Genomic DNA, 57,671 nt, shown 5'->3' with positions numbered 1-57,671 from the left:
GAAGACCCCGATTTGGGCCCGCCAACCCAGGCCGCGTACTTTTCCCGCATTGACTGAGTACTGCCTCGGTTACCAGAGCAGCCGAAGAAGCGCCGCCCGAAGGCCTCTGGAACGTCGCTTCCACCTGGACATCAATTTCAGCCGGATTTGATACCCGACCGACCACGGCGAGGCTGATTCACTCGGGGAATCGTGGGTGTACTGGTTTTCGAAGGTTTTCGAAAGAGCGTGGCCCGCCGCAAGGCGGGCCATTGCTCCTGTCCTGCAGTCACTCGACGGAACCGGACACGGCTCGCATGGTGGTCGACCAAACGGAAGCCGCGAAGGTCAACCCACGCAGCGTCAGTTCACCGGCGACCGCACTGAGTGCCTGATCAGTCGCTGCCGGCGTGTTGGCGGGCTGTGGAATGGGCACTGCGGGCCCTCCACCGGCCAATAGGCCATCGACCCAGTCAGCATAGCTGGAGACGCGCGTGTCACCACTCATCTCTCCGAAGGAGCTATCCAGCCCGCAGGTAAAGTCGGTACGGTTGGTCACGCCGGCACATTGATGGGTGAAGCCGAAGCTATGGACGCCGGCGATCTTGCCGTCGATGAAGCCCGGTCCGCCGGAGTCGCCGCCAGCCAATCCGATCTCCAGCTTCCCGAAGCCCTTAAAGTCCGGATAGCTTCCGTCCTTGAAGGTGGTGCACTGCCCGTCCTGCGCCTGAGACGGATTGTCGGTTTGTTCCGGAGCGCACGCGAATTCACTCGTGAACCACCACTCCATCGCGTTGGTGAAACGCCCGGCGCCATCGAAATCGTACAGCAGTGAATCGAAAAGGGAGCTCCCGAAAAAGGGAATCAGCGTCTGCTCGTAACGATTGAGGCCAGTACGGCCGAAGAAGAAATCAGCCCCGACGGTTGCGCCCTGATTTCCGCGCCCGGCGCCGCCGTGGCCATAATGCCGAACTTCCTTGTCGAACTCGTCAGCGTCGCGATACAGATCGTACACTTCCGTACCTGCCGGAATGTCTGCCGACAGCTCGATCACGGCGATGTCTCCGGGCGCGAAAGCGCCGAAGAAAGGCGCCAAAGCCGGATAGAACGGATGAACCTCGAATGCGCTCGCGTCGATGATTGCTGGTGCCGAGCGGCCGGCATTGAGCACGAACCTGATTCGGGAGACGGTCCAATCCTGCTCGAGCACACAGTGAGCGGCGGTCAGGATATGCCGTGGACTGATTGCACTGGCAGTACAGATGAAACCGCCAGTTCCCGTCTGATCGAACTGAACGAAGATCGAACCCACGCCATTGGCGAGGTTCTCTCCAGCGTTGGCATAGATGGGGTCGTTGGGGTCTTGCACGGTCACCAGCTTCGGAAGTCCAACGGGATCAGTCTTTTCCGCAAACGCAGTGCTGATATGGAGAGCGAGAATCGTCGTGATAGCGAAAACAAGTATTCGTGCCATGAGGTGCTCCAGGGTATGAAGTCGAAAGCGTGACAAATATCACAAAATTCTTATAGCAATGGCGATTGCCGAAGTCAATAAATTCCCAAATTTTTGCTCCCAGGGGCCAGTTGCGGCTCCGCTGAAAGGCTGATGCTTGAGGCTGCAGACCCCGGCCAATGCTCAATGAAAGGAGTTTCCCGGGGCTTCGCGCTGCGGTATCCGTACAGACAGCTTCGTCATCATGAGTGGTTACCGAACGCCCTGGTACAACCAATCGAGATGCCGGCATCTTCGAGCGACTGATCGGCGGCCTGGGCCTGTATGGCCCGCGTTCGCATCGTGGCCCGTTCGTACACGTCGATGCGCGCGGCAACGCCGCACGGTGGGAAGTGCCGTAGACAAGCCCATCGGCAAGTCCCGAACACCCCTTCAAGCGAAAGGGGGACTGCCCTCGATCGCGATATCGTCGTTCATGGCATCAGCGACGATCCGCCCGTCGACCAGGTCAATCGTTCGATCGCAGATCGCCGACAGACGCTGGTCGTGGGTCACGAGCAACACCGCGCAGCCGCGCTCACGATTGAACCGCCGGAACAGCTCAAACACTTCGGCCGAGGTCTGTGTATCGAGATTGCCGGTGGGTTCGTCAGCCAGCAACAGTGCCGGCTCGGTGACCAGGGCGCGGGCGATCGCCACGCGCTGCTGCTGGCCGCCGGAGAGCTGGTTGGGCGGGGTATCGGCATACTTCTCCAAACCCACGGCCGCCAGTAACATCCGTGCCCGCTCCCTGGCGGCCGCGTCGGGCTTGCCTTGCTTGAGCATCAGCGGCATGAGCACGTTGTCGACGGCGGAGAAGGCCTGGATCAGATGGTGGAACTGGAAGACAAAGCCAATCGCACTGCCACGCAACGCGGTTCGTTCGGCATCATCCATTCTCCTTGTGGCCTGCCCGAGCAGGTACAGTTCCCCGCTGTCGGGCGTGTCAAGCAGGCCGATCAGGTTCAGCAACGTACTCTTGCCGGAACCGGAGGGACCCACCAGCGCGGCGAAGTCGCTGCGGCCGATTGCCAGATCAATGTCGTGCAGCACCTCGGTCTCGTTGGGCCGGCCGACGTTGTAGGACTTGCGCAATGCCTCGAGCAGCAGCACCTCACCGACGGATTCAGACATAGCGGATCGCCACCACGGGGTCGAGGCCGGCGGCCCGGCGCGCCGGCACGGCGGCCGCCAGCACACCGGTCAGGGTCGCCAGAATCAGCGCCAGTAGCATCACGGCCGGGGGAATGGGGATGTAGAACAAACCCGGCCCGTAAGTGTTGAACACGGCCACCAACCCATAGCTGGCCGTGATTCCCAGGACCGAACCCAGCAGGCCGAACACCGAGCCCTGGATGAGAAAGACGCGCAGTATCTGGGCCCGGGCCGCGCCGGTGGCGCGCAGGATGCCGATTTCCCGGGTGCGCTGAACCACGCTGACCGACAACACGCTGGCAATCCCGAAGGCAACCGACAAGCCCACGAATACGATGATCATGTTGGTGGACAGGCTCTGCGCACTGAGCGCGTTCATCAGTTGCGCGTTGGTCGCCATCCAGCTTTCAGCTGTCAAAGCCGTCAGGCGATCGATCCGCGCAGCAACCTCGTCCGCAGCGAAGATATCCGTCACCGTCAGGTCGATTACGGTCACCCCACCGGGCAGGTCCAGCAGCGACTGCGCCTGTCTCAGGTCCAGGTAGACCGATCGCGAATCGAGTTCACGCACGCCCAGCTCGACGATGCCGGCGACGTTCAGAACCGCACTGCCCTGCTGCCCGGTTTCGAGACGCACCTTGCTGCCGACATCGGCGCCCAGATCGTCGGCCAGCAGCCGTCCGACCAGGGCGTCATCGGCACCCAGGCGCAGGAAGCCGCTGACGACATACCGATCCAGGGGAATCACCCGACGATAGCGCTCCAGGTCGATGCCCATCAACACCACGGACTCAAGAGCCTGTCCGCGACGCGCAAAGGCGGGCCCGGACACCACCGGCGAAACCGCCGTCAGCTCCGGCAGCCGGTCCAGCGTGGCGCTGACCTGTTGCCAATTATTGATCGACCGCAGGCGTTGACCGCGCTTGTCCTCCCGAACCAGCTGCAGAGTCCCGGGCTCGGCCGGCAGCACAAGGTTGACCTCGTCGGGCGGCAGCAGTCGGATATGGGCCTGGGTGCCCAGCGTACGCTCGATGATATTGGCTTGAAGCCCCTGGATCAGGGCGGTAATAAACACGATCACTGCCACACCCACGGCAACGCCCACCGTGATCATCAACGATTGGGCGCGCCCCTCGCGCAGAAAGCTGATCGCGATGGTCCACTCCACCCACAAGCGGCGGAGGCTGCGCATCAGTCGAACCTCACCGGGGGTTCATTGCCGGTGTCTTCCCCTTCGCGGATGCCGGAAAGCGGCACTACCCGCTGCCTGAAGCGAACGCGCGCGCCCTCCTGCATCGGCGCCGAGACATCGGCCAACACGCGATCCCCCGCCTCGAGGCCGGCCAGCACTTCGGACATGACCAGGCCGCGCAACCCCAGGGTCAACGTCTGGCGTTGCAGCCGTCCATCGCGCAGCATCCACACTTTGGCCCGGTCGCCCTGCACCTCGCCGAGCGCGTCGTTCGGAATCACCGGCACACGCTCGCGACGCCCTGTTTCGATATTCACCGAAACCGTCATGTCCTGGCGCAGGAACTCGGGAACCGGATCAACGGCCAGTCGAACCTCCACGGTCCCCCGCTGGGGATCGATGCTCGGGGCGATGAAGTCAATGCGCGCCGAAAACGGCTGATCGGGATAGGCGTCGGCCAGCACCGCGGCGTTCTGCCCAAGCGCCAGGCGCGACAGATTCCGCTCGTCCAGCGGCACGCGAATTTCGGTGCCGCCCCTGAGCGCAATGGTGAACAGCGCACGACCGGGCTGCACGAGATCGCCCGGCTCGACGTCACGGGTCAGTACGGTTCCCGACACCTCTGAGCGCACTACGGTCTTGTCGAGCTCCGCCTGCACCGCGGCAAGCCGATCGCGCAGCAGAGCTTCCTCCACCCCGCCCGGCGCCAGCGCGGTCGCGCTCAACCGGGCCGCCTCAAGCGCATTGTTCGCAAGACGCACTGCCTCGCGGGCCTGCTCCAGCGCCTCGCTCGACAACAGCGAACGCGCCGCCAGAGCACGCCGCCGCTCGAGTTCACGACGCGCCTGTGCCAGCTCGAATTCGGTGCGCTCGAGCACCACCCTGGCAAGAGGACGGGTCGCAGTTTCCAGTTGGGTAATCGCTGTCTCGGCCTGGCGAACCCGGGCCGCGATGTCATCCGCCCGCAGCACCAGGAGCGGGTCACCGGGCTCGACGGTGTCGCCTTCCTCGACCAGGCGATCCAGCGCCACACCAGTGACCTCGCTGCCGATCCGGGTCCTTGAAACCGTGGCGACTCGCCCCGTGGCCACCACCGTTTGCACAAGCGGCATCGAATCGATGACGTAGCCGTAAACCTGCGGCCCCTGCCACCATCGCATCACGCCGTATCCGGCAGCGAGAATAACGACTGCCACGACGACCACCCATCGGTAACGACCCTCGCGCACAGTCGCCTCCGTGCCCCAAAGTAAAAACCCGAATCCCGGCCAGATGGCCCCACCTGCGGTGTGCTCGAAGAGCTCCACGGGCACGGCTGCCATTGAGCCCGAATCTGGACCCGGTTCCAGGCTATCCAACGCTTCCAGAATAGCATGGCCCCTGATGGAAAGAATACGCCTGCGCCATGCCGGCCCGGAACTCGCGCGCCGTAGCTTGTCCCTCTCCCAGTTCCCCAAAAATCCCGGTAAGTCTGGTGAATCGACCCGGTGGGTCGAGCGGCAATCACGGTGATTCAGCCTGCGTTGAGCAGGCAAGCTTTGCGGACAAATATACGCCACCTGGCGGCTTCTGGAACGTCGCCAATCATCCCCGCGAGTGGATGCGGCGCGCACAGGAAACCGAAAGCCGTTACTAGCGGGCGTCGGCTCAGCCGAAGCCTGAGTGCTCAAGGCCGCCGATCTGGGCCCGAGTTGGATGAAAGGCGTTTCCGGCGAGTTCGCGTTCAAGAAGCTGCAACAACAGCCAGCCCTCTGCTGACGATCGCCTGACCTGCACCTTCGAGTGACCGGAATGAGCCGGGCGTCAGCCCATGCGCAAATTTGAGCGTAGCCGACCGGCAGGCCAATCGACACGCCAAATCGCGGCCGACTCAGGCAGGAAGATCATGACTGGCGTGGTTTCTTCGTCCTGAATTGCCGCTAGAATACCGGCGATGCGCGCGACGACCAAGTCTGCCTCCCTGCTCCCCTTTTTCGTCTGGCTGCTGCTGTTCTACGGCGCATGGCTTGCGCTCGTGATCACGGGGGGCCATTTACCCACTGTCGTTGAACACTGGCCGATCGCCGCCGCCATGGCGGCGGGCTCCTACTTCGCCGGCTCCACGCCAATGGGCGGGGGAACGGTCGGTTTTCCGGTGCTTGTTTTGCTGATGGACTCGCCGGCAGCACTGGGTAGGGACTTCAGCTTTGCCGTGCAGTCCATCGGCATGACCAGCGCCAGCATCTACATCCTCTGCAAACGCCAGGCGCTCGAATGGCCAATGCTGCGTGCAGCGTTGGTCGGAACGCTGACCGGAACACCGCTGGGCATTCTGGTTATCGCACCACTCGTGCCCGACCTGTTCATCAAACTGCTCTTCGCGGCCATGTGGTGCAGCTTCGGCCTGATCCACCTGCGCCGTACCAACGAGATCACTTCCTACGAAGGCATGACACCGCACGACGTCGAGTTCGATCACCGAGTCGGTTTTCTTACGGGCTTACTCGGGGGACTGACCGTTGCGAGCATCACCGGCGTGGGCATCGACATGATCATTTACATGGCGCTGGTGTTGTGGTGTCACGCCGACCTGAGGATCGCCATTCCCACATCCGTGATCCTGATGGCTTTTACCTCGCTAATCGGCATTGTCACCAAACTTTTGCTGGGCGGCGTGGCACCGGGCACCTATGAGAACTGGCTCGCCGCGGCACCGATCGTCGCCATCGGCGCGCCTGTCGGCGCTCTTGTCGTCAGTCATGTCGGCAGACGCTCGACCCTTTATCTCGTGTCGATACTGTGCGTCGCTCAGCTCATCGGAACCTTGATGCGCGAGCACGACTCGCTGACGGCCTGGACGCTGGCCGCCACCTTGCTGGCAATCATCATATTTCTGGTCGTGTTTCAGAACATGTACCGCAAGGGCCATCAGCTTGCACGCCGATCGCGCAAATCCGTAACCGACATCTGAGCCTTTCAGGAACAGTGGGACGGTCCGAACTCTCTTACCGATCCGTTTCAGCGGACCAAGCCGGTTACACCGGCGGATTCAGCCTTAGGGCGCCAGGGCCATGATCGAGTCCGTTAAATCCAGCAGCCGCGGTCAGAAAGGTCGGCCCGATCCCTCCAAAGCGGAATCCAGGAGAATCTTGGGTGCCCTGGTTTTTGCGCTCGCTAATCGCTTTGCTCACTCACCAGATACGCGTACTTGTCGAGCATCTGGTTGAGCGATTCGTTGCGATCAGAGCGATCGAGCTCGCGGCGGGCACCTTCTTGTCGGTATTCCACGCGCGCTACAAAGGCCATCCGAAGATCCGCTTGTGGGACGGGCTCGCCAAGTTTTTCCAGAGCTGCGACTGCCCGGCCATTGCCCCAACGTGCGGCGCGCCGAAAGTGCGAAACGGCCGCGTCACGCCGGCCCGACATCAATTCGAGGCGAGCAAGCGCCAGCATGGACGGCTCAAACTCCTGAGCAACTGCCTGCTTCCACCATCGAGCGGCTGCAACAGCGTCACCCCGGTGGAGCTCAAACACCCCAAGATTGTGTTGCGCATCGGCATCGCCCGTTCCAGCCAGCTCGCGCCATTGCGCTTCGGCCGAAGCATAGTCGCCGCTTAGAAATGCCTCGTTGCCCTTGACCAGTGAAGACTTTCCACATCCTGCCAACAGCATGGCGCAAATCGCAAACAGCCCCAGACATTTGCAGATATTGATGATATTGATCATGAAACACCCAATACGTGCCGCCAAGCTTGAAACTAGCATGATCATTCATACCGGGCAAATCACGGCTACGCTACCATGGCCGAAAAGGATGTTGTTCAATGCGTCCTCGCCGTGGGTCGCGATGAAGCGCCAAGCGAACTCTGCACCGCCGCGGCGGCGGCGCGCATGGTGAACGAGACCACTGAGCCCGGCGGGATTCCGCCGGGCTGAGTGGCGCCCGGCACGCCGCCACCGACCGGCGTACCCCATCCCCTGGGCACCGTCATCGAGCCCATTGAACTGGCGGGCGACCCTGGCAATGGGGTGCCTGCGGCAAAGAATCATGGCTGTCCCGGCTTTCCTTGGGTCATGCCTTCGGCGGGCTGCCACGGTCGGCGCGATCGAGGGCAGCCTGTGCTGCCCGCGTGCGCGCCTTGCGCGCCGCACGGCGTCTTTTTTCCGGCGCCAGGGCCATCGCCTGCAGGGTCTCGAGCACATCGACTTCGCCGTCGCGCAGCAGGCGGCCAAAGCTTCTTCGGCAGGCCGTCCAGGTGCCGCCAATAATGGCCAGGTAAATGATCGTCATGAGCACGGCGTAGGTCAGCTGGTCGGCGAAATCGCCCAGCCAGGCGGGCAGGTCGATGCCCAGGATCCCTTCCATGAAAGCACCGAGAATCGGCCCGATGACTCCGATCTCGACGAACACCAGCACCATGATCCAGACCATGATCTTGAACACGATCAGTCGGCGGACAAGCGTCTTGACGGCTGCAGGCCAGGCCTTGCTGTAACACAGCGAGGCGACCGCAATGGTCAACCCGGCCGCTACGCCCAGCGAATCGGCCAGCGCATCGAGCACGCCGCCGACCATGGTCCAGCCCGGTGCGCTCGGCAGCGTCTCGAACCCGTCCAGACCCCGGCCGATGAAGCTGACGAGGACCAGCGCGACCGCCGGCGGAATCAGCGCCGCGGCCAGCCAGGGGAAGTCGTCTTCGCTTGCCGTCGGATCGCCGAACAGGTAGTGGCGATAGGCAAGGGCGTAACCGGCCCCGAACAGCACGGCCGCGACGTTGATGAAACCGAAAACGGCAAATCCTTCGAGCGCGGCCTGCAGCCCGTAGCCCAGCAAGATGCCGATGGCGGTGACCGCAAGCACCGTGATGCGAGGCCTGGGACCGAAGACCCGATCGAGACGGTCGTCGTCGTGGCGGTCATTGAACGCCTGCACGAGCGCCGGAAGCATGTCGCTCAAGCCGCGCCGGGCAACGCGGAACAGGTGACGCAGGTTGTACATGGCCGTATCGATCCGACTGGACTCCCAAAAGCATCACCTGCCCGGACATTCCAGTCAATGGCCGGGAGTTCGAGCCGCCCGGTTCGACTCAGGGAGAAGTTCAGAGGCTTTCAGGACCCCGTGATTTGTGACGTATGGTTCAACGGCGACAAATACGCTGCGCGCGTATGAAAACGCCGCCTAGGGGACTCTGGCACGTCTCCAGGCACCCCCGCGAGTCGCTCCAGAGGGAGCGGCTAACTCCGCCAAGATATTCGTGGGTGTGCCGGTTTTAGGTCACCGCCGGATTCAGTCGATGAAGCACTCCAGCCCGCTGAGCGTTGTCAGTCGGGCCGCGTTCATCGATCCCTGGCCAAACGCCTCGATGACCGAATCGTATTCGACCAGCGCCCGCTCGCAGTCGACGAAGTCCATGGTCATCGTGCCCCAGTGGCGGGATTCGATCGCGTCGACGTCGAAGTCATCTCCGAAGCGGGTTCCGGCGGGCATCGCCAGGTCATCGAAGACGAGCGCATTGCCGTCCAACTCGCCCTCGCCCACGATCCAGGCCGGGTCGCCGCTGCCGTCGTAGGTATACCAGGCCACGAACACCCGACCGGGCGCGGATTCCTCGAGGAACCAGCCCTGGCCGTTGCGGTCGGGGTCGTACCACTGGCCGCTGATCCCGGGCGCATCGTCGGCCGGCGAGCGCGCCAGCGCCCCGCAGGGCGTGCCCTCGATTCCGATCAGACGGGTGAAGCGCTGCTGCCCGCCACCCCAGGATTCGTCCTGTGCCTGATAGCGCAACTTGCCGTTGTTGCAGTTACTGAACTCGAGTTCGAGCCGTCCCCAGTGACGCTCTTCCAGATCGGCCGGATCAAAGTCGGGACCGAAGGGGCCGCCCCGGGTTTCGACCAGGTCCTCGAAGACGATGCGATTGCCTTCGATATCCCCGACGCCCACCATCCAGGCCTGGTCACGGTCGGCGCCCTCGGGCGGATAGGTAAACCAGCTGATCGCGGCGGTGGCCTCATCAAGAATTTCCAGCAGCCAGCCTTCGCCGGAGCGCGTGGGCACGAAGAAATGACCGCTGTGGCCGGCGTGGAGTTCATCGACCACCGGCGCAATGGCCAGGGCGACCGGGCCATCGAGCCCGCCTTCGCCGGCCTCGACGACGGTTTCAACATACTCACCGGTCTGACCGTCGAAGCGCAGCACGGCATCGCCGGCGTGACTGGTGACGTAAAGATCACCGCCGGGCGCGAATGCGAGATCGCGGGCGAAGTCCAGCCCGCCGGCGCCGCTGGCCACGAACTCGTCGACAAAGCCCCCGTCCGGGTCGAAACGCAGGATGTTGTCGGCACGACCGTTGGCCAGGTACAGCAGACCGTCGGGCCCGACGCGCAGCGCCCAGGGGTCCTCGATGGGCGCGGTGACGCTGTCGGCCAAGTCGGGCCGGCGAGCGCCGGTGCCTATGGAAAAGGTCATGATCCGGTTGTTGGCCGCCTCGGCCACGTACAGTGACTGCCGCCAGCTGGCCACACCGCGCAACGGCAGGTCCATGGCGTCCCGCCAGTTGTCGGGTTCCTGCGTCGGCTCCCCGCCTGGAGGCGGTGCGAGAGACTTACCGGTGGCAGCGTTGAAACGTTCTATACCGTTGTCGCCGAGAACCACAAAACGGTCCTGGGGCAGGCGCGCAAAAGCGCGCGGGAAGGCGCTGGCCAGGTCGGCCGGTTCCGGCCGGGTCGATCCGAGAAAGACGTCGATCAGGCGGCCGGACAAGCGATCGAAGCGTCTGACGTCGCCGGAGGCGAGCAGCCAGATGCGGCCCGCGTCATCGACCCGCATGTCGGAGTATTCGGTGAGGATCGGACCGGCATTGGCGGCCTCGGGTGCGACGGCCACGCCGCGAAAACCGCCCTCAGGCGAGAACGACAGCACCTGGTCGCTGCCGCTGCTGACCACCAGCAGCTCGTGGCTACCCGGCGAGGTCCCGGCCTTCAGCTCGCGCGGGGCGAAGTCGGTGACCGGCCCGACTTGCGGCGGCGTCTGGCCATCGTATGGATCGAACGGATAGGGATCGTCCCGGTCGCTGCGGCCGTCGCCGTCGCTATCGCGGCTGGACGGCGCCGGGCGTTCGATGCCGCTGGGATCGCTTTCGCCGGCATAGGCAGCCACCACCGGGCCCAGTTGACGCAGCATGGCGGCATTGTCGGCCCCGGCTCCGGATTGGACTGAACCACAGGCCTCGCCGCCACACTGGATATCGGAGTTGGAGAACACGTCGAGTCGCTGGTAGCGGTTGACGTCGCCGGTACCGAAGCTGCCCATGATCGTATGAAAGCGGCCGTCGCGCACGAAGGCATAGTTGGCGCGGTCGGGATCGTCTTCGCTGGCGCTGCCGCGCTGGTGCTCGGCATTGAGGTTGTGGCCGAGCTCGTGGGTGAACACCGAATCGGAGCACACCGACCAGTTGCTGGCCCCGTCGTTGTCGATATGGACCCCGCGGGCCGGATCGAAGTCACCGCTATCGTTGGGGCGCGGAAACCTGGCCATGCCGCAACTGCCGCGGGTCTCGATGTCGTGGGGCCAGGTCAGCGCCACGATATCGGCCCCGTGCGCTTCGCGGTCCGCCTTGAGCCCGCTCATGCCGGTCACGCTTTCTCCATCGAGGGCGCGCGCGAGATCCCGCAGCGTCGGCCCGTTGGCCTTCTGGGCGGGATACCCGATTTGCCGGTGATGGACGAGCTCGACGACGATGCCGACGGCCGAGTCGACCATCGCCTGGTTGGCGATCGCCACCAGATGGTTGAGCCGGGTCTCGATCAGGCCGTCGGGGTAACGCTCGAGCATGTCGGGCGTGTAGACGAACATGACATCGATCCGGCTTGTGGCCTCGCCCGCCGACTGCCCGGCCGGACCGTCGAGTGCTTCACCGGTTTGTGCATCTGCCGACAGGCTCTGGCCCAGGGTGTCGCCGTGGAAGTCGTCGACGTCGACCCGCTCATCGTCGAGATCGACCAGCCAGCTTCCGCTGGCATCGCTGTGGACCAGGTAAAGCGCCTGATCGACCCGGATGCGGCCGAACAAGCCGCCGTCACGGCCGACCGTCAGGGTGGCCTGCGTGCCCGCCGAGCCGCCGGCGCGGGCGTGAACACTGACATCCCCGTTGGGATGGCGAAAACGGCTCCTGACGATAACCTCTTGCGCGGGCTCGTCAGGCAATTCGAGCGCCAGTGGCTCGCCGATTGCCGGAACATGGGTCACGACTTCGACCTGCTGCACCAGGCCATCGGGCAGGCCGGCGAAACCCGAGCCGGGGGCCGGCCGTTGATCGGGCGAGCGCGCAGGTGCAGACCACAGGCGGCGTGGCTCGGCCGGCCGGGGCCGGTGCGGGCCGGCAGCATCTCGCGTCGCCGCCTGCTCTGGCGTGTCGGATCGGGCCGTTTCAGCGGCGCCAGCGCTACCGGCGGCTTGCGGCGCGTTTCGACCGCTCGATTCCGGGCCCGGCCACCACCAGGCGGTGACCAGACCGAGCACCAGTACGCCGATCAGTGTCTTCCAGGAATTCGTCATGGGCCAAGCTCAAGCATTTTCAATCAGTTTATTGCACATCGCCCGCGAAGAAAACGCGGCTACGCCGAGATGATGCCCGAGTCGAAACGGTGCTCGGGTGCGCCAACGAACAGACGACCAGGCGTTGAACCACCGATCATCACGCTGTGCGTTTGCGCTGCCAGGTTGAAGTGGCGTTCGTCGTAATACGATTCGCGCCACAGGTCGTGGCACGCCTCCTGACCTTATCCTCTATCAAGCAAGGAACTTCTCATGATCAAATTCAACACGGCGCTAGTTACCACTTGCCTTTTCGGTGTGCTGTCCATGGCAGCAACCGCCCAAACCGCGGAGTTCGGCCCAAGTCATGGCGACAAGGAGCTCTCCATCTCGGGAACCGGCAGCAGCGATCGAGACTTCGATAGCGGCAGCTTCGGCATGACCGGCGATCTGGGCTGGTATCTGAGCGATCATATGGTTACTGGCGTCCGCCAGAGCATCAACTACGCCAGCATCGAAGGCGCGAGCTTCAAGGACGACTTCTGGAACGGCTCAACTCGCGGATACTTCAATTACCAGTTTCTCACCGATCGCACGCGGCCGTTCGTTGGCGCGAGTCTCGGCGGAATCTATGGCGATGGGGTCAAGGACAGCGCCTTCGCCGGCCTGGAGACAGGTGTAAAGCACTACGTACAGACGAAGACCTATTTGCTGGCTCGCGTTGAGTACCAGTTCTTCTTCAGCAGCGCCAACGACGCTGACGATGCGTTTCAGGATGATGGATCCTGGGCCTTCACGGTCGGGCTGGGTTACAACTTTTAAGAACGGTCAGCTTCCGCGCAGCCGCACGACGTGGCCGACCGCCGGGTCGGTTTTGCCGTCGAGCATTTCGCCGATGATGTCGCACGCCGCGTCCAGGCCCTGCTGCTGGCGGATGTCGATCAGCTGCTTGCCAAGCACATACTCGAAGAATCCGGCGGTCGCCTGACCGATTCGCTGCTCGAAGCCGGCCGTGCCCCAGTCGGCCTGGCGCTGCGCCACCCAGTCCGGGGCGAAGAAGAATTTCGGTGCCGGGCCGGGCAGATCGTCGGGTGCCTGGGGCGGATCCTGGCGATGGGCGGCGCCCAGCGCGGCGTCGTGGACCAGCTCGTCGCCCAGATGCCGATGGATACGCATTTGCACGTCGGCATTGCCGGCGACGTCCACGTACAGGGTCGACTTGTCGGCTTCCAGATCTTCGAGATCTTCGTAGGCCAGCGAACGGGCATAAAGACCCAGCCCGTCGACGAACTCGCGGTGCTTGGCCGACGTCAAACCGATCGTTTCGGTCGGCTTGAGCTGGCCGATGCAAAATGCGACCGCGTAGCCGGTCCGGCTCGATGCGCTGGAGAGCACGACGCGTTCGGCGCCGAAGAAATCGTTTTGAGCGAGAAAGTCGGCAAGCCCGTAGGCGGTAACGAAGAGCGGCCGGAAAATCGCGTTAAGCGGTTCGGTGGCGTCGTTGTGGAGCCGGTTGTCGTCGGTGCGCTGATACCAGTTGTAGACCGCCGGCAGTTCGCGCCGGTGCGGCGCCTCGTCGCGGAAGCTTTCCGACCCGGACTTGCCCGGCTGCACTGACAGATGTGTGGCAGCGGGGTAATAGCCGTAATAGCGCTGGCCGATGTCGATGCCCTCGACGCCGGAATCGACCACGTCTGCATAGCCCCAGACCGGCAGCAGACCCCAGCCCTCGACGCCGGCGGGAAAGAAATCCCAGTAGTGCAGCGCATCGCCGAAGGCCGCGTAGGTGATGTTGTTGACGGTCAGCGCGAACCGGTCCAGCGCCAGGACCACCTCGCCTTCCCGCACGTCGGGCCGCTGGCCGGGCGAATCGGTCTTCATGTCCGAAAACCGATCGCGATTCATCAGAAGCCGGGTCACGGCCTGCTTGTCATTCATGGTTACGGCTCCGCTCGAGTGTAAAAACCATCGTAACGGATGGGTCGCTCGGAACAAGACACGAGCCTTTTCCGGTTAAACAGTTTCAAGGGCCCAGCTGTGGCGCTGGTTTCGCGTCTGCGGTTAAGGATGGTGGGTGTCCTGATTTTTGCCCGCCAACCCGGCACGGCCTGAATATCGTCAAGGGAAAACGCTGGGCAAGGACTATAAGCATTGGTTTCTGGCGAAATTCTTTCAGCAGTACCGGCTCTTCTTCCGCTTCCACTCTGCGAGCAGAATCATCGTCTATACCTGGGTCAACGACGACAATACGCTGCGCGCATATGAAAGCGCCGATGACGCCTACCGCGTTTTCCGCAAGATGCTCCACGGCGGCAACCCGCCGGATGACTGGAACAGCCTGCTGAAAGCCGCGCAAGCGGTGCCCGACGATCGAGCACCGATATAGCCAAGGCACTAGAAAACTCGTGGGTATCCTGGTTTTAGCTCTCGTGAGGAAACGGCCCCGGTGTGTCACCGGGGCCTTGCGGACTGCTTTGCGAAACGCTGGGTCAGTCAGTCGTCGTCAACTTCGGTGCTGAGCGAGTAGCCTTCCGGCACGGCAAGACTGATGCGGTCCGGGCTGCCGCGTTGTCGGGCAAACCTGTCAGTGTCTCGCGGCAGCCTTCCGCGTGGCGCGCCTGTCCGCGGCCGATTAATGTTCTGCGCATGTGGCTTATAGGCACTATAGGCGCCCCATTTCCTGACTTCAAGCGGTAGCCTTAGCCGCACCACGCTCACGCTTGACCCCGGCTGCAGGCCGAATTTCACCCGATTTCCCTGGCGTGGCCAATCGAACGGCAAAGCCCACCTGGTTTTACGCCATTGGACCGTCACAGCACGAGCGGTGCCGGGCCGCGCCGAGTGGAGCGCATGCTGAAATCAGATTCCTGCGAGTCAATCAGACCGAGGCAAGGCTGACTTAGCCGGCAAAATCATGGGTGTCTTGGTTTTTCGGTTCTTTTATTCACCCTCGAAGCGGTCGTGGTGGATTTGATCCCCTAACACCTCGAAAGTGTCGGTGACGCTCGCATCGAGCTCGTTCTGCGCGTCGGCGGCACGCATTCGATATCCGTCACCGATGGTGTCGATCGCCAGGTCATCAAATACCGCGATTCCGCCGTTGACATGAACCGACAGCACGCCCAAAAGCGTGGCGGCATGTGGATTGGTCTCCAACTCGAGGGTCACGATGGTTTCATCGTCATCCTCGACCAGCCCGCCGGTGCTGTCGAGCACATGCACCACCACGGCCGGACTGATCGGTGCATCGACCACCGCGGCCACCGGCTCGGTGCTGAACGATAGCTTCACTGGACCCGAGGGCTCGATCTCGTAAGCGATCTGCGCTTGATCCGCATGGTTGTTATCGTCCCCCGGGTATTGGGCCGTCAGCGTCGTCTCGCCCACCTCGGTCGAGGTGAGTTCGCAGGCGGTCTCCGGCAGCACGATCGCGCAGCTTTCACCATGGCCGTCGTCTACGGTGACCGTGCCGCTGGGGCCGAAACCTTCGGTGGAAATCTCGACCACGTAGGGCAGCCCGGCTACTTGCGAGTCAGCAGGATCCACCGAATCAATCACCAGACCGGATTCGGCCGGCGTGATGTCATAGCTGACCTGATCTGTGCTGGGACCGTGGTTGTCATTCCCTGAGTAATCAGCCGTTATGGTTCGCGCACCAACGCCGGTCGAGGTCAGCTGGCAGCTGTCACCCGGCAGCGTGATCTGGCAGGAAGCACCTTCGCCGTCGCTCACATCCACCGTGCCGGTAGGACTGTTGCCGGTCACTAAAACGGTCACCGTGTAGCTCTCGCCCACCGTCTGACTGCCGGCCGGGCTGATACTCTCGATGCTCGCCTCCGAACTCGCTTTGCTGACGACCAGTGTGCCGGTCGCATCCTCGCCGGTGTAGTTGTCGTCTGTGATCGTGGCAACCACATCGTACTCGCCTACCTCAGTCGGCGCTTCGCTGGCGCCGTCGTAGGTTACGCTGTAACTCACTTCCGCCGGATCCGGCGTCACCGTCACCGGATTGGGACCACCGTCCCAGGCCTGATCCAGGTTCGACAGCGCAAGTGTGGCCGCCGCCGGTTCAATCGTGAACGTCTCGCTCGCCGAGCCTCCATGGTACGGCGAGGTGATGGTTACCACTACCGCATAACTGCCGGCTTCGGTCGGCGCGTCACTCAAACCCCCATAGGTGACCTCGTAGGACAGTCCTTCCGGATCGGTGGTGACGGTGACGTCAAGCGGATCGCCCGTGTATGTCTGGACGAGGTCGCTCAGGATGACTTGGGCCGTGACGTGTGCGCTCATACCCCAGAACCCGCCAGTCAGCCGCCAGCTACCACCAGTGAGCTCGAGAGCCTCACTGGCATCCCACTGTCCAATGGTGCCCGAAAGCATCCACTGCTGATCAGCTGACTCGGACAGCATCACGCCGCCTGAGCCGATGCTGTACCAGTTAATGCAATAGTCATCACTGCAGCTGCCTGCATTAGCAATGCTTGCGGCAACCAGTAGCAGGCTGGCAACAAGCCTGGGGATTCTAGAACATTGCTTCAATGCGACATCTCCGACCCGTGTCTGGCTCATTGGGCTGGTTGTCAATCAACGCACTCCGGGCTATCAGCCGCTGCATTGGTGCAAGCCTCAAACGTCGTGACTTCACCATTAACTCCGCGCTGCAACCATGTTGCTCGGCACTGCAACGTATCACCGCTCAAGTCGCCAACTGTGCCTTCACCGGAAAAGCCAGAGCAGGTGTCGAGGCATTGCTCCTCGCTGGCATACTCGCCAGAGCAGCCAAACATCATGGCCTGGCAGTAATCCTGGCAATCCTGTGGGTCCGGAGGCTCCGGCGGGTCCGGCGGCATATCGATTGCGAATGGTACGCCCGTGATGGGTTGACGAGGAACCAGCGGCTGGCCCTCGACCTCTATGGCCAGCCAGAGTCCGCTGGAATAGGGCTGAAAGCCAAAATCCAGGCCAACCTGAAACAATCCGTTGGCGACGTTGACCTCCGACAGATCGATGGTTGAACCAACCTGGCTGCCCCCCGTCTCCGCATCGAACAGAGTGAAAGTCATTGCCACTGTATCGTCAACCGGACCATTGCTGCCCAGAAGCTGGCCCTGATAGGTAATAGTCGAAGATGCACTGGCATGGGAGGTAGCCGCCAGCAACAGTAAAACCGTTAGGAATCGCATAGCGCCCCCTACTTTGATTGAATCCCTGCGAACTGTCAGCTTATCAGCGGCGTTTTTTGAATGCAATTGAACTGAATTTCCTCGGGCGGAATCAGGAATCCAGCACACCCTTCCTCTTTAGGCGTTCTCCTACAACCTGACGCGGATGTCTTCGGATTGGCTGGCAATTGCTGGGCTTCAACAGGACGCGCATGGCCCGCTCTTGCAGCCAATTGATTAGCGACGAAAAGCCCGGCCTCTTCCATTTCGTCAGTCAATGCGTGCGCCACGCGTCGCTTTGCGGTCGCATCCATGAAAACGAGTGTCGCGACTTCCGCGCGATCGGTTCCGCCGGAGTCCTCATGCTCAAAGCGACCAATCTGGACCGGCAACTTGGGCAATGGAGCAGTTGCGTTTTGCGCGCACCGCGCAGGAAACGAGTGCGGAATGCCGTCATGCGAGTATGAAAGGCGTCTCTGAGGCTCGATACGCCGGGCCATTCGTGGGTGTCCCGGTTCCCCCCCCCCGGACCTGAACTGCCCGTTGATTGGGGTGAGCCGGGCGCCAGCGGGCAAAAAAACCCCAAAAGGGCAGAAATTGGTTGGTTTTTGATCCAGCTTCGTGTATAAAGCGCGTGCGAAAAGTTTCTCCCCCTACGGCGCCACCCGGCGGTGAGCGTCGATTTTTGCGTTTTCTGGTTCTAGCGGGGCGACAAGCCCCCCATATCGCCTTCAGTCAAGCGATACGGGACAGGCCATCCGGCGCACGGCAGCTTTTCAAGAAATCCACCCACTGGCAAGTATTAAATCATGAGCGAACTATCCCACTACCGAAATATCGGCATTTTCGCGCACGTTGACGCGGGCAAGACCACCACGACCGAGCGCATCCTGAAGCTGACCGGCAAGACCCACAAGATGGGCGAGGTTCACGACGGCGCTGCCACCACCGATTTCATGGATCAGGAGCAGGAACGCGGCATCACCATCCAGTCCGCTGCGACCACCTGTTTCTGGAAGGACCACCGCCTGAACATCATCGACACGCCCGGACACGTGGACTTCACCGTTGAGGTGTACCGCTCCCTGAAGGTGCTTGATGGTGGTGTGGGCGTGTTCTGCGGTTCCGGCGGGGTCGAGCCCCAGTCCGAAACCAACTGGCGCTACGCCAACGACTCGGGCGTGTCCCGCATCATCTTCGTCAACAAGCTCGACCGCCTCGGCGCCGACTTCTACCGGGTCATCAAGCAGGTCAAGGACGTGCTGGCCGCCAACCCGCTGGTGATGGTGCTGCCGATCGGCACGGAGAGTGAATTCAAGGGCGTGGTCGACCTGCTCACCCGCAAGGCCTACATCTGGGACGATACCGGCCTGCCCGAGAACTACGAGATCACCGACGTCCCCGCCGAGATGGCCGACGACGTCGAGGCCTACCGACAGGAGCTCGTCGAGAGCGCGGTCGAGTTGGACGACGACCTGATGATGGCCTACATGGACGGCGAAGAGCCCTCCATCGAAGACATCAAGCGCTGCATCCGCGAAGGAACCCGCAAGCTGAATTTCTTCCCGACCTACTGCGGTTCGGCGTTCAAGAACAAGGGCGTTCAGCTGGTTCTGGATGCGATCGTCGATTACCTGCCGAGCCCCGACGAAGTCGAGCCGCAGGACCTGACCGACGAAGAAGGCAATCCCACCGGCGAGCATGCGCTGGTTTCCCTGGACGAGCCGTTCCGTGCGCTGGCATTCAAGATCATGGACGACCGATTCGGTGCCCTGACCTTCGTACGCGTCTACTCCGGCAAGATCAACAAGGGCGACACCATCCTGAACTCGGCGACCGGCAAGACCGAACGCGTGGGCCGCATGGTGGAAATGCACGCCAATGACCGCAACGAGATCGACTACGCCCATGCCGGTGACATCTTCGCCTGTGTCGGCCTGAAGAACGTGCAGACCGGCCACACCCTGTGCGCGAAGGACGCGCCCTGCACCCTGGAAGCCATGGTCTTTCCGGATCCCGTGATCTCGATCGCGGTGGCGCCGAAGGACAAGGCCGGCAGCGAAAAGATGGGCGTGGCCATCGGCAAGATGATTGCCGAGGACCCGTCCTTCCGCGTCGAGACCGACCAGGATTCCGGCGAGACCATCCTCAAGGGCATGGGCGAACTTCACCTCGATATCAAGGTGGACATCCTCAAGCGCACCTACGGCGTGGAGCTGGAAGTGGGCGAGCCCCAGGTGGCCTACCGCGAAACGATCACCCAGCCGGTGGAAGACAGCTACACCCACAAGAAGCAGTCGGGTGGCTCCGGTCAGTTCGGCAAGATCGACTACCGCATCAAGCCCGGCGAACCGGGCACGGGCTTCAAGTTCGAGTCCAGCGTCGTGGGCGGCAACGTGCCGAAGGAGTTCTTCCCGGCCATCGAGAAGGGCTTCGCCGGCATGATGGAAGAAGGCCCGCTGGCCGGCTTCCCCGTGCTCGACGTGGAAATCGAACTCTTCGACGGTGCCTATCACGCGGTCGACTCCTCGGCCGTGGCCTTCGAACTGGCCGCCAAGGGCGCATACCGCCAGTCCATGGTCAAGGCCGGTCCGCAGCTGATCGAACCGTTCATGAAGGTCGACGTGTTCACGCCGGAAGACAACGTGGGTGACGTCATCGGCGACCTCAACCGTCGCCGAGCCATGATCAAGGAACAGGAACCCAACCCGACCGGCATCCGCATCAAGGCCGAAGCGCCGCTGGGCGAGATGTTCGGCTACATCGGCCACCTGCGCACCATCACCTCAGGCCGTGGTCAGTTCTCCATGGAGTTCTCCCACTACATGCCGTGCCCGCAGCAGATTGCCGAGAAGGTCATCGAAGCGGAGAAGGAGCGCCAGGCCGCCAAGGCCAGCTAAGCGCGAACTTCAAAGGCTGGAGATCAGGGCCCCGGCGGCGAAAGCTGCCGGGGCTTTTTTTGCGCTCAGGCAAGGACGGGCACGCCTACGGTTTGCATAAGAACGACTACTTGCAGGGAATCAAGGAGTGGGAGACGGCAACAGTTGAGCGGAGCAAATCGTGGGGATCCTGGTTTTTCTCCAGATGTCGTCAGGCCTGCTGCAGCCCCTCTGGCGCACCTTCGAAGGCAAACTCATTCAGGAAGATGCGCTCACCGAACAGGTTGCGCTCGACTTCGTTTAGATCAGCTTCCTTGCAGATGTCGTCCCATCCGTTGCGGATGCTGCCGATTTGCCGGGTGATGATGTCCTTTGCCGCTTGCTCGCCTAGCTGAAAGTTCGGCGCCGCCTCAATGCACGTCGCAAGCTTGCTTGTCCGATTATTCCCAGCAATAAGCATCGCCTGGCTGGCCACGTTCCCGGAACGGCTTTGCGGGCAGATGTCGTAGGCGGGCGTCAAGGTCAGGTGTTTTCCATCCCAGAAGCCTGCATGGTTGCGGGCGTGATCATCAGTGTTGCCGCACAGAATGTTGAACACCAGCCGTCCATACAGCTCGTGCAGCGTCGCCCTCGGCGATGTGAAGCGGTGGCGGATGATTTCCGCGAAGTCTTCATAGCTGGCGTAACGCGCCATCATTTCATCGAGGCCGAACAGCGTGAGCGCCGAAACCATCGCCTTGCGTGTCCAGTCGCCATTCGTCTTCGTGCGGTCGAAGCGCTCGACCAGCAGCACGTCCTTGCCGGCAACCCGTTCAAGGCAGACAGGGGCGACGTTGAGCCCCGCCTTGGCGGCAAGGCGCATGGCGACATATTCCGCCTTTACCACATTGTAGGTATCGGTCGAGGACGAGAACTTGGCGATCATCTTCGTATCGTCGTCCTGGACCATCGCCTTCGGGCGTGCGCCCCCGAGCGACGTTCCGTGAAACAGCGCCTGATCGAGATCGGGCGTCAGCGGCACGCCTTTCTCGACTTTCTCCGCGGCGCTCAGCAGCTCTTCGAGCGTCGCGTTCTGGACCGCGCGCGCCTCGTACTCGGAAGGGGAACGCTGGAAGTCCAGCGCGCCGATACGGTCGGAGCCGGAGGCCAACAGATAGGTCAGATCATCGAGCGCGGCGATATCGACATCCTGGCCCTTGCGTCCGAAGGCCCGGTTCAGGATAACGCGACGGCCCCACGCATCGGGCGCGGCGTCGCGCAGGCATCCGGCCATGCTCAGCCCGGCCTCGGGCGCAATCGCGCCGCTGCGTAGCGGCAGTTCCGGCTCGAAGATCGGTATCGCTTCGGGGCGGTCCAGATAGCTCTGACCGTAGTTGAAGATCAGCCGCTCACCGTCGCGTGCGATGCGACCGGCGACGACCGGTTCTGTCGCGCCGGGTAGCCATATCCAGACATAGGCTTCCTCCGGCGCCTTGGTGTCGGGGCGATCAGAAGTCATCTTTCACCTTTGTCGTTCCCGTGCGGACGGATCTCGGCAGCAGGGTGAGCCTGTCGCGTTCCATCGACAGGTGCCGAGTCAGTGTCGTCGGCTCGGACTCGAACAGGTGCAGCCCGACGATGGCGGCCAACTCGAAGGCCGCGCCGATCGATGAGCCCATTTCGCCTTTCTCGATCCGGTGGACGAGGCCGCGTGAAACATCGGCGCGCTCGGCGACGTCGGCGACCGTGAGGCCGCGCTCTACGCGCGCGTTACGGATCATCAGCCCGAAAAGCTCTACGGCTTCGCGGGCATAACGTGAATAGCTTCTGTGCGCGGGCTTTGCCATTGGTCATTTTTGCTCCATAAACAGGTCGCGAAACGACATTGCGCCCTATTTATAGTTCACAATAGCAGATCTCAAGGTGATTGGACATATGACGTTGCATAAACAGATCATAAGATCACCCAATGATCGGTTTATATAACAAAGAGGGTGCGTGAAGGGCGGGCTTGCGCCCTGGTTTCCCGCCCAATAGATCGTGGGTGTCCCAGTTTTTCTTCGCTTTTTCGCGCTGGTTTTTAATGCCGGCATCTCCAGCGGGTATGGGTTCGGCATCGCACATACGGGCAGCCGGGCCCTAGCGTATCGTCAAACTTATTCCAAAAAAGCAGGCTGCCTCGCATGAACAATTATTCTGGAAAGATCCTCCTCGCCGCCGTGCTGGCCGCCGGCCTCGGCCTGGCCGGGTGCGCTACTTATACCGGGCAAACGACCGATCCCGATGACCCGAACCGAACCCGCACTGGCGCCCTCATCGGAGCAGGCATTGGCGCGGTTGCCGGCTTGCTCAGTGGTGATGACGCCACTGAGCGGCGCCAACGCGCAATGATCGGAGCAGGCGTGGGCGCAATCGCAGGTGGTGCCGTAGGCGTCTATCAGGATCGTCAGGAGGCGGAGTTGCGACGCAGCCTGGCTGGCACCGGCGTGGATGTGGTGCGCGAGGGCGACAACATCACGCTATCAATGCCGGGTGCCATCACTTTCGGTTTTGACTCGGCTGAGGTGCAACCACGGTTTCTCTCGGTGCTCGACACGTTGTCGGACACACTCAACGAATACAATCAGACCGTTATTGAGATTGCGGGCCACACCGATAGCACCGGCTCGCCAGAATACAACCAAGGTCTTTCCGAACGCCGCGCCGCTGCAGTCGACAACTACCTCGGCAACCGCGGCGTGCTGCGCGATCGCACCCTGGTCGTCGGCGCCGGACAAACATATCCCATTGCAAGTAATGCAACCGAAAGTGGTCGCGCGCAGAATCGCCGCGTCGAGATCACCCTGGTGCCGATGCAAAGTTGAGTTATCGCGTCCTATGCCCTCTGGATGGTCCTGGCCGGATTCGTCCTGCTGACTCTCGGAAATTTGCTCAAGGACTTTTGAGGAAGGCCGTCCTGGCCGTCGCTTTGCTGGCCTGGCTGCCGATCTCGGGTGGCGCCGCGTCAACTTCCGTCAAGTCCGACATTCATCGATGCATCGGCGAAGACGACCTTAAGATCTTCACCGATCGCGCCTGCAGCGCGCTGGGGGCACGGGACCGGGCAGAAGAACCTGTCCGACCAGCAGTACTCAACCTGCCCTTGCCGCATTATGACTGCTCACGGAAGATCGATATTTTCCACGACCAGGTCAGTGCCGCGCTTGATTCAGGCGACGTCAACAAGCTTTCCGGCCTCTACCACTGGATGGAAGACACGCCAAACAGTGCCGACATACTGATGGACGAACTGCAAGTCATCAGCAGCCGGCGCCTGGCCGGCATCGAGGTCGAGTCGATCGAACTCGATGGCGAGGAACACCCGACCCGGCTCTGGCTGGACCAGTATGTTCCCGAGCGCCCGGGCCATACCATTCGCACGAATTTCAATCTGGTCATGAACGGCGGTTGCTGGTGGCTGCACCGCTGATGACGAAAGAAACCGGGCACCCATTGACCGGAATGAGCCAGACACTAGCCCATGACCGAATTCGCCTCAGGCTGCCGCCGCAGCGCTCGACACGCCAAATCGCAGCCACCTCGGCCCCATTTTCAGCAAATTATGCTGTCCACCCGGCCGTTACGAGGCCGATTCAGGCCGGAAAATCGTGGGTGTCCTGCTTTTCGGGCCGTCCTGGTTTTCGGTCCTCCTGGTTTTCGGAGGCGTTTATATATGTCCTGGTTCGGTTTTGGATTGACCGGCGTCACAGTGCGCAGCGCGTGATTACCTAGAATAGTAGGCATATTTTCATGGCGGAACATTCCTCCACCCTGCTATGGAAGCCTACGGAGCTTAGCGATGAATCGTCCCGCTCTGCATCACTTTCTCAGTTGGCCTCCCAGGCTGACCTTGCCGGCGTCCTCGCTGGCATTGCTTGCACTGTGGTTGCTTTCGGGTTGTTCTCCCGAGGCCGAATGCGTTGACGCTTCGTGTCCGGATTTTCAGTTTCAAGAAATGCCAACCGATCCAGACTGGGGCTTCATCGGGGCGTTTGCCGCGGCGCGCGAGTGCGCCGTCTGCCATCAGGCCTCGCCGGACGTGCGGGACGTGATGTACCATCAGGGCAAGGACGTCAGCCCCTACACCGGCTGGCGGCATACCATGATGGCCAATGCCTTTGCCGATCCCTATTTTCAGGCGGCCATGGTCTCGGAAACCAGCCTATTGCCACACCTGGCTGGACTGATTGAAGACAAGTGCCTGACCTGTCACACCCCGATGGCGCGCACGCACGCTCACCACACCGGCGAGGGGCTTGACGGGGACGGCTACTATCGCTTCGAGCGGGCACTGGACGACATGCATGCCCGCGAAGGGGTGAGCTGCACCGTATGCCATCAGATCCAGCCTGAAAGCCTGGGACAGCCGGAAAGCTTTTCGGGGAATTACGCAATCTACCCCGATCGGCGTGACATCTTTGGCCCCTACCCGCAGCCGCGAGGTCAGGCGATGCAGAACCAGGTAGCCTATCAGCCGGTGCACGGCCCGCATATCGGCGAATCGGCATTGTGTGCCGCCTGCCATACGCTGTTTACCCCGGTCGTCGACGTCAACTCCAACCAGCCGGCGGGCACCGAGTTTCCGGAACAGACGCCGTTTCTTGAATGGCTCAACAGCGTCTACTCGCCCTCAAACGGCGGGGACACGCACTGCCAGAGCTGCCACATGCGGGAGCCGGAAGCAGGCTACGCCACCAAGATCGCGACACGGATGGGGCGCCGCCCGCCGCGCGGCTGGCCCGTACGAGAACCGTTTGCCTATCATGCCCTGATCGGGGGCAACACCTACATGCTGACGGTATTGCGCGATTTCCGCGACGCTCTGGGGCTGACCGGCACCTCGATTGAAGGTTTCGACACCAAGATCGCCGAATCTCGACAATTCCTGATGTCAAAGGCGGCAAAACTGGAGATTCTGGAGGTCGCACCCGGAAGAAACACCATCGACGTTCCGGTGCGGATTACCAACTGGACTGGCCACAAACTGCCCACCGGATTTCCGGCCCGGCGCATATGGTTGCATGTCAGGGTCAGTGACGAACAAGACGAGGTATTGTTCGAATCGGGTGCAGTCGACGCGCAGGGACGCATCGCACTGGACGCCGAGCATACCCGCGAACACTGCCTGGAAATCGGAAAACAGGCTCCCGCGAATGAATACCGTGATTGCCATGAACCCCATCGGCATGTGATCGATTCGCCGGAGCAGGTTGCCATCTACGAATCAGTCATGGCCGATATCAACGGTCGCCTCAATTATGCGCTGCTTTACGGCAGCGAGTACCTCAAGGACAACCGCATCCCGCCGATCGGTTTCGATCGAAGTCGGGTGGGCGACGATGGCATCACTGCCGTGTATGGGCAGGCGGTCGACGATGCGGACTTCAGCCCAGACTTCCCGAATGACAGCAGTGGTCGTGACTTAGTGCTCTACCGGATCAATGTGCCGGAGCGGTCTGGAACCCTGACCATTCGGGCGCGATTGCTGTACCAGTCGGTGCGCCCGGCTTTCGTTGCAGCACTGCATGGCGGTGATCACGCGCGCATCGATCGCTTCCGGAAGATGTATGCAACCGTCCCGCCTGTACCCGAGACGCTGGCGACAGCAGAGGTCCAGATCAATCGTTGAGTCACCGACGACCATAAAGGAGTCCATAAAGGTACAGCCACGATCTGCAGGAAGATTTCTACGACACAACAAGGCAACATTAGTATAAGCCGACTCGCGGTCTGGTGGCAGACTCGGCGCATGGCGTATCCACGCAGCCAACTGGTTAGCGACGAGGAGAGGCTGATTCAGCCAAGAAAATCGTGGGTGCGTGAATTCACGGAGTCCTGGTTTTCTTCCGTTTTCTTCCTGGTTTTCCTGGGTAGCGAATCGCTATTTCATGTCCACCGTGTGGCTTTCCTCGAAGTAGCGTTCCTCCGTGGGTGTGAGTTCCACTCGGTCGTAACCGGTGACCATCGGCCGGACATGATGCCGGAAGGAACCGCCGGTGGTCAGCAAGTAGACGTGCGCGATCACGAAAGCGAGGATGGCGAAGGCGGCGAGGGTGTGGACGGCCGCGACCCAGGGCAGTGCATCGCCGGCCCAGGGGTAGTGTTCCCAAAAGGCATAGAGCAGGTAAGCCAGGCCGGTGAGCCACACCGCGGGGAAGAGAACCAGCTTGAGTGCCAGGTAGGTCAGCGCCTGGAGCGGGTTGTGCTTGCGCCAAAAGGCCTTGCGGTAGGGATGGCGTTCGCCCCTGAAGATGCCGTAGGCGTAATAGCGGGCGACGCGTCCCAGGCCCTGTGCGGTGGGCACATAGTGGCGCCAGGCGCCGGTAGTGAAATGCCAGAAGATGGCGAACAGCCAGAGCACGATCAGGGCGAGCGCACAGACCGTGTGTACCGTCACCGCGGCACCGAACGGGATCGCCTCGTGCATGCCGCGTATGGCCATACCGGAAAACAGCAGTGCGAAGATCAGCAATGCCTGAGTCCAGTGCCAGAAACGCTCGAAGCGCGAGTAGATCATGATGTTGCGAAGCGCCATCAGGCTCGATTCCTTGTCGCGCGGGAGAACAGTCTCAGCAGCGCGTGGCCGAGCACCCCCAGCAGGGTGCCGCCGACGAGGATCGCGCCGACGATGTCGAGCCAGCGGGTTCCGGTGCCGCCGCCGGGCAGGTAGAAGCCGGCCACGTTGGCCAGCCGGCCGTCGCGGCTGTGGCATTCCCCGCAGGAAACGGCCTGCTCGGCCGGCGCGACCATGTGCGTGATCGGCCAAAACGAGACCGTCTCGACGAAACCGTACTCGCCGCTGTAGGGGATGTCGTAGTCGGCCATGCCGGTTTCGATGGCCGGTTCGAAGTCGTAGTTGCCCCAGAAAGCCGCGTCGTCCAGGCCCCACAGGTGCATGTAGACAAGTTTGTTCAGCTTCTTATCGAATGGCTGGACGGTGTGCATGCGTTTGAAGGGCCACAATCTGGAATCCGGATCGTCGGGTGCCCCCTGGACGGCGTTGATTGGAATGGGCTGGTCGTTCGGGTCGAACTCGGTGTCGATAGTCGTGTAGACCATCTGGCCGTTGAACCAGCGGTATTCGGGCAAGAGATTCTCGCCCCATTCGAAATCGCCCTTGATCGACTTGTAAGTGGGGCGCAGTTCGCCGTTGCCCTGCTCGTAGTCATGAATATTGAAACCCTCGCCGTCGCGAGTCTTGCCGGCAGTTCGCCAGTCCCAGTCGACCTTGGTCGCTACCCCGCCGCGGGCGAAAGTAGGTACGTGGCAGCTCTGACAGGCGACGCGATCGACGTGGTCGTTGAGCTTGACGCCTACCACGCTGTTGGCCGAGTGCGGCGACAGGCCGTGGCAGGACTCGCAGGTCGCCACGCGGCGCCGGAAGCCGGGTCGCCCGGTGCCTTCCGGATCGCTGGCCTGGACGTTATAGCGGCTGCCCGCCACCTGGTGCTGATCGGTGACGTGGCAGGTCTGGCAGTCGAAATCGCCGCCGTCGGGGCTCATGTGCACATCCAGGTTGACTGGCGCATCGATCAGCGAGGAGTCGAGGTCGCCGTGCTTGACCCCGTCACCCCCGCCGCCATAGAAGTGGCAGCTACCGCAGTTCGTTCGACTCGGCATGCCGACACTCTGTGCGACCTCCGGCCAATCGATGGGCGTGAGATCCTCGAACATGATCGAGCAGCCGGGGTGGCCCTGCGAGTTTGGTTGCCTGTAGTAAGTTCCGGTTTGCTCGTGGCAGACGATGCAGTCGATGTTCGACGAATCTGAAAAATCGAAGCTGTCGTCCTTCCAGCCATAGCCGGCATGGCACTGAGCACACATACCCTCGTTGCCCCGCGAGTTGGTGCAAAAATTGTTGATCAGGTACTTCTTGCCCAGCTGCTGGCCGGTCTCGGGATGGGTGTATTCCCAGGTCCAGTGGATAGACTCCTGGAAATGTTCGGCTGTCTCGTTGTGGCAGGAAAGGCAGGCTTCCGTGACTTCCCGGCCGTTTTCGAAGGGCCCCTGCAGGACCTCGTACCGGGAATGATCCACTGCGGCCGCGGGCAGCAGAAAGAAAACGGACGCAAGTCCGCAAACCAGCCATCGGAACATTGTCGCTCTCGCCATCATGGTGCTGGACAGGCTCCTGTCGCGACGGAATACTCCTCCGATCTTTGCCGACGTACTCCCGCGGCATCTTGACCTAGGTCAACAATCGCGGATATGACCGTTGCGTGAAACAGCCCATGCCATTGCATGCCGGCAGCCGGATTGCTACCGATGCCGTTATGCGATCCTGATTATGTATCCGGCTGCTTGCCTGGCGCTTCAGACGTACCGGGCCACGGCCATGCAGACTGCCGACACCGCCAGCAGAACGGCCCCTATACGACCGCCCAGGGTCAGGCGGAACTGCGCGCCCGCCAATTCAGCGCGGGCCTTTTGATCGGGCTGCTCCGTGGCCGACTGTGCGATGGCGATCCGCTGCATCGCCGGGCGCTGCACGAACATACTGACACCGTAGGCAGCGAGGGCCGCCACTACACCGATACTCAGAGTCAGGCCGTAAGACGTGCCGAACCATTCGACCTGCAGGCCACTGGATGCCCGCCAGAGGAGCCAGACCCCGGTCAGGATCGTAATCAGCGCGGCCATATTGGTCACCAGCGGTAAACGAGCCTTTCCGTTGAGATGGCGCATGAACACCGACCCGGGCGCACCAACGGCCCGCGCCGCTGGCGCAAGAAAGCCAGCCATGACGATCGCCGCTCCCAACCAGAACGACGCGGCAAGCACATGTAGCCCGCGAATGAGTACTTGCTCAACAAAGAACATCAATCTCCCTCCTTCCTTGCTTGAACCCACAGGGATGAATAGCAGCCGGTCCGTTCTCTATCGGGCAATAGCCGGCTGCCGAATGACGAATTTACCACCTCGTGGAACCCACTGAGGGTGGATTCGTGAAAGCAGCGCTTCAGCGCGAGCCAAGGCGCGCTTGACGTCGGGTCCACAGAAAGCTATTTACAGAAGACATGAATGACCTTCGCTATCTTGAAGGCCATCAAGCGTAGGCAAGAAGGGGTTTTCATGGATACCTCTACGGGATTTCAATCGCACTACCGGTGCACCAGAGCGCTTACGGCCGCGTTGCACGCCCGTGACCAATACACTCGGGATCACTGTGACCGCGTCGTCGATCTATCACTTCAGCTTTCCAAGGCGATCGGCCTGAGTAAACAGAAAACTGCCCTCGTCGAAATATCCGCGCGCTTCCACGACATCGGAAAGGTCGGCATCCCGGACTCGATCCTACTTAAACCCGCCCGCTTGACCGATAGCGAATGGCAAGTCATGAAGATGCATTCCACGATCGGCGAGCGAATCATGCGCCAAACGGGACTTCCGGGATCCAGTCGTGTGGCACGGGTGATTCGCCATCACCATGAAAACTTCGCCGGTGATGGCTACCCTGATGCCCTGAAGGGCGAAGCCATCCCCATACAATCGCGGATCATCCTGATCGTGGATGCCTACGATGCCATGCGCTCCACCCGGCCGAACCGTCCAGCCAGAAGCCACGATCAAGTCATGGCAATCATGGAGTCGGAGAATGGCTGGAAATTCGATCCGAACCTGTTCAAGTATTTCCCGGCCATTTCCGAACGCCACGCATAGGCATTTATGCGCACCGCAAACTAGCGGCATCACTTGCAACCGGGAACGCAATCACACTCGGCGTGTGTGGCCGACGCTAGCAGACCCGGAGCGAGGGTGCACAAGAGCCTCTTCCGCGGCAACGCCGGCTTGGCGACCTGGCGCGCTCCGACGATGTTCGGACACGCCTTGACACGTGTTATATTATAACAATATCGGCGATTGGCCACTCCATGGGCCAACCAGCCAAACAGCCCATCACGGAGTTGTCCCATGTTCGTATCCACGATCCCCGGCCCCTCAGGCCCTTCTCCTGGGTCAGCCGCGTCAACGGCCATAAGGGCCCTGCTGCTCGTCGTCCTGCTCGGGGCCGTCCACCCGACCCGGGCCGCCGCCTCGCTGACAGTCGCCGTATCGATCCCGCCGCAAGCCTGGATCGTCGAGACCATCGGGGGTGAGCATGTCGAGGTCGAAGTGATGCTTCCTCCGGGAGCGACACCGGCCACCTACGAACCCCGCCCCCGCCAGATGGAAAACCTGGCCCGGGCATCGCTCTATTTCTCCATTGGCGCACCTTTCGAGAAGGGCTGGCTACCGCGCTTCGCCTCGACGAACGAGGCCATGCGCATTGTCGATACCATCGAACACATCATCCGCCGGCCAATGGTCCGTCACAACAACGACGTTCACAGCGAGGACGAAGGCGGCAATGCCGGGGTCGATCCGCATGTCTGGCTTGCCCCGCCACTGGTGCGTTTGCAGGCGCAGATCGTACGCGACGCCCTGATCGCGGCCGACCCGGACCATGCTGCGGCCTACCAGGCCGGATTTGAGCATGCTGCCGCGGAGATCAACGCCGTCGATGCCGAGATTCTCGAAGTGCTGGCTGAGGTTCCAATCGAACGTCGGCGCTTCATGGTCTTCCACCCGGCTTTCGGCTACTTCGCGGAGTCTTACGGCCTGGAGCAGATGACAATCGAAATCGAGGGCAAGGAACCCGCCCCCCGGGAGCTACGTGAGGTGATCGAAACCGCCCGCAACCTCGACGTGGAAGTGATCTTTGTCGAACCGCAGTTTCCGCAGCGCGCGGCGCGGGTGCTCGCCGGAGAGATCGGCGCCGGCGTGGACACGCTCGACCCGCTTAAACGCGACTGGCCGACCGGCATGCGCGCAATTGCCGCCACGCTTGAAGCCAGTCTCGCCAGCTCGAGTGATGCATACCCATGAACGGCGCAGTGCACTCGGACCAGACCATCATCGAGGTTTCCGGACTGACGTTCGGCTTTGATCGCGAGCCGGTGCTGGAGTCGGTGTCGTTCCGTATAAGCAAAGGGGCGTTCGTGGTCGTCATTGGCCCCAATGGCGGCGGCAAGACGACCCTGCTGCATCTGATCCTCGGACTTTACCAACCTGATCGCGGCCGGATCCGGGTCTTCGGCGAGGAACCTGGCCGGCACCCGCAGCGGACCGGTTATGTTCCGCAGCACGGCAACCTCGCGCCGGGGTTTCCGGGCACGGTTGAGCAGGTCGTCCTCATGGGACTGCCACATGGTGGGCGGCACGGTCCCGGATTCCGACGGGACGAGCTGGATCGCGCAGCCGAAGCCATGCAACGCGCTGGCATCCTCGAACTCGCCCGGCGTTCCTACGGCGCCCTTTCCGGCGGCCAGCGCCAACGCGCGCTCATCGCGCGGGCGCTGATCACCAAACCCGAACTGCTGCTGCTCGACGAGCCGTTCTCCAATATCGACCCCTATGGTCGGGCATGCATCCACGAGATGCTCGAGGATCTCGGCACTAGCTTGACCCGCGTCATGGTCAGCCATGACCTCGGGATCACTCGGCAGTCGGTGAGCCAGGTGCTGGCGATCAACCGCATAGCGCTCTCCGGCGAAGGGCCCTGGATCACCGACGAGATGCTGGAACTGATGTACGGCCGGCATGACGAGCGCTGCCCGATGAGCGAGCACCTGCTGGTTGGCTACGGAGGCCGGAGCGCGTGATCGATCTGGAACTGTTCTCGCACGCATTCGTCCAGCGAGCGCTGATCGCTGCCGTGCTGATCAGCATTGCCGCAGGCATCGTCGGGGCACTTGTCGTGGTCAATCGATTGGTGTTCATGACCGGCGGCATTGCCCATACCGCCTATGGCGGCGTTGGTACCGCCATCTACGCCGGCTGGCCGGTTCTACCGGTCACCGGCGTGTTCACCGCGCTCGCCGCCCTGTTGCTGGGTATCCTTAGCCTACGCCGGCATGAACGCACGGACACGCTGATCGGCATCATTTGGGCCGGCGGCATGGCCTTTGGACTGATCATGGTTGATCTGTCTCCCGGTTATCAGGCCGGGATGATGACTTATCTGTTCGGGAGCATCCTCGCGGTCTCCAGTCAGGATCTGTGGATCATGGCGATTATCGACCTGGCGATCGTGGCTGCCGCCGTGTACTTCTACCGCGACATCCTCTCTATGTCATTCGACCCCGTCTTCGCCCGAACGCGAGGCATCCCCGTAACCAGTCTGTACCTGATGCTTCTGATCCTGGTGGCGGAAACCGTGGTGATTATGATCCAGGTCGTGGGCCTGCTGCTGGTCATCGCTCTACTAACCCTGCCGCCCTATCTCGCGCAGCACTTCACGCGGACGCTGGGTGGAATGATGCTCGCCTCCGGTCTGTTCGCCCTGCTCTTTTCCCTGTCCGGGCTGTGGGTAAGTTACCACTTCGACATCGGTTCGGGGCCGGCAATCATCGCCACGGCCACCGTGATCTACCTGCTCATCGCCGGCTCGAGCGCTGCAATCCGGCGAGTCAAGCGAACGCCGGATGCCCACCAAAGCTCGCCCAGCCAATCGCCGTGAAACGCAGGCCGTCTGGCATCCGGGCATCACTTGACATTCCAATATGGCCGGTGCGCGACTGCACTCGCTCGCCAGTCAGGAATCCGACTGCTCGGGCAACGCAGCATTTCAGCTCGAGGCTGAACCCGCCGGCGAATTCGTCGGAACCCTGGCTCAGACTCGACGAATTTGACTAGAAGCGATTGGCTGGAATCCTGAAGTAGCTGTTGCCATCGGCCTCCGGTTCCGGCAGGCGGCCGCCGCGCAGGTTGACCTGCAAGGCATGCAGCATTCGATCCGGAAGCGAAAGTCCGGCATCACGTTCATCCCGCAATTTCATGTAGTCCTCCCGACTCGTGCCGCCGCCAACATGCGGGTTGTCAGCCTTGTGTTCGGCCACGGTCGCCTCCCAGGCCGGCGCCTCGCGATCGCCGACCGGCGGATAATCATGACCGATGAACAGTCGGGTTTTCTCGGGCAGGGCAAGGATGGCGTTCAGGCTGTCGTATAACGCGCTCGACGATCCACCGGGGAAATCCGCGCGCGAGGTACCGACATCGACGTGCATGAAGGTATCGTGGACGAAAGCCGCATCGTCGCCGACCAGAAAGGTAATCGACCCCAACGTGTGCCCGGGCGACAACATCACCCTCACATCGAGCTCTCCGAACTTGAAGGTATCGCCGTCCTCGAAGAGGTGATCGAAATCCCGATCGGGATCGAAACCGCCGGGCATGTTATAGAGATCTTCCCACATGTCGCCGATCTCGCGCACCTTGGCACCGATGGCGTTGGACGCACCGGTCTGTTCCTTCAACCAGGCCGAAGCCATGAAATGATCTGCATGAGGATGGGTATCGAGAATCCATTCCACCTCCAGACCCTCCTGCTCGACATAGTCGAGCACCGCCTGAGCCGACCGGGTCGAAGTACGTGCGCTACGTGGGTCAAAATCGAGAACGACATCGATCAGGGCGGCCTTCTTCGTGCCCTCGTCCACCACGACGTACTGAATGCTGCCGGTGTCAGCATCGTAGAAGCCGGTCACGCGCGGTGAGAATGCGCCCTGGCTTGGACTGATACGACTAAACATGACATCTCCTTCAGCCTCAAAAGCTATTTATTACTTATGTCTAATGTAGCATTCTGTCTGTATCGCGACCATGATTTTTCCGGTCGATGTTCAGCCATAGAAGAGAATGTTCAGCGGGAATCCAGGACGGGAATCCAGCCAGCGGGAATCCAGGACACCCACGATCTGTGGGGAATCCAGGACACCCACGATCTGTAGGAGTTTTCCTACAGCCCGACGCGGGATTCTGAGGATTGGTCAGTGCCCGATCGGGTGGCAAGATCAGCGCATGGCCTATCCGCGCAGCCAGCTGGTCAGCGATAAAGAGCCCGGCTTCTACCATTGTGTGAGTCGATGCGTCCGTCGGGCGTTCTTATGCGGCATCGACGAGCACTCGGGCAAAAGCTTCGAGCACCGACGCCAGTGGATCGAGGATCGCATCATCCAGTTGGCCGATTCCTTCTCGGTCTCCGTGTATGCCTACGCCGTCATGAGCAACCATTTCCACGTGGTTCTGCGTAGCGATCCCCGGGTGCCCTGGCAGTGGTCAGATCGGGAGATCGCAGAGCGCTGGCTGGCGATCTTTCCCGGTTCGATCAGCAATCGCGACGACCCGGCCTGCCTGGAGCGAGCCACGCTCGCCCTACTGAGCAATGCCGAGCGTCTGGACGTCATCCGCCAGCGCCTCAGCTCGATCAGCTGGTTCATGCGTGCGCTCAACGAACCGATCGCCCGCATGGCTAACCGGGAGGACGGCTGCACGGGCCGTTTCTGGGAGGGTCGATTCAAGTGCCAGGCGCTGCTCGACGAGCAAGCGGTACTGTCGTGCATGGCCTACGTCGATCTGAACCCAGTGCGAGCCGGAATGTGCGAGACGCTTCGCGACTCCGAACATACCTCCGTGCGATACCGAATCGAATCGACTCAAAACGCAATTGGAAAGGCGCTTGGCCGTCGTTTTCAGGAGCAGGCACTCAAGCCGGTCGCCGGGCTGGATGTCGAGGCGCTAGCCGAGCTCACGGAATCCAGCTACATAGATCTGGTTCGCTGGACCGGGCTCCAGGCCCATCCTGAGAAGCGCGGCAAGCTATCCGCCACCGAGGAAGCGCCGCCCGATGGTCTATGGAGCGTCTCCAACCACCCCCGCGAGTGGATGCGGCGCGTTCAAGGCACAGAGAGTCGCTACTACCGGGCGATCGGGTCAGCCGAGGCGTTGATGCTCAAGGCTGCCGACCTGGGCCAGAGCTGGATGAAAGGCGTTTCCGGCGAGTTCGCGCTCAAGAAGCTACGAGAACAGCCAGTCCCCTGGTGACGTTCTCCTGACCTGGAATTTCGATTGACCGGAATGAGCCGGGTGCCAGCCCGTGCGCGAAATTGGCTTCAGACCACCGGCAGACGGCTTGATACGCCCAATCGCAGCCAATTCAGCCCCAATTTCCGCAGACTTCTATCTCCGGACGACCACGGAGAGGATGATTTAGCCAGGAAAATCGTGGGTGTCCTGATTTTGCTGATTTTGGTCATGATGCCACCTCCCGATGCCGTATTCCCGCAGATTCTCTGCATACAGGCTTGCCTTGCATTCTGAACGCCAAACCGCCCAATGCATCGCCATGACTTCCACGCTTGGATGATGCCCGTTGGTTGATGGCTTTGAGGGAACGGCGCTAGCGAGGCCTGGCCATTCTGCTGGCCGGTCGGCTACGTGACACGCGTCACGCCATTTATGCGCCTATTCTAATATATGTGGGTTAGACTCTCCTGTCCGTTCAGGATTTTGCGCCTGAAGGATTCCAGTTTCACATCAGAGAGAGCGTATGTATCAGCGTTTGATTGCGTTTTGCCTGGCGTTCGTGGCTGCCGCCGCTTCGGCGGACGCGGTTCACCAGACCAAGGGCGATTTCGAGGACAAGTTCCGCCAGCTCGATGAGGTTTTGCCCACGCCCAACGTGTACCGTAACGCGGCCGGCGCGCCCGGGCATCGCTACTGGCAGCAGGAAGTCGACTATGTCATCGACGCGAAGCTGATCGAGGACGAGCGTCGGCTCGAAGCCAGCCAGACGGTGACCTACACCAATCATTCGCCCGATACGCTGAGATACCTGTGGTTGCAGCTCGATCAGAACCGTTTCCGTCCGGATTCGATCGCCGAGCGAAGCACGGCTTTCGGCGGCATCGGGCGACGCGGGCCCAAGACCGAGGAAGCGGGTAGTGACGAGCCGGCGCGCATCAGCCTCGACGAATTGCGGCGCAGGCACTGGATGGCCGACACCGAGCTCGGCTACGAGCTGGGGGCCGTCGTCGACGACAAAGGCAACGAACTTGCGGCCACGGTGGTGGGAACCAACCTGCGCCTCGATCTCGCCGAGCCGATTGCATCCGGTGAGTCGGTGACGTTTTCGCTGGACTACGCCTTCAATATCCCGGAAGAGAATCCGGTGGTTGCCCGCGGCGGCTACGAGCATTTTCCCGACGATCCGCGCGAGGGCGGCAACGACATTTTCCAGCTGGCGCAGTGGTTTCCGCGCCTGCACGCCTATACCGACTACGAGGCCTGGACCAACAAGCCGTTCCTTGGGCGTGGCGAATTCACGCTGGAATTCGGCGACTACGATGTGTCGCTGACCGTGCCGGCCGACCATATCGTCTCGGCCACCGGCACCCTGCACAATTCCGACGACGTGTTGACCGATGAACAGCAGCGTCGGCTGGAGCGGGCCGAGGATGCCGAGCGCCCGTTGTTCATCGTCACTGAGGAAGAGGCGCTGGAGAACGAGAAGGCGGCCACCGACGAAACGAAGACCTGGGAATTCCGGGCGGAGAACGTGCGAGACTTCGCCTGGGCGTCGTCGCGCAAGTTCATGTGGGATGCGAAGGGGCACCGGCAGGAAGGCGCCGAACATCCGCTGGTCATGGCCATGTCGTTCTATCCCAAGGAAGGCGGTGAACTGTGGAAGAAGTACTCCACCGAGGCCGTCATTCACACCATGGACGTTTATTCGCGGTTTTCGTTCGATTACCCGTATCCCGTCGCGCAGTCGGTCAACGGGCCGGTCGGCGGCATGGAATATCCGATGATCACGTTCAACGGGCCGCGCACGACGCTGCAGGACGACGGTAGCCGCACTTACTCGCTGGCCGAGAAACGCTACCTGATCGGCGTGGTCATCCACGAGATCGGCCACATCTACTTTCCGATGACGGTCAATTCCGACGAGCGCCAGTGGACGTGGATGGACGAGGGTTTGAATAGCTTTCTCGACGGCGTGGCCGGGCGCGAATGGGACCCGGAGATTCCTTGGGGCGTGGAGCCGCGCGATATCGTCGACTACATGAAGTCCGAGGTGCAGGTGCCGATCATGACCCAGTCCGACAGCGTGCTCAAGCTGGGTCCCAACGCCTATACCAAGCCGGCCGTCGCCCTGAACATTTTGCGCGAGACCATTCTCGGCCGCGAGTTGTTCGACTTCGCGTTTCGCGAGTACGCCCGTCGCTGGAAGTTCAAGCGACCCACGCCGGCCGATTTCTTCCGCACCATGGAGGAAGCCAGCGGCGTGGACCTGGACTGGTTCTGGCGCGGCTGGTTCTACTCCACCGACCACGTGGACGTTTCACTCGACCGAGTCTACAAGCTACGGTTGGATACGAAAAACCCTGATATCGACTTCGATCGCCGGCGCCAGGAAGAGATGGACAAGCCGCCGTCGATCACGGTCCGGCGCAACCGACAAGAGCGCGATCTGTGGGTCGAGCGCAATCCGGACGTGACAGACTTCTACGACGAGAACGACCGATTTACCGTCACCAATGAAGACCGCAATACCTATCACGAATGGCTGGCCGGGTTGGAAGACTGGGAACGTGAAGCGATGGATCGCGCCGTCGAAGAAGATCGGAATTACTACGTGCTGGAGTTCTCTAACCTGGGCGGCCTGGTCATGCCGATCATCCTCGAGCTGACCTACGTCGACGAGACGACCGAGATGCTGCGCATTCCGGCCGAAATCTGGCGACGCACACCCAAAGAAGTCAGCAAGCTGCTCGTTAGCGACAAGGAGCTCAAGCAGGTCGTTGTCGATCCGTATCTCGAGACCGCTGATGTTGACCTCGAGAACAATCATTATCCGCGCCGCATCATCGAGTCGCGAATCGAGGCGTTCAAGGAAGAAGAGGGTGATGATTTCGAGGACCGCGACATCATGCACGACATCAAGGCCGAGCTGAAACCGATGGAGTCCTTCGAGGAAGAAGAGGGCGGCAGCTGATGCGAGTCGTCCTGTCGGTCTTGTGCCTGGTGCTGCTGCTCGGCGGCGTCTCGAGCGTTGGCGCGCATCAGCAAAAATCGGCGATCACGCGGGTGTTGTTCAATGAGCGCACCGGCAATGTCGAAGTTATGCATCGCTTCCAGCTGCACGATGCCGAACATGCCGTACGCGAGATCTTCGGCGGCGAGGCCGATATCCTGGCCTCGGAAGCCGTACGCGAGCGCTTTGCAGCTTACGTCGGGAAGCGCTTCGAATTGTATTCTGATAACCGCCCGCTGGAATTGTCAGCGGTTGGCACGGAAATCGATGGACGGTTTCTCTGGGTCTACCAGGAAACGCCAATTCCGGAAACGCTATCTTCGCTGACCATTCGCCACGAAGCCTTGCGCGACATCTGGCCGGCCCAGGTCAATCTGGTCAACGTCGAGCGGGGCCAGGATATCCACAGCGTGAATTTCGAAGGTGGGCGCCATGAAGTCGATATCGAGCTGGTGCCATGAGGGACACTACTGGGACGGTGATCGTGTTCGCTGGGTGTCCTGGTTTTCACCAGACCACTTCAGCCATGGAACAGTTCAGCCCGGACCCGATACCCAGCAAGGCAATCCGGGAACCCTTCTCGAGCCTGCCTGCGGCGGCGGCCTTGGCCAACGCTATGGGCGCCGAAGCCGGACCGACGTTGCCCATATCCGGATAAATCACGTAGACCTTCTCGGGGTCGAGCCCCAGCACTTTAACCAGGGACTCCGTATGCACCCTACTGACCTGGTGAATAATGTACTGGTCCATGTCGTTCCGGGCCCAACCCAGCGAAGAACGGGCCGCATCGAACGTTTGCGTCGCCAGTTCCAGGCCGGCGTTCATCAGGCCGCGCGTGTCTGTGTACATGCGCTCCATATCGCCCCGGCAAAGCTCATTGAACCCGGTGGCGGCACGCGTCACGCTGCCTCGGTAGCGGTGACCATCCTGCTCCAGATCGCTGCGGGACATGACCATTGCCGCGGCGCCCGAACCGAGGGTCAGCGATGCAAACTCGGCGCGGAACTGCTCTTGATCGACTGACGGATCCAGCAAGCGATCGCACGTTGCGTCGATCAGTTGACGGCTGGATTCCCCATCGACGATCAGCGCATAGTCCAGCTCCTCACGCTCGAGCATTCCCGCCGCGATATCCATGGCGTTGAGAAAACCCAGGCAGGCGTTAGCCACATCAAAGTTCAGGCAGTCGGGTACCAGGCCCAGGTTGGCATGCACGACGCAGGCTGTGGAGGGCTCGAGAAAATCGCGGGACACGGATGTACTGATAAGAAGACCGATGCGTGAGCGATCGACGCCGCTTTCTTCTAGCACTTTTTCGGCCGCCAGAGTGGCGGCATCGGAAACCCGGCTACCTGCTTCCCACAGCTTGCGAGACTTGATGCCCGAAATCTCCTCCAGCAGGTCCTCACGAATGCCCAGACGATCCATGGTGGGCTTGAGGCGCTGGGAAATCTCCTTCGAACTCAGGCTAATCGGTGGATCCACGGCGGCCACGGACTGGATGACGACGTTGTTGAAATGCATTGGTGGAAACTCTTGGCTGCGCAGCCCGCACAGGCCGCGGTGAAAACCCGGCACCCATGCTAACCGAAGCGGGCGCGGGACACCCATTGTTGACCCGCGTATCCCTGGCCCTTCAACGCACCGAACGTGAGTTGCTGGTCGGTCTCGACAGGGGAAGGATTCGTGAGTTCAATTTTCGCGCTCAGGACGGAAAATCGTGGGTGTCCTGGTTTTCCGCGCTCTGGTTTTTCCCTGGCGAAACCTGACATGCAGGTTCATTCTCTGACATAGCAGTCGCTGACTTCCGGCCAGGGTCCGTTTTGCATCATCTGGAAGTCTCGCCAAAAAGCATTATCGATTGCGCGCAAGCGCGCGGGGGTTTCATCGCGACGGTAGCGCGACAGGTGCGATGGCCCGCCGTTGTAGGCCGCGTAAGTGGCGCGAACCAGGCCTTCCCTGCCGCGGGACTGATTGTGCTCGCCCCGGCGGATCGCGTAGTCGACCAGATAGTGCTCGAGTATTTCGATGCCGGCGGCGACGTTGTAGTCCATTTCGTTCTCCAGGCGTTCGATGTCATAGACACCGCGCCACACGCGCCCCATGATCTGCATCATGCCGATCGCACCGACCGGCGAGCGGATGACCCGGGGCTGATCCGCCGTGCCTTCATAGTGGCGCCAGCACGATTCCTTCCAGGCGGTGGCCCGAACCAACGGATCGAGCAGATCCTGATACTCGGCCGGCACACGCGACTGCCCGGCCGAATGGGCATCAAGTGCCTCGTTGATCAGGCGCGCAACCAGCGCCAGGTAGTCATCGAGGCGATCCAGCCTCGGCACCACACCGCGCAGCGCCTCGGCCGGGGCCAGGGTTTCAGCGTGGGCACTGGAAATGAGCCGCGACCACCAGGGCCCCGCAGTCCGTGCCAGCGCAGGATCAGCCCGACGCTCTGCCATTCCGAACAGTGACCGTACCGCCGGATCAGTCTCCAGCGGCAGTGGGGTAAAGCTGGTTGGCGCACGCTCGGAAAGCAAAAGCCGGGCCAGACGACGCAAACCGTCGCGACTGATCTCCAGGCCATACTCCGGGCCCAGTGCATCGAGAGCTTTCAGCGCATCACCGGCCGCCAGAAACCCGGCCAGGCGAAGATCCACACCCTCGGCGAACTCGAGCTGGTCGGCCCTGGCCAGCAGCGGGCTCAGGGCCGCCCAGGCGTCAAGAAACAAGCGGCGTACCGCGTCGGGTTCCGCTTCATCGCTGGCCAGGGCCCGGGCAATCTGGTGGCGGGTGTCAAGCAGAACGGCCAGCAGTTCGAGCTGAAGATCGCGATCGTCGAGCTGGCTTGCCAGGCTCACGACAACAACGGTCAGAAAGCCGTCCAGTTCGTCTTCGATTCGCTGCCACCGGGCCAGCTCGGCCGGGTCCAGAACGGGTTCCGGGGCGGCAGGTCCCGCCGCCGGCGGCATCAAACCAAAGCTCAAGACGGCACGAAGTCCTTGCGGAAGCACTTCCAGGCGAGCGAGTCGCCCACGCTCGGCAAGCGTGACCCGAGGCTCGCTCCCGGCCGGCATGAACGTTTCGATCAAATCGTCGATGGCGGCCAGCGGCTCGCTCAGTTCCACGACCATGGTCTCCAGCCGGGGCAGCACCAGCGCCTCGGCCAGCACCCGGACCGGCGTCGAGAGCATGCCGGGTTGACCGTCGGGACGGCGGATTTCTATCGCGGTTACCCGGAACTGCGCTGCGCTGCCGGTTTCGGACACCTGCGGCGTCAATTCGACGTGCAGCCGGCTCTCGACCGGCCGGAGACCGGCACATTGACCGAACACGGACGCACCGGTGCGCGCCGTCATCGCCATGGAAACCTCCAACACGGCGGCGGCTGAACGCACGCTTGGATCGGCCAGCGTCAGGCGGTTGCAGGCGTCAAGACTCAGTTCGGCGCGGCCCTTGTCATCCAGCCCCAGGCTGCCGGCCACCACCGACTCCAGGTAACCGGGATCGATCGTCAGCGGCACCTCCAGCGTGTCGACGGCGTGCGATTCGGTCATCGGCACAAGCGCCAGCAGAAACAGCAGAACGAGGGATTTCAAGTTGGCGGGCTCCACATACACGGATACAACCACTTTGGAACCGCAATGCACCATTCCGTTCGATCCGGGTCACTGCGGGCAATCAGCCGTTTCCGTCACGGCCCGGACCCGATGCTCCCGTACACTTGGCTCCATGAGCAGCGAGCCTGATCAGCCGCCCGGCATATTCACCCAGATCCGGCCGCTGGCCACCTATGGCCGGCGCGCGCTTTCCCTGGTTTGGGCGACCAGCCCGTGGCTCACGGTGGCGCTGGCTTTTCTCACGCTGGTCGCCGGCCTGCTGCCGGCCTCGATTGCCTATGTCGGCAAGTGGCTGGTCGACAGCGTGGTGGCCGCCATCCAGAACAACACGCTAACCGACGCGGTGTGGTTCTGGCTCTCGCTGGAGGCCCTGCTAGTCGCCGCGATGGCCGCCTCCCAGACGGCGCTCAATATCTGCAACAACCTGCTGCGCGCGCGTCTGGGACACCGGGTCAACGTGATGATCCTGGAAAAGGCCCAGCAAATGGAACTGGCCCAGCTTGAGGACGCCGAGTTCTACGACCGGCTCACCCGCGCCCGGCGAGAGGCATCCACGCGACCGCTTTCGCTGGTTCAGAAGACCTTCGGCGTGATCCAGAACGGGATTGCCATCGTCAGCTTCAGCGGCCTGCTGTTCGCGTTCTCACCGTGGGCGGTGCTGTTGCTGATCGCCGGCGGCCTGCCGGCCTTCCTGGTCGAAGCCAAATTTGCCGGTCAGGCCTTCCGGCTGTTCCAGTGGCGTTCGCCCGAAACGCGCGAAATGATGTACCTCGAATCGGTGCTGGCGCGGGAGGACTACACCAAGGAGGTCAAGCTGTTCGACCTGGCGCCGACCCTGCTCCAGCGCTACAAGGACATCTTCACCAAAATCTTCCGCGAGGACCGCAAGCTGACCATCCGCCGCGGCTGGTGGGCGTTCGGACTTGGCCTGGTTGGCACCCTGGCGCTCTACGGCGCGTTCGCCTGGGTGGTGCTGGCGACCGTGGCCGGGCGCCTGACGCTGGGCCAGATGACGATGTACATGATGGTCTTCAAACAAGGTCAGTCGGCCGTCAGTGCCAGCCTGACCGCAATCAACGGCATGTACGAGGACCATTTGTACCTGACCAGCCTGTACGAATTTCTCGAGCAGCCGGTGCGCGCGCGCGAAGGCAAGGTCAGTCAGGGCGAGGCCCCCGGCCGCGGGCTCGAGATCGTGGATCTGTCCTTCCGCTATCCGGGCAGCAACACCCTGGCGCTCGAAGGCATCAACCTCACGCTGGAACCCGGTACGAGCCTGGCGCTGGTCGGCGAAAACGGGTCCGGCAAGACGACGCTGACGAAGCTGATCGCCGGCCTCTACGAACTCGAAAGCGGCGACATCCGGCTCGACGGAACCTCGTTGCGCGACTGGGATGAACGGGCTCTGCAGGATCGCATCGGGGTGATCTTCCAGGATTTCGCACGCTACCAGTGGCTGGTGGGCCACAACATCGGTGCCGGGGACGTCGAAGAGTTCGAGAACCAATCGAAATGGCATACGGCCGCGATCAAAGGCCTGGCCGACGAGTTCATCCGCGACCTGCCGAAGGGCTACGAAACGCAACTGGGCCGCTGGTTCAAGGACGGACGCGAGCTGTCCGGTGGGCAATGGCAGAAGATCGCACTGGCCCGGGCCTTCATGCGGGAGCATGCCGACATCCTGATCCTGGACGAACCCACGGCAGCCATGGATGCCAAAGCCGAGGCTGAAGTGTTCCAGCACTTCCAGGCGATGGCCGGCAACCGCATTCTGATCCTAATCTCGCATCGCTTCTCGACCGTGCGCCAGGCCGACCTGATCGCAGTGATGGACCAGGGCTGCATCACCGAGATCGGCACGCATGAACAATTGATGGCGCTCGACGGCCAGTACGCCACCCTGTTCGAACTGCAGGCCGCCGCATACCGCTAGACCGCAGGCGAGGAATCCAGGGCACCGTGAATTCACGGAGCCCTGGTTTTTGCCATGTGCGAAGCAGCATTGCAAAACGGGCCGCGCGGGAGCAGAGTAAAAAGCCAAACCGTCATCACATGGCGTCCACATGGACGACTCCGGTCAGCGCAGCGAGGGGCTGAGAAGTCCCGCAGCACCAACCCGCACACCTGACGGCGTCTTGCATTGAGCGCAATGTCGTGGGAGTTCGAATGATATTCAGCGCCAGAACAACGATCTTTTTTCTGCCTGCCCTGTTGCTGTGCTGCAGCGCCAAGGCGCAGCTGATCCCGGAAACCTCGCAGGTCTTCAGCCAGAGCAGCGCAAGTTCGAAGACGGACCTGGGCGGCGGTGCCGAATCCAGCGACAGGATCGGACAGGCCCTCGCTGCCGGTGATTTCAATGGTGACGGCCACCTGGATCTGGTGATCGCTGCCCCGTTTGAACACCAGGGAGATAACGCCGACTCCGGCTGGGTCCACGTGGTCTACGGCAGGCGCGGCGGTTTGTCTGCCGAAGGCAATGAGATCTGGAGTCAGGCTGGCGCGATCGAGGGCCTGGTGGAGCCGGAAGACAACAGCGGCTATTCGGTGACCACGGGTGATTTCAACGGTGACGGCATCGACGACCTGGTCTTTGGCAGCCCGGGCGAAGCCATCGGCGAGATCGATGGTGCCGGCGCCATCAACGTGATCTACGGATCGCCGTCAGGCCTGACCGATGTCAACAATCGGAGTTTTAATCAGGACACTACGGGCATCAGCGGCGCGTCAGAAGAACGCGACGAAATGGGCTATTCGCTGGCCGCCGGCGATTTCAACGACGACGGCTTCGATGATGTGGTCATCGGCGTCCCGCGCGAGGATATCGGCACGGTTGATAGGGCCGGCGCGATCCAGGTGCTGATTGGCAGTGCCAGCGGGTTGACCGCGGAAAGGGACGTCTTCCTGGATCGCAATGCTGATGGCATGGGCGGTGTCGCCATCGAAGATTACTTCGGCTATGCACTGGCCGTCGGTGATTTCAACGGCGATCAGTACCCCGACCTGGCCATCGGCGCACCGTGGGACTCACGCACGACTGATTTCGCCGGGACGGTTCACGTCATTTACGGCGGGGGTGGGCGCCTTGACGTGTCGACCAATGAAGTCTGGGCGCTGGACTCTCCCGGAATCGATCTGGTGCCCGCCCAGGTCGACAACTTCGGCAGCAGTCTCACCGTCGGTGACTTCGACGCCGATGGCTTCGATGACCTGGTCGTCGGCCTGCGCGGTTACCAGAACAACACAGGTGCCGCCCTGGTCCTCCATGGCACCAATGAAGGGCTGGCGAGCGCGCGCCATCGGCTCCTGCAGCCAGGGGTCGACGGCTTTGCCGGTTCGCCCTTGGAGGGATCCCTGTTTGCCGACAGCCTGACAGCCGGAGACATCAATGGCGATGGTGCCGACGAGCTCATGGTTGGAAGCCGACACCGCAACGTCGATTTGGCGCGCAACGCCGGCGCGGTCCTGATCGCCTATGGCGAAGCGGGCGTCGGGCTGGTCAACCAGGGCAGCATGCTCTGGGACCGCTCCGACCTCGAAGTCGCCGGCGATCTCGTCAGCTTCGACCACTTCGGATCGGCCGTATTGCTGGCCGATTTCGACGGCGACGGCCTCGATGATGCCGTGATCAGCAGCCCAAATCGCGAAGTAGCCAATGTTTTGGAGGCAGGAGACCTGGTTGTGGTCTACACTTCAACAGCGCTGTTTTCGGATCGTCTTGAGGCCATTGGCAGCCCCTTCAAGGACTGTGATGACTGTCCGGTGATGGTGAATATTCCTGGCGGCAGCTTTTTGCAGGGCAGCCCACCCGGCGAGCCGCTGAGAGACACCAACGAAGATCCGAGGCGCATGGTCGATACCCCGGCCTTCGCGATCGGCCAGACCGAGGTAACCTTTACGCAGTGGGATGCCTGCGAGGCCGAAGGCGGCTGTACGCATGACCCTGGCGATCAAGGCCATGGCCGTGGCGATCGCCCGGTGATCAACGTGAGCTGGGACGATGCCCAGCAGTATGTCACCTGGCTCAGCGACAAGACCGGCCAAGACTATCGGCTGCCTTCGGAGTCGGAATGGGAATATGCCGCCCGCGCCAGCACCAGCGGCCGTTTCAACACCGGCGCCTGCATTACCAGCGACCAGGCGAATTTCAACGCCACCTCACCTGCGACCGGTTGCCCGACCGGTATCCAGCGCCAAGAAACCTTGCCGGTTGCGAGCTTCGGCCCCAATGCGTTCGGGCTGTACGACACCCATGGCAACGTCTGGGAGTGGGTGCAGGACTGCTGGAACGATAACTATGTGGGTGCACCAGTCGATGGCAGCGCTTGGATGTTGGGTGGCTGTGATCGCGCCGTTACGCGGGGTGGTGCCTTTGTCAGCAGCGGCTGGACCCAGCGTTCGGCCGTCCGCTTCCCGAACACCCGCGCCATCAGCAGCGGCGCCCTCGGCTTCCGTCTTGCCAGGTCCGTACAACAGTGAGTACTTTGAGAGAAATACAGGACATATATGTCCTGGTTTTCTCTTGATCTCATCACCGAATCTGACCATGATTGGGCAATTCACTCGTCGAAGGACCCAAGGATGAAGCTCGCACTCACCGTCTTGATCAGCGCCTTTCTGTTGTCGTACAGCGTTCAGGTCAACGCGGACCCCGGTCAACTGGACCCGTTTCACCCGGACAGCGACCTGTACCTCGCACACTTTGATCTCAAGACGGATGTGGACGATGTGCATTCGGTCGCAGCAGTCGCGACGATGCTGGCGGACTCAAGGTTCTCCGGCGTCCGATACCATGCCGTTGCGGGCACCTATGGATTACAGGAAGGCGAGTACGTTCCGGCCGAAGGCGTCTTTGACCTGGCATTTGGCGAACATTGGTCCGACGCGCACAAAGACTTCGGCAACGCCCTTAGTGAAGTAAGCGACCTTTCGATCAAGGCCCTGAACGATGGCGGGTCCATCTGGATTGCCGACGGCGGACAGTCGGATTTCTCTGCCGCCCTTATTCGCAGGATCCAGAAACAGCTTCCCGAAATCCCCTTGAAAGACCGCGTCACCGTTGTCCAGCATGCCAACTGGAACGAAGAGGTCACCACGCCGGGGGATCTGGCCTTCGTGAAGGAATCCGTGACCTATCAGAAACTTCCGAGCGGAAACGGAACTGGAAACGGTAGCCCGGGCTTCCGTGCGGCGACGCCTGTCAACTGGCGGGAAAAGATCGGCGATGCCCGGCTGACCGCCATCTGGACATCGGCGATCGAAGTTGCAAACCGCTACAACGGCGCAGACGGTCGATACCTCAACGAGGCCATTCAGGATGGCGGCCTCGATTTCTCAGATGTCGCCGAGACGACCTGGATCTTCGGCTTCAACTACCTGGCGGATGCGAATGACTTCTTCGAGGAGTTCTCCGACAAGAACCAGGAAATGTAGAGCTCGTTGTGCCTGGCGTTAGCCCATGGGCGAATGCAGGCTCAGCCCATCACGCAGAGGCTGATTCAGACCGGAAAATCGTGGGTGATGAGATGGACGCCTCCATCATTCGCACCGGCGTCAAGAATGCGCCACACTGATCTTGCGATACAGTCACAAGAGCGATGCCCACGATGCGCTGGCCATCTGCCGGCACCGTCGGAACTGCCCACCGCTGGCGACCTGGGTCGATCCGATCGCGCGGCGAGGCTTTAACAAGGCCGTGGTCGCCCTGGCCAACAAACTGGCCCGGATCGGCTGGGTGATCGTCCGGACATGGATGTATAGGCCCCGGAGCATCTCGAAACTCATCCAGGGCCGGCGCCGGAGTGCGCTGAAAGTGAGCCCGAATATATGTCCGCAGACCTTTTCTGATTCGGTTCAGTGGCAGCAACAATCAGGAGGCGAATTTCCCTTGACGACAGGGAGGCGTCCATATATGTCCTGGTTTTTTTGACAGTTGGTCGGCCGTCTGCGGAGGAACTCGCGCACGGGCTGGCGCCCGGCTTCCGGTTAATCGGAAATTCAGGTCATGAGTGCGCTACCAGGGGACTGGCTGTTCTCGTAGCATCTCTAAGTGCGTGAGCGAAAATCAGGACAGCCACGTTTTTCATCGTGGCTAGACGTAGGGGGTTCCGAACAGATCGTGGGGGCCCCAGATTCCTCTACAGCTCAGCGTTGCGATTACCGTGGCCTTGGCAAATCCCCACAACCAGCTGCAGGTTCTCCGGACTAAGGCAGCTGAAATGAGCCAGACGCTAGTCCGTGCCCGAATTCAATCCCTGGCGGCACGTTCCAGACCCTCTCCTAAGATAAAAATAAGGAATTTCTCAGAATTTCGCCACGCCTTCTGCGCTATCCAAGCACAACCTGAAGCAAGCCGCACAAAGACAGACTGGAATTCGCGGCAGCTCACCAATCAAAGGCAGGAGGAAATCATGAATATCCCAACGAACTCAGTCCGCACCCTGGCGGTGCTGCTGATCTGCGCCCCGTTTGCGCTGGCTGGCAATGCCGCGCTATCCGCACAATCTGATGTTGAACCGTCTTTAAAGAACGACACGTCTTCCGGGGGGAATGAACCGCTCGTACGCGATCTGACCCACGAGTGCTGGCTGATCGGTTGGCTTGGAGGCAATTTGCCGCCTCATTGCATGGCGGAGTTCGAAGCCTGGCGTCAGGACTTTTCACAGGGTAACGACGGCTGGGTGGACAATAGCGATCCCGGGTTCACCGGCTGGTGCGGAGAGATCGAGCGTGTCGGCATCGACGACGTCGACGAAGTTCGCCCATTGTCCAGCAACGCTCATGCCGTGATCCGTCACGGTGAATGCAACGAGTTCTACAGTGAATTTTTCCCGGACGGGTCCGCCCCGGCCTCGAGTTTCAGGCCTTTCAACGACCACCTGCCTGAAGACGGGTACGTCAGCGCCGTGCATATCCATCTTGATCCCGACTGGCCCGAGGGCAGCGGCTTCGGCTATACCGATTCCTTCCAGGTGCTCGACGAGGAATTTCCCAATTTCCGCTACCTTTTTATGCCGGTGGAGCGCAACGAGGATGGCCTGTTTGTGGGCGCATTCGAGGTAACCGAGGCAGGCTGGTACACCTTCTCGACGATCTACACGGCCGAGGAGCCGAGCAACCGCGAACTATCGGTCGACTTTGTTCTGTCCCGGCATGGATGGTCATTGTACCAACAGGCCCAGGAAGCCACCTTCCTGACCGAAGAGCCGATCGACTCGTTTAAGGTCAGCAATGTCTCCAACGGATACATATGGTTCGTCTACATTAGCGATGGTCTGGATCTTGCCATCGACGAGGAACAGATGCGGACCATCAACCAGACAGAGTGATGGAATGAATCCGGTTATTCCGGGTCGCGAACGATCGAGAAAAAACGTACCCAGTCCGGCCGGAGACGGCCGGACTGTTCTCAATCTCAATCGCGTTCTTTCACCAGGGCGACAAACCGGGGTTGCTCGCGAATCGGATCCCAGAACGGATCGAGCCTGAGCTCATTGATGCTGAGCCTGGAGGGACCTGCCAGCAATCGCTCGATCTCGTCGAGTGCCCGATCCGCTTCTCCAGCCTGAGCCAGGACCCTGGCATGAATCAGTCCGAGAACCTGCCCAATATAGGCATCGTTGCGATAAAAAGGTAATTGCGCCAGCCAATCGGCTTCCGCCACGGCTTCCTCGTTACGCCCCAGGCCGGCAAGCGCGTATCCCCTGGATACCCGCACACGCCAGTCATCCGGTCTCTTCTCAAGCTCGTCGTCGAGCTGGGACAACGCTGCTTCAAAAGATGCCCGTGCCGATGGCTGATCGCCGCGCATCCGGTATGCCCATGCCTCATATAGTGACGGTGGGTAGAAAACCCTCTGGTTTTTAAGGATTTTAGGCCGGGTGCGAGCCATGAGCTCGAGCAGGCCATCCGCATCGCGCTCCCATTGCAGCAGTTCGGCGCGGACCGTCGCCAGACTTCCTCGAACACCGATGTCGGCATCGTCGGGAAGCGCCTCGATGGTCTCGCGTACCTGGCTTAGGTCACGTCGCAAGTAAACGTGCAGCCATGCCTTGTTGATAGCTACAACATGAAAGTCCGGCGCAAGGGACAGTGCTTCGGCATAGGCGTCCATCGCCTCCTGGTAACGACCGGTAAACTCGTAGGTGCTGCCGCCAAGATCATAAATCGCGCCGGCATTGCGAGGATCCAGTTCGGCAATCCGCTTGTATGCCTCCAGAACCTTGTCCCAGTTGCCAAGTCGGCGGTCGGTGTAGGCGATCCACCGGATAAGGCCCACGTCGCCGGGCCGTTCACGTTGCGCGATTTCAAACTGCTCCCGGGCAGCCTGCCAATCCTGTTGACCGAAATAATGCCACATCCCCATCGCCAGGCGAGCCTGCGGAAGATCGGGCGCGAGTCGCATTGCCGTCTCCATCGCAACACGTTGCTGTTCCATTCGCTCCGGCGAACTGTCGTATCCCAACCAGTGCATGAGCGCGTGCACCATAGACAGTTCAGCGTAAGCCAGGGCGAATTCCGGATCGAGCTCAAGGGCCCGCTCGTAGAGTTGCTGAGCAGCTTCCAGGGTGTGACGCGGACTCCCCCTGCGTTTAAGATATTCCCGGCCCTGAAGATAGAAGCGGTAAGCGGCCGGATTGTTTGTCGGCGCCTCCTCCAGTTGTCGGGTATCCTCGCTTTTCAGTTGAGCGCCCACCGCGTTGACCACCCGCTCGACGATATCGCTCTGGATCGCGAACACGTCGTCGACGGTATGGTCGTAGCTCTCCGCCCACAGATGCTCGTCGCTGACGGCATCGATCAACTGAACATTGACGCGCAACCGGCCGTCGGCCGCCTGGACACTGCCCTCCACCAGCGTGTCCGCATTCAGTTCCTCGGCGATCTGCCGGACCGATTTGGTCGTTCCCGCATAGTTCATCACCGACGTTCGGCCTCTGAGCGAGAGGTCGTCGATTTTTGAAAGCTGGGTGAGCAATTCGTCGTGCAATCCGCCGGCAAAATAAGCGTTAGCCGGATCAGGACTCAGGTTCTCGAAGGGAAGCACAGCCAGCCGCGGCGCGGAGGATTCCGGGGATTCTGACTGCGGGAAATACCGGAGCGCCAGGGCGACGGAGACCACAAGCAAGGCGGCCAGCAACACCGGCCGATAGGTGGAAGCTCGTCTGCGATCTCCCTTGCCGCCCCGTTGACGCGCCGCCAATGGCGTCCCTGGCGGGGGTGAATCAGGACCGGTGCCCACTGATTCTTCGTCCGCGCTTTCCGGGCTGGGTGCGACAAGCAGCCGATAACCCCGCTTTGATATGGTCTCGATGTATTCAGGGCTGCCCGCCGAATCGCCGAGCGCGCGGCGCAGCTCGGAGATGCAACTGGTCAGCGAAGCGTCGGTGACCACGGCCTCGCCCCACACGGCGGTGCTGAAATCATCCCTGTTGACCACCTCGCCGGCATGATCAGCCAGGCAGACCAGTACTTCCATGCTCTTGGGTGAGACATGGGCGTCTCCCCGGGGGCCGGAGATGCGGCTTCGGGCGGGCTCAATCAGCCATTCGGCCAGCCGGAAACTGCTTTTCAAATCAGGCCTGGAATCCATTCTTGCCACGCTGCCCATTGTCGACAGTCTATCAGCAAGCTTGAGGACCGAACCACACAACCCGAATCCAATCTGCCGGTTTCTGTTCGGAAAGTTGATAATGTAGAAACCCGAATCGGGACAGGGACGGGACAGGGACACCCACGATTTGTAGGAAATGTCCTACAAGAGTTCGCGGCACTCTCGGGATTTCGCCTTGATCAGCGTGACGCCATCCTTTCCCCATGGCCTATCCACGCAGCCAACTGATCAGCGACGAGACACCGGCCTCTACCATTGCGCGAGCCGCTTCTACCGGGCGATCGGCTCGGGCCGAGGCTTTGATGCTGAAGGCCACCGACCTGGGCCAGCAGCATAGGCAATGGAGCAGTTGCGGTTTGCGCGACACGCGCAAGAAGCGAGTGCGGAATGCCGTCATGCGTGGATGAAAGGTGTTTCCGGCGAGTACGCGCTCAAGAAGCTACGAGAACAGCCAGTCCCCTGGTAACGCTCTCCTGATCTGAACCTCCGGTTCGCCGGAATGAGCCGGGCGCCGGCCCGTGTGTGAATTCGGCCTCAGACCACCGGCGGGCCGCTCGAAACGCCAAATCAGGGCCACTTCGACTCCATCCTCAGCAGATTTTGATCGCCGGGCGACCACACCGAGGCTGATTCAGGCGGGAAATCATGGGTGTCCTGGTTTCTTGGTCTAGAGCAAGCTTAGCATCAAGGTATCAGTACCCTGACGTCGCCATCCTGAATTTCTGCAACGGGAATGCCGTTGCGATCCCGAAATTCTACGTCACCAACATAGCCGTGGAAGCTGCGAAGAAGAACTCCGGCCAGCCCTGCTTTCCCTTGAATTTTCGCGTGAGTCAAGTCCTTATCTCGAATATCCCACCCCTCAGTGACCAGAATCAGCTTGGTTGCCCCATCAAGCCTCTCCGAACTCAATTCAGCCATCGTCGCTGGGCCAACAGTCCGATCGAAGATATCGCAACCTTGAATCTGGAGCAGGACCAGCAATATGGCCACGGCCACTGCCAAGATCAGGCCTTTTATGACGAGGTCGAGGATTCCCATGCGGACGAGCGTAGCCGCGCGAGTTGGCAATGGTCAAATGCAGCCGCTTACTGTGAGAGGTCGGAGCAGCGGCTTGTAGGAAAACCGGAAAACCGTGGGTGCCCTAGTTTTCCCCCTGATTCCGATGTCCTGCCGACCACCGCGAGGCTGATTCAGCCGGAAAATCGTGGGTGTCCTGGTTTTTCATTCTTTTAGTCTATCCAACGACTAAACTTCCAGTCGAAAATCGATGCATCAATTGAGAATTCTTCGCTTCGGTAAGCCTTGTGAGCATCTCTTAAATCGTCAAAACGATCTTGCCAACGCGTTGAAGCAAGTCCGCTCTCTTGATACTCCTCGCATAGCGTTACGCTGTTTCCGTTAACGCTTACTGTCCGTACGTGAGGACGATTCCCGTAAACAATCATGCACTGGACTTCAAAGAAAAAGGCTACCCAACTGTCGCCTTGTCGCAGCTCATCCTCAGCGAATGTTGACAGCACAACGAAATACGGCTCGCGCCCGAAATTGTCTAGGAATTCTTTCGCCTCCTGATCCACAGAAAAATCAAAATCTAGAACTGTTGGATTCCAGTCGAACTGATAATGCATGGTTCTTTGGAAATCTCGGAAGCTACCGTCGATTTCTGGACCAAATCGCGCGCCGGGTGGATAACTGTAGGTTGGACTATCAAGCTCGCCTCGCTCTAAATTCCAGACCAAACGATTCCCATCATTTTTATAAAATTTTGTTACTGAGAAACGTTGCTCGTCGAAGTTATACTCGCTCAGCATTAATTTGCCAGTAATTGCAAAGCCATCGAAGGTGCTTGCGAACCCGGCGAGCTTTTCAATGAGTCTGCGCGTGTTCGAAATGTAGGAGTCTTTTTTTGAACGTGCGTCAAACTCGTCAAGAGTTGAATAGTCGGTTACTCTTCGGATGGCTTTATCATAGTCGACCTCGAGACCAAGATCCTCGATCATCTTTGCTTCTAATGGATACTCGAGCACACTATCATGAGCATTAACAATTAGAGGATTGTCAGTTGCGTGAGCGGGCAAAAGCCCTACGAGACAAGTGGATACTGCCAGAAGAGCCGTTCTGAAGCGAACAATTTTCATGGAGCCCCCTTTCTGAAATTTAAGCCAACGTTTGCGAAAAAGTATAAAGCCTGACTCTGCGATTTCCAAGGGGCACGAGACAAAAATAAGGCTCTACCCAGATCTAGCAACGGTTTTATGGTAGGTGTCCTCCTTTTTGGTCCTGGTTTTGTTTCGCGAATTTTCATTAAGCTTCAGTAGTCTGTCGCGGCATGCCCGTGGTACAGCGATTTGGCATCCGCGGCCGATTTCACGGCATCGCGTACGGTCTCATCCTGAAGATCGAGCACCCGCAGCGTGTCATCGTCCAGTTTCGCCACCGCCTCGATGCGGTGAAAGGACTGGCCATACTCTTCCGCGAAAGCGGCCAGGCCGCGTAGCTTGCCCAGGGAATCACCCAGGTGGTGGCCGTGCGGGTCGACGATGGAGACTTTCACGTCGTTTTCGTTTCCGTGGAAGAACAGGAAATCCGGGCACATGCGCCGCCAATTGCCCGCCTCGTCCCGCCAGGCCACGGCCAGCGCGTCGTCGGAGGCGCGTGAGGGGTTCCGGTACCAGGCCAGACAGTCGTCACGCCCCAGTTCGGCATCCAGTACGTTGATTTCCCATTGGTTGAGGCTGGCCACGGGGAATTGACCATTCTCATCGGACATCAGATGCAGCGGGCGCGTGGCCAGCGCATTGCCTTTCTCGTCCTGCGTGTTCTCGGCGCGGATGTGCGGGCGCTGGGGTTCGACCCGTTGCGGATCGGGGGACATGCCCTTGATGTCGGCGTACACTGCCCGGCGCTCGTCGCTCAGATCCTTGATCGCCACGCGATATTTATCAAACCACTTGCGCGCCAGCTTGTCGGCTTCCCGTTCAAGGCGTTCGACCACCGGTGCCGTTCCCAGGGTTTCCATCTTGCCGATGGCGGCCACGGTGATATGCGCGTCCAGCAGCGTGTCGTCATCATCGGGGTCGGCAAGATGATCGGCGTAGCGTTTGGCCAGCTCCCGGCCCAGCAGCCGGCCGGCCACGGCGTAGTCGGCAGCAATCGCCCGGTCATCGGCGGCTTCGGTAAAGGTTTGCTCATCGGCCACGGCGCCGTCGCCAACGCCCACCGTGCGGGTAATGCCGGATATTTCCTGGACATTCTTTTCAGCCGCCTTGAGCTTTTCCGGATAGCGCTTGCACAAGGCGTCCAGTTCCTTGCACAACTCGCCGTAAGCCTCGGCCAGCGCGCCCTTTCGCAAGCCGTCTCGGGACAGCGCCTGGGCCAGCGAAGTCAGCCGCGACACCGCCTTGGCCGCCTTGCGCGGCAGGGTGTGCGAGGGCAGTGCATCGAAGGCGTCCCACACTGCGTCAGAAATGGCCGGATTGACGGTCATGTCCACCGGCGCGGTCAGCACGCGCCGGCCTTCTCCCCCGCCCGAGCCCAGATTGTCATGCCGGCTGTCGCCGGTCATGGCGCGGGCTACTTCCGTGGCCGTGTTCTCGTCGAATTTCGGTAGCACGCAGACGACGGAATTGAGCAGATCATTGCCGGGAATGCGCCGCGCCAGCGGGGTGCGCACCATGCGGCCGAGAAGCTGGGTGATGTAGGTGACGTCCTTCGCATTGCGGAAAGACACGAACACCTCGGCGCGCGGGCAGTCCCAGCCGGTGGAAATCGCGTCCTTGGCCAGCAGCACGCGGATGTGGGCCTGGTCCTGCACCATTTGCGGGTAGATGTAGCGAGCGGTGTAACTGCCGACTTCGATATCCGCGTGCTCGCCAAAGACATTGGCCACCGCGTCGGCTTCCAGCTCGGGCCACTCATCGTAAATCGACTCGAACACGTTTCGCAGGTCGTCTTCGCTGGGCTTGTTCGGCATCTGCACGACCATCAGCGGCGTTACCGCCTCCTCGTCCTGCGCTTCGGTGTATTGCCGCCACAGGTCAGTGGACTCTTTCAGCAATCGTGTCGCCCGCCTCAAAAGCGAGGTATCGAACACCCCGGCCTCGGCCGGAAAATCGAGCCGGATATCGTCTTTGAGCAGGCCCGATTCCTGCACCCGCGCCGGGTCCACCACCACGTTCGGGTATTTCACCCGGCCCGCACTTTTCTCCATCGCCTCGTCGAAGCGCTCGACCGTGGCGGATATGCCCCAAACCACCGGCACCGGGGGTACGCCATTGGCGCCGTTGACCAGGCGCTGCACGATGGTGGATTTCTCTTCCGTATCCTTCTTTGTCTGGCGTTTCATGCCCCGGTGGGCTTCATCCAGAACCAAGTACAGGGTCAGAGTCGGGTCTTCGATGGTGTTGCGCAGGATGTCCCACATGGTCTGCGCGCGGTTATCCGGCGGCGGCAGGTATTGCAGACTCTGTTGTGTATCGTCCGGGTCCGCGTCCGGCGCGCCACGCACCAGCATCGCGTTTTTCGACAGTTTCTGCCGGTTCAGAAAATACACCTTGCCCGGCTCCAGCTTTTCCTGGTTGAAGCTGTTTTCAATCACCACCAGCCGGGAATGAGAAATCTTGTCGGCCGCTTCCATCAGCTTGAAGCGGGTCTGCTCGTTCAATGACGGGTCATCGGTAAACCACAACACCACCGCGCCGGGGTCGGCCTCGAAGTCGTAATCCGGGTGGCCATCGAACAGGGCTTCGATGGCCACGGCCGCCATTACCGTCTTGCCCGCGCCGGTGGTTGCTGTCAGGGAGAATGCCGACGGTCGCGGTCGGTCACTATGCCAGGCCTCCCGGGCATCGCGCAGATTGGCCAGCACGTCGGCAACCGCGTCTTCCTGGTAGTCCTTGAGCGTGTAGCGCATCAGTCGCGACCCGTGTTGATGGTGAAGTTGGTCAGATACGAGGCATACAGCCGCACCGCCTCGACTTCCGCCGGCAGGTCGCGGCAGACGGCGGCAAAGCCGCGGTCATCGTCGGTGACGATAAACGCCATGCGCACAGATGGCGCTGCATTCAGACCCGACAGGTAATCCTCGGCCGTATCCAGGTCGAACAGCACGCCGTAGGTCTCGGCAACGTCGAATCCCTCCAGGGGTTTGTCGATGCGCCGGCCCTGCGCACCGGCCCGCAGCCACAATAGCGGCGCGATGGCTTCGAAGGACCGATGATGCGCCACCGGGCGCGGCGCCTCATAGGTCAGGGTGAAGAATTCCACGTTCTCCTCGAAGCCGTCGGCGATGGGGAATTCATCGGTAAACTTATAATCGCCCTTGATCGGCTTGCCTTCCGGGGTTTTGCCCGTAATCGCCGCTTCGATGCGCGGCTTGGTGACGTAGTCGCAAATGCCCAGGGCTTCCCAGTCGGGATCGCCGGGCCGCAGTCCTTTCTTACGCAGCGCCTTCTGCTCGTCGGCCGAGACTTCGTTGTTAGTCACGCTGATGCACTGGCGGCGGCCGCCATCCTGTTTGTTCAGGCGCATCACCGCATGGCAGGTGGTGCCAGAACCGGAGAAGAAATCGAGGATGATGGCGTTGGGTTTGTTTCCCACAGCTATGCGTAAAGTGTCTTCTACAGCATAAAGAGATTTTGGTTTCGGAAATTGTCGGCCAGGGATGAATCCCTTTAATAGATCTGTTCCATGAGCACCAGCATCGTGGCTTGAACGATGCCAGGTTGTTTTGGTTCGTTTTGAAGAAGGGTTTATGTACGCGACATCGGCTACGCCTGTTCGAGAATCTCGCTCCAGTACGCGAAGCAGCCCCTTGTCAATATCTTCACGTACTTGCTCGCTTAGATAGCTAATTCCCCATGTTGAGCGCTTTCGGTCAAACCTTCCTAGTTTGGCATAACCATTTTCAATGAGGTTATTCAATGTATCGGAAGAAATCCCCCAGCGCCCAAGGGATAAATCTTTGCGAATGGGCCAAACAGCGATGAGATTGCCGTCTTTAGCTTCCAAATCTGGCTCTTCATTAAGGGGTATCCATTTTCCGGCATAGACTAGTGAATCGTTGTCTGGGTCTATCCATACTGGATAAAACATTTGTGGCTCTGTTGAATTCCCAGTGGGTTAAGCATACACATGCGGATTGATACTGCGGAAGTCGAGCTTCCCTGCCAGCAGGAAGATCATGGTCCTGGCTGT

The 57,671-nt window shown here is 61.1% G+C and carries 45 protein-coding genes (1 of these 45 running past the window's edge); 21 read left to right on the top strand and 24 right to left on the bottom strand.

What is annotated here, in order from left to right:
* A protein-coding gene (locus ACDC66_RS08095; RefSeq protein ID WP_376696197.1) for a methyltransferase crosses the window boundary here: on the top strand, positions 1–57 show its 3' portion. Its footprint begins 585 nt before the window's first position; 57 of the gene's 642 nt are visible here — the last part of the coding sequence; its start codon lies beyond the left edge, outside the window; it ends in the stop codon at positions 55–57.
* Positions 58–268: 211 nt separating this feature from the next.
* Here ACDC66_RS08095 and ACDC66_RS08090 read toward each other — a convergent pair whose 3' ends face one another.
* Positions 269–1,453 carry a trypsin-like serine protease gene (locus ACDC66_RS08090; RefSeq protein WP_376696196.1) on the bottom strand — a complete coding sequence of 395 codons (1,185 nt, stop codon included), beginning with the start codon at positions 1,451–1,453 and terminating at the stop codon, positions 269–271.
* 227 nt (positions 1,454–1,680) lie between these two features.
* Between ACDC66_RS08090 and ACDC66_RS08085 the strand changes: the two genes are divergently transcribed.
* Positions 1,681–1,833: a hypothetical protein gene (locus ACDC66_RS08085; RefSeq protein ID WP_376696195.1), complete on the top strand. Its 153-nt coding sequence runs from the start codon at positions 1,681–1,683 to the stop codon at positions 1,831–1,833.
* A gap of 31 nt (positions 1,834–1,864) precedes the next feature.
* Here ACDC66_RS08085 and ACDC66_RS08080 read toward each other — a convergent pair whose 3' ends face one another.
* From ACDC66_RS08080 to ACDC66_RS08070, 3 genes are read right to left on the bottom strand one after another with little or no spacing between them, the layout of a single operon-like run.
* Positions 1,865–2,605 (bottom strand): ABC transporter ATP-binding protein, encoded by a 741-nt coding sequence (locus tag ACDC66_RS08080; RefSeq protein WP_376696194.1) that lies wholly within the window; start codon positions 2,603–2,605, stop codon positions 1,865–1,867.
* Positions 2,598–3,818, bottom strand: coding sequence for an ABC transporter permease (locus ACDC66_RS08075; protein ID WP_376696193.1), 1,221 nt, complete (start codon positions 3,816–3,818; stop codon positions 2,598–2,600). Before ACDC66_RS08075 ends, ACDC66_RS08080 begins: the two co-directional genes overlap by 8 nt.
* Positions 3,818–5,140 (bottom strand): efflux RND transporter periplasmic adaptor subunit, encoded by a 1,323-nt coding sequence (locus ACDC66_RS08070; RefSeq protein ID WP_376696192.1) that lies wholly within the window; start codon positions 5,138–5,140, stop codon positions 3,818–3,820. The genes ACDC66_RS08075 and ACDC66_RS08070 overlap by 1 nt, the downstream gene beginning before the upstream one ends.
* A gap of 611 nt (positions 5,141–5,751) precedes the next feature.
* Between ACDC66_RS08070 and ACDC66_RS08065 the strand changes: the two genes are divergently transcribed.
* Positions 5,752–6,768, top strand: coding sequence for a sulfite exporter TauE/SafE family protein (locus tag ACDC66_RS08065; RefSeq protein WP_376696191.1), 1,017 nt, complete (start codon positions 5,752–5,754; stop codon positions 6,766–6,768).
* 203 nt (positions 6,769–6,971) lie between these two features.
* Here the strand turns inward: ACDC66_RS08065 and ACDC66_RS08060 are convergent, their stop codons facing one another.
* Positions 6,972–7,523 (bottom strand): SEL1-like repeat protein, encoded by a 552-nt coding sequence (locus ACDC66_RS08060; RefSeq protein ID WP_376696190.1) that lies wholly within the window; start codon positions 7,521–7,523, stop codon positions 6,972–6,974.
* Between the two features lie 75 nt (positions 7,524–7,598).
* Between ACDC66_RS08060 and ACDC66_RS08055 the strand changes: the two genes are divergently transcribed.
* On the top strand, positions 7,599–7,733 hold the full coding sequence (locus ACDC66_RS08055) for a hypothetical protein (RefSeq protein WP_376696189.1): 135 nt from the start codon (positions 7,599–7,601) through the stop codon (positions 7,731–7,733).
* A 136-nt stretch (positions 7,734–7,869) separates the two neighbouring features.
* On the opposite strand, the gene ACDC66_RS08050 is transcribed toward ACDC66_RS08055, so the two are convergent.
* Both ACDC66_RS08050 and ACDC66_RS08045 read right to left on the bottom strand, forming a co-directional pair.
* On the bottom strand, positions 7,870–8,796 hold the full coding sequence (locus tag ACDC66_RS08050; protein ID WP_376696188.1) for a hypothetical protein: 927 nt from the start codon (positions 8,794–8,796) through the stop codon (positions 7,870–7,872).
* Between the two features lie 288 nt (positions 8,797–9,084).
* Positions 9,085–12,351, bottom strand: coding sequence for a reprolysin-like metallopeptidase (locus tag ACDC66_RS08045; RefSeq protein ID WP_376696187.1), 3,267 nt, complete (start codon positions 12,349–12,351; stop codon positions 9,085–9,087).
* 306 nt (positions 12,352–12,657) lie between these two features.
* Here ACDC66_RS08045 and ACDC66_RS08040 point away from each other — a divergent pair, with 306 nt between their 5' ends.
* Entirely contained in the window at positions 12,658–13,152 is a 495-nt protein-coding gene (locus ACDC66_RS08040) for a hypothetical protein (protein ID WP_376696371.1), read from the top strand.
* 6 nt (positions 13,153–13,158) lie between these two features.
* On the opposite strand, the gene ACDC66_RS08035 is transcribed toward ACDC66_RS08040, so the two are convergent.
* Positions 13,159–14,268, bottom strand: a complete 1,110-nt coding sequence (locus tag ACDC66_RS08035) for a DUF2855 family protein (protein WP_376696186.1) — start codon at positions 14,266–14,268, stop codon at positions 13,159–13,161.
* A gap of 148 nt (positions 14,269–14,416) precedes the next feature.
* Here ACDC66_RS08035 and ACDC66_RS08030 point away from each other — a divergent pair, with 148 nt between their 5' ends.
* On the top strand, positions 14,417–14,716 hold the full coding sequence (locus ACDC66_RS08030) for a type II toxin-antitoxin system YhaV family toxin (protein WP_376696185.1): 300 nt from the start codon (positions 14,417–14,419) through the stop codon (positions 14,714–14,716).
* A 554-nt stretch (positions 14,717–15,270) separates the two neighbouring features.
* Here the strand turns inward: ACDC66_RS08030 and ACDC66_RS08025 are convergent.
* From ACDC66_RS08025 to ACDC66_RS08015, 3 genes are all read right to left on the bottom strand, one after another.
* Entirely contained in the window at positions 15,271–16,902 is a 1,632-nt protein-coding gene (locus ACDC66_RS08025; RefSeq protein ID WP_376696184.1) for an MBG domain-containing protein, read from the bottom strand.
* An 11-nt stretch (positions 16,903–16,913) separates the two neighbouring features.
* The gene (locus ACDC66_RS08020; RefSeq protein WP_376696183.1) at positions 16,914–17,396 is read right to left on the bottom strand and encodes a hypothetical protein; all 483 of its coding nucleotides are present in this window, start codon (positions 17,394–17,396) and stop codon (positions 16,914–16,916) included.
* Positions 17,397–17,551: 155 nt separating this feature from the next.
* On the bottom strand, positions 17,552–17,896 hold the full coding sequence (locus ACDC66_RS08015) for a hypothetical protein (protein ID WP_376696182.1): 345 nt from the start codon (positions 17,894–17,896) through the stop codon (positions 17,552–17,554).
* A 408-nt stretch (positions 17,897–18,304) separates the two neighbouring features.
* Here ACDC66_RS08015 and fusA point away from each other — a divergent pair, with 408 nt between their 5' ends.
* On the top strand, positions 18,305–20,395 hold the full coding sequence (gene fusA / locus ACDC66_RS08010; protein WP_376696181.1) for an elongation factor G: 2,091 nt from the start codon (positions 18,305–18,307) through the stop codon (positions 20,393–20,395).
* Between the two features lie 190 nt (positions 20,396–20,585).
* Here fusA and ACDC66_RS08005 read toward each other — a convergent pair whose 3' ends face one another.
* Complete coding sequence (locus ACDC66_RS08005; RefSeq protein WP_376696180.1) at positions 20,586–21,872, bottom strand: type II toxin-antitoxin system HipA family toxin; 1,287 nt, start codon at positions 21,870–21,872, stop codon at positions 20,586–20,588.
* Entirely contained in the window at positions 21,862–22,200 is a 339-nt protein-coding gene (locus tag ACDC66_RS08000) for a helix-turn-helix transcriptional regulator (protein WP_376696179.1), read from the bottom strand. The genes ACDC66_RS08005 and ACDC66_RS08000 overlap by 11 nt, the downstream gene beginning before the upstream one ends.
* 336 nt (positions 22,201–22,536) lie before the next feature.
* Here ACDC66_RS08000 and ACDC66_RS07995 point away from each other — a divergent pair, with 336 nt between their 5' ends.
* From ACDC66_RS07995 to ACDC66_RS07985, 3 genes are all read left to right on the top strand, one after another.
* Positions 22,537–23,217: an OmpA family protein gene (locus ACDC66_RS07995; protein WP_376696178.1), complete on the top strand. Its 681-nt coding sequence runs from the start codon at positions 22,537–22,539 to the stop codon at positions 23,215–23,217.
* Positions 23,218–23,294: 77 nt separating this feature from the next.
* Positions 23,295–23,822, top strand: a complete 528-nt coding sequence (locus tag ACDC66_RS07990) for a hypothetical protein (RefSeq protein WP_376696177.1) — start codon at positions 23,295–23,297, stop codon at positions 23,820–23,822.
* 525 nt (positions 23,823–24,347) lie between these two features.
* Positions 24,348–26,021, top strand: coding sequence for a hypothetical protein (locus ACDC66_RS07985; RefSeq protein WP_376696176.1), 1,674 nt, complete (start codon positions 24,348–24,350; stop codon positions 26,019–26,021).
* Between the two features lie 252 nt (positions 26,022–26,273).
* Here ACDC66_RS07985 and ACDC66_RS07980 read toward each other — a convergent pair whose 3' ends face one another.
* The 3 genes from ACDC66_RS07980 to ACDC66_RS07970 form a co-directional block, all read right to left on the bottom strand.
* Positions 26,274–26,927, bottom strand: a complete 654-nt coding sequence (locus ACDC66_RS07980) for a cytochrome b/b6 domain-containing protein (RefSeq protein WP_376696175.1) — start codon at positions 26,925–26,927, stop codon at positions 26,274–26,276.
* Positions 26,927–28,489, bottom strand: coding sequence for a tetrathionate reductase family octaheme c-type cytochrome (locus tag ACDC66_RS07975; protein ID WP_376696174.1), 1,563 nt, complete (start codon positions 28,487–28,489; stop codon positions 26,927–26,929). The genes ACDC66_RS07980 and ACDC66_RS07975 overlap by 1 nt, the downstream gene beginning before the upstream one ends.
* A gap of 216 nt (positions 28,490–28,705) precedes the next feature.
* Entirely contained in the window at positions 28,706–29,212 is a 507-nt protein-coding gene (locus ACDC66_RS07970; RefSeq protein ID WP_376696173.1) for a DUF2269 family protein, read from the bottom strand.
* Positions 29,213–29,413: 201 nt separating this feature from the next.
* On the opposite strand from ACDC66_RS07970, the gene ACDC66_RS07965 reads away from it, so the two are divergent.
* The 4 genes from ACDC66_RS07965 (at position 29,414) to ACDC66_RS07950 (ending at position 32,891) form a co-directional block, all read left to right on the top strand.
* Positions 29,414–30,052: an HD-GYP domain-containing protein gene (locus ACDC66_RS07965; protein WP_376696172.1), complete on the top strand. Its 639-nt coding sequence runs from the start codon at positions 29,414–29,416 to the stop codon at positions 30,050–30,052.
* A gap of 252 nt (positions 30,053–30,304) precedes the next feature.
* On the top strand, positions 30,305–31,258 hold the full coding sequence (locus ACDC66_RS07960; RefSeq protein WP_376696171.1) for a metal ABC transporter solute-binding protein, Zn/Mn family: 954 nt from the start codon (positions 30,305–30,307) through the stop codon (positions 31,256–31,258).
* Positions 31,255–32,034 (top strand): metal ABC transporter ATP-binding protein, encoded by a 780-nt coding sequence (locus ACDC66_RS07955; protein WP_376696170.1) that lies wholly within the window; start codon positions 31,255–31,257, stop codon positions 32,032–32,034. Before ACDC66_RS07960 ends, ACDC66_RS07955 begins: the two co-directional genes overlap by 4 nt.
* Positions 32,031–32,891: a metal ABC transporter permease gene (locus ACDC66_RS07950; protein ID WP_376696169.1), complete on the top strand. Its 861-nt coding sequence runs from the start codon at positions 32,031–32,033 to the stop codon at positions 32,889–32,891. The genes ACDC66_RS07955 and ACDC66_RS07950 overlap by 4 nt, the downstream gene beginning before the upstream one ends.
* Positions 32,892–33,063: 172 nt before the next feature.
* On the opposite strand, the gene ACDC66_RS07945 is transcribed toward ACDC66_RS07950, so the two are convergent.
* Positions 33,064–33,963: an MBL fold metallo-hydrolase gene (locus ACDC66_RS07945; RefSeq protein ID WP_376696168.1), complete on the bottom strand. Its 900-nt coding sequence runs from the start codon at positions 33,961–33,963 to the stop codon at positions 33,064–33,066.
* Positions 33,964–34,231: 268 nt separating this feature from the next.
* Here ACDC66_RS07945 and ACDC66_RS07940 point away from each other — a divergent pair, with 268 nt between their 5' ends.
* The 3 genes from ACDC66_RS07940 to ACDC66_RS07930 all read left to right on the top strand — a co-directional run bounded on the left by ACDC66_RS07940 (position 34,232) and on the right by ACDC66_RS07930 (position 38,707).
* Entirely contained in the window at positions 34,232–35,254 is a 1,023-nt protein-coding gene (locus tag ACDC66_RS07940; protein WP_376696167.1) for a transposase, read from the top strand.
* A 505-nt stretch (positions 35,255–35,759) separates the two neighbouring features.
* Positions 35,760–38,207: a M1 family metallopeptidase gene (locus ACDC66_RS07935; protein WP_376696166.1), complete on the top strand. Its 2,448-nt coding sequence runs from the start codon at positions 35,760–35,762 to the stop codon at positions 38,205–38,207.
* Positions 38,207–38,707: a DUF6702 family protein gene (locus tag ACDC66_RS07930; protein ID WP_376696165.1), complete on the top strand. Its 501-nt coding sequence runs from the start codon at positions 38,207–38,209 to the stop codon at positions 38,705–38,707. The genes ACDC66_RS07935 and ACDC66_RS07930 overlap by 1 nt, the downstream gene beginning before the upstream one ends.
* Before the next feature lie 46 nt (positions 38,708–38,753).
* Here ACDC66_RS07930 and ACDC66_RS07925 read toward each other — a convergent pair whose 3' ends face one another.
* Positions 38,754–39,770: a 3-oxoacyl-ACP synthase III gene (locus tag ACDC66_RS07925; protein WP_376696164.1), complete on the bottom strand. Its 1,017-nt coding sequence runs from the start codon at positions 39,768–39,770 to the stop codon at positions 38,754–38,756.
* Positions 39,771–40,024: 254 nt separating this feature from the next.
* Complete coding sequence (locus ACDC66_RS07920; protein ID WP_376696163.1) at positions 40,025–41,842, bottom strand: lytic transglycosylase domain-containing protein; 1,818 nt, start codon at positions 41,840–41,842, stop codon at positions 40,025–40,027.
* A gap of 133 nt (positions 41,843–41,975) precedes the next feature.
* Here ACDC66_RS07920 and ACDC66_RS07915 point away from each other — a divergent pair, with 133 nt between their 5' ends.
* The 4 genes from ACDC66_RS07915 to ACDC66_RS07900 all read left to right on the top strand — a co-directional run bounded on the left by ACDC66_RS07915 (position 41,976) and on the right by ACDC66_RS07900 (position 49,188).
* On the top strand, positions 41,976–43,796 hold the full coding sequence (locus ACDC66_RS07915) for an ABC transporter ATP-binding protein (RefSeq protein WP_376696162.1): 1,821 nt from the start codon (positions 41,976–41,978) through the stop codon (positions 43,794–43,796).
* Between the two features lie 233 nt (positions 43,797–44,029).
* Positions 44,030–46,339, top strand: coding sequence for an SUMF1/EgtB/PvdO family nonheme iron enzyme (locus ACDC66_RS07910; RefSeq protein ID WP_376696161.1), 2,310 nt, complete (start codon positions 44,030–44,032; stop codon positions 46,337–46,339).
* A 102-nt stretch (positions 46,340–46,441) separates the two neighbouring features.
* Positions 46,442–47,293 carry a hypothetical protein gene (locus ACDC66_RS07905; protein ID WP_376696160.1) on the top strand — a complete coding sequence of 284 codons (852 nt, stop codon included), beginning with the start codon at positions 46,442–46,444 and terminating at the stop codon, positions 47,291–47,293.
* Between the two features lie 785 nt (positions 47,294–48,078).
* Positions 48,079–49,188, top strand: coding sequence for a hypothetical protein (locus ACDC66_RS07900; RefSeq protein WP_376696159.1), 1,110 nt, complete (start codon positions 48,079–48,081; stop codon positions 49,186–49,188).
* An 86-nt stretch (positions 49,189–49,274) separates the two neighbouring features.
* On the opposite strand, the gene ACDC66_RS07895 is transcribed toward ACDC66_RS07900, so the two are convergent.
* The 5 genes from ACDC66_RS07895 to ACDC66_RS07875 all read right to left on the bottom strand — a co-directional run bounded on the left by ACDC66_RS07895 (position 49,275) and on the right by ACDC66_RS07875 (position 57,569).
* A complete protein-coding gene (locus ACDC66_RS07895) occupies positions 49,275–51,593 on the bottom strand; it encodes a winged helix-turn-helix domain-containing protein (RefSeq protein ID WP_376696158.1) in 2,319 nt (772 codons plus the stop codon).
* Between the two features lie 564 nt (positions 51,594–52,157).
* A complete protein-coding gene (locus tag ACDC66_RS07890) occupies positions 52,158–52,514 on the bottom strand; it encodes a hypothetical protein (protein ID WP_376696157.1) in 357 nt (118 codons plus the stop codon).
* A 191-nt stretch (positions 52,515–52,705) separates the two neighbouring features.
* Positions 52,706–53,614 (bottom strand): hypothetical protein, encoded by a 909-nt coding sequence (locus tag ACDC66_RS07885; RefSeq protein WP_376696156.1) that lies wholly within the window; start codon positions 53,612–53,614, stop codon positions 52,706–52,708.
* A gap of 173 nt (positions 53,615–53,787) precedes the next feature.
* Positions 53,788–56,388: a DEAD/DEAH box helicase gene (locus ACDC66_RS07880; protein ID WP_376696155.1), complete on the bottom strand. Its 2,601-nt coding sequence runs from the start codon at positions 56,386–56,388 to the stop codon at positions 53,788–53,790.
* Positions 56,388–57,569, bottom strand: coding sequence for a DNA methyltransferase (locus tag ACDC66_RS07875; RefSeq protein ID WP_376696154.1), 1,182 nt, complete (start codon positions 57,567–57,569; stop codon positions 56,388–56,390). The genes ACDC66_RS07880 and ACDC66_RS07875 overlap by 1 nt, the downstream gene beginning before the upstream one ends.
* Positions 57,570–57,671 lie beyond the last annotated feature (102 nt).

It is taken from the genome of Wenzhouxiangella psychrophila (assembly GCF_042310375.1).
Taxonomy (GTDB): domain Bacteria; phylum Pseudomonadota; class Gammaproteobacteria; order Xanthomonadales; family Wenzhouxiangellaceae; genus Wenzhouxiangella.
This window is presented reverse-complemented; position numbering and strand designations above follow the sequence as displayed.

Excerpts from the sequence above, each read along its gene's own strand:
- ACDC66_RS08090 (WP_376696196.1), bottom strand. The coding sequence starts at position 1,453 with ATGGCACGAATACTTGTTTTCGCTATCACGACGATTCTCGCTCTCCAT.
- ACDC66_RS08080 (WP_376696194.1), bottom strand. The coding sequence starts at position 2,605 with ATGTCTGAATCCGTCGGTGAGGTGCTGCTGCTCGAGGCATTGCGCAAG.
- ACDC66_RS08075 (WP_376696193.1), bottom strand. The coding sequence starts at position 3,818 with ATGCGCAGCCTCCGCCGCTTGTGGGTGGAGTGGACCATCGCGATCAGC.
- ACDC66_RS08070 (WP_376696192.1), bottom strand. The coding sequence starts at position 5,140 with ATGGCAGCCGTGCCCGTGGAGCTCTTCGAGCACACCGCAGGTGGGGCC.
- ACDC66_RS08065 (WP_376696191.1), top strand. The coding sequence starts at position 5,752 with ATGCGCGCGACGACCAAGTCTGCCTCCCTGCTCCCCTTTTTCGTCTGG.
- ACDC66_RS08060 (WP_376696190.1), bottom strand. The coding sequence starts at position 7,523 with ATGATCAATATCATCAATATCTGCAAATGTCTGGGGCTGTTTGCGATT.
- ACDC66_RS08055 (WP_376696189.1), top strand. The coding sequence starts at position 7,599 with ATGGCCGAAAAGGATGTTGTTCAATGCGTCCTCGCCGTGGGTCGCGAT.
- ACDC66_RS08050 (WP_376696188.1), bottom strand. The coding sequence starts at position 8,796 with ATGTACAACCTGCGTCACCTGTTCCGCGTTGCCCGGCGCGGCTTGAGC.
- ACDC66_RS08045 (WP_376696187.1), bottom strand. The coding sequence starts at position 12,351 with ATGACGAATTCCTGGAAGACACTGATCGGCGTACTGGTGCTCGGTCTG.
- ACDC66_RS08040 (WP_376696371.1), top strand. The coding sequence starts at position 12,658 with ATGGCAGCAACCGCCCAAACCGCGGAGTTCGGCCCAAGTCATGGCGAC.
- ACDC66_RS08035 (WP_376696186.1), bottom strand. The coding sequence starts at position 14,268 with ATGAATGACAAGCAGGCCGTGACCCGGCTTCTGATGAATCGCGATCGG.
- ACDC66_RS08025 (WP_376696184.1), bottom strand. The coding sequence starts at position 16,902 with ATGAGCCAGACACGGGTCGGAGATGTCGCATTGAAGCAATGTTCTAGA.
- ACDC66_RS08020 (WP_376696183.1), bottom strand. The coding sequence starts at position 17,396 with ATGACTTTCACTCTGTTCGATGCGGAGACGGGGGGCAGCCAGGTTGGT.
- fusA (WP_376696181.1), top strand. The coding sequence starts at position 18,305 with ATGAGCGAACTATCCCACTACCGAAATATCGGCATTTTCGCGCACGTT.
- ACDC66_RS08005 (WP_376696180.1), bottom strand. The coding sequence starts at position 21,872 with ATGACTTCTGATCGCCCCGACACCAAGGCGCCGGAGGAAGCCTATGTC.
- ACDC66_RS08000 (WP_376696179.1), bottom strand. The coding sequence starts at position 22,200 with ATGGCAAAGCCCGCGCACAGAAGCTATTCACGTTATGCCCGCGAAGCC.
- ACDC66_RS07995 (WP_376696178.1), top strand. The coding sequence starts at position 22,537 with ATGAACAATTATTCTGGAAAGATCCTCCTCGCCGCCGTGCTGGCCGCC.
- ACDC66_RS07985 (WP_376696176.1), top strand. The coding sequence starts at position 24,348 with ATGCCAACCGATCCAGACTGGGGCTTCATCGGGGCGTTTGCCGCGGCG.
- ACDC66_RS07980 (WP_376696175.1), bottom strand. The coding sequence starts at position 26,927 with ATGGCGCTTCGCAACATCATGATCTACTCGCGCTTCGAGCGTTTCTGG.
- ACDC66_RS07975 (WP_376696174.1), bottom strand. The coding sequence starts at position 28,489 with ATGTTCCGATGGCTGGTTTGCGGACTTGCGTCCGTTTTCTTTCTGCTG.
- ACDC66_RS07970 (WP_376696173.1), bottom strand. The coding sequence starts at position 29,212 with ATGTTCTTTGTTGAGCAAGTACTCATTCGCGGGCTACATGTGCTTGCC.
- ACDC66_RS07965 (WP_376696172.1), top strand. The coding sequence starts at position 29,414 with ATGACCTTCGCTATCTTGAAGGCCATCAAGCGTAGGCAAGAAGGGGTT.
- ACDC66_RS07960 (WP_376696171.1), top strand. The coding sequence starts at position 30,305 with ATGTTCGTATCCACGATCCCCGGCCCCTCAGGCCCTTCTCCTGGGTCA.
- ACDC66_RS07955 (WP_376696170.1), top strand. The coding sequence starts at position 31,255 with ATGAACGGCGCAGTGCACTCGGACCAGACCATCATCGAGGTTTCCGGA.
- ACDC66_RS07945 (WP_376696168.1), bottom strand. The coding sequence starts at position 33,963 with ATGTTTAGTCGTATCAGTCCAAGCCAGGGCGCATTCTCACCGCGCGTG.
- ACDC66_RS07940 (WP_376696167.1), top strand. The coding sequence starts at position 34,232 with ATGGCCTATCCGCGCAGCCAGCTGGTCAGCGATAAAGAGCCCGGCTTC.
- ACDC66_RS07935 (WP_376696166.1), top strand. The coding sequence starts at position 35,760 with ATGTATCAGCGTTTGATTGCGTTTTGCCTGGCGTTCGTGGCTGCCGCC.
- ACDC66_RS07930 (WP_376696165.1), top strand. The coding sequence starts at position 38,207 with ATGCGAGTCGTCCTGTCGGTCTTGTGCCTGGTGCTGCTGCTCGGCGGC.
- ACDC66_RS07925 (WP_376696164.1), bottom strand. The coding sequence starts at position 39,770 with ATGCATTTCAACAACGTCGTCATCCAGTCCGTGGCCGCCGTGGATCCA.
- ACDC66_RS07915 (WP_376696162.1), top strand. The coding sequence starts at position 41,976 with ATGAGCAGCGAGCCTGATCAGCCGCCCGGCATATTCACCCAGATCCGG.
- ACDC66_RS07910 (WP_376696161.1), top strand. The coding sequence starts at position 44,030 with ATGATATTCAGCGCCAGAACAACGATCTTTTTTCTGCCTGCCCTGTTG.
- ACDC66_RS07905 (WP_376696160.1), top strand. The coding sequence starts at position 46,442 with ATGAAGCTCGCACTCACCGTCTTGATCAGCGCCTTTCTGTTGTCGTAC.
- ACDC66_RS07900 (WP_376696159.1), top strand. The coding sequence starts at position 48,079 with ATGAGCCAGACGCTAGTCCGTGCCCGAATTCAATCCCTGGCGGCACGT.
- ACDC66_RS07890 (WP_376696157.1), bottom strand. The coding sequence starts at position 52,514 with ATGGGAATCCTCGACCTCGTCATAAAAGGCCTGATCTTGGCAGTGGCC.
- ACDC66_RS07885 (WP_376696156.1), bottom strand. The coding sequence starts at position 53,614 with ATGAAAATTGTTCGCTTCAGAACGGCTCTTCTGGCAGTATCCACTTGT.
- ACDC66_RS07880 (WP_376696155.1), bottom strand. The coding sequence starts at position 56,388 with ATGCGCTACACGCTCAAGGACTACCAGGAAGACGCGGTTGCCGACGTG.
- ACDC66_RS07875 (WP_376696154.1), bottom strand. The coding sequence starts at position 57,569 with ATGTTTTATCCAGTATGGATAGACCCAGACAACGATTCACTAGTCTAT.